The organism is Streptomyces longisporoflavus, from assembly GCF_014649775.1.
Taxonomy (GTDB): Bacteria; Actinomycetota; Actinomycetes; order Streptomycetales; family Streptomycetaceae; genus Streptomyces; species Streptomyces longisporoflavus.
The window spans coordinates 113,284-170,647 of sequence record NZ_BMTR01000010.1 but is presented as its reverse complement, the minus strand read 5'-3'; the positions used below and the strand labels follow the sequence as shown (position 1 = coordinate 170,647).

Here is a 57,364-nt window from a genome sequence, read left to right as displayed (position 1 = left end):
GCAGATGTTGCCGGTGCAGACGAAGCTCACGGAGAAGGCCATGGGGAGGAATCAGTCCTTGTCGTCGGGCAGGACGACGTTCATCGCCCAGGACACGATCGAGATGATCAGGCCGCCGAGTACGGCGGTCCAGAACCCCTCGACGTGGAAACTCACGTCGAACTTGTCGGCGAGCCATGACGTGAGTAGCAGCATCAGGGCGTTGACCACGAGCGTGATCAGGCCGAGGGTCAGAATGAACAGCGGGAAGGTGAGCACCTTCACGATGGGCTTGACCAGGAAGTTCACCAGACCGAAGAGCAGCGCGACGACGATCAGCGTGACCGTCTTCCCGCCCGTGCTGTCGCCGGTGAGTGTGATCTTGTCGAGGAGCCAGACGGCGACGGCCAGGGCCGCCGCGTTGGCGATCGTCTTGACTACGAAATTCTTCATGTGTGTGATCGTTGCAGACGGACGACCACAGCGGTCGGACCGCTAGGTGGGGCAAGGGGCGTGCGAGGACGATGAAGGCATTCCGGCTGGATGAACTGGAGACGGAGCGCGCCGCGAACGACGGTGCGTATCTGCAGTTTCTGCGCGAGCGGAACATGTCGGTCGGGCTGTACGCGCTCGACGCCGGAGAGACCGATCCACAGCAGCCTCACCAGCAGGACGAGGTGTACATGATCGTCAGTGGCCGGGCGTCGATCACGGTCGGCATGGAGACCACTCAGGTCGCGCGCGGCAGCGTCGTCTACGTTCCGGCGGGGGTGGCCCACAAGTTCCACCACATCAGCGAGGACCTGCGGGTGCTCGTGGTCTTCTCACCGCCGGAAGGCTGACTTCTCAGGGCTGCGACCTCGGGGTTCCCTAGGGGGCGGATCAGGGGAGGACAAGGGATGCGAGGCCCCCGTCGGGGACTCTGCCGCCCTAGCATCGAGTGCAAGAAGTAAGACAGGTGCGGGAGAGAGGTTGGGGACGATGGCAGCGCAGGAGATTTTCTCGGGATTGCCGTGGTGGGTGAAGTGGATCGCGGTTCCGGTCATCGCCCTGGTGGTGTTCGGCGGTCTGATAGCGACCGTCGTGGGATTCGTGGTCGGCCTGCTGTTCAAGGCACTGCTTTTCGTCGCCCTCGTGGGTGGACTCATCTACGTCGTACGGAAGTTCATATCCGGCTCGACCTCTTCGCGCAGCGATTGGTGATTCCCGGCGACAGTTCGCTCGGGCGGGGGAAGTTTCCAGGTGCGGCGCCTTAGGCCGACGACCAACGGTTAGAGTCCGAAACCGGCGCGGGGTGAGCCCCGCAAGGGCGCACTGCGCTCCCACCCGTGTATCCCCGGGCACGGGCGGAACCCCCCACGCGTTTCGGGAGTGAACCTTGGCCACGGTTGACGCCACACCCGCAGACACCGTCGAGACCGCCCAGACCGTCGACGCAGCCGAACGCGTCGAGACGGCCGACACCGCCGCATCATCCGTCGACAAGGCCGGCACCGCCGCATCTGTCGACACGGCCGAGTCCGTCGAGTCCCTCGACACGGCCGGCGTCCCGCCCAACGACGCTCCTTACGGGCCGTCGTCGACGGCCACGGCATCAACCTCCGGCCCGCCGACTCTCATTGGCTCCGTGCAGCGGGCGATGAGGTTGCTGGAAGCCGCCTCAGCGCATCAGGCGGGGGCGCCCGCCAAACAGCTGGCCCGCGAGGCCGGGCTCGCGTTGCCCACGGCGTATCACCTGCTGCGCACGCTGACGCACGAGGGCTATCTGTGCCGGGACAAAGGTGTGTTCGTTCTGGGCGAGGCCGCAGAGCGGCTGAGCGCGAGCGGGGCACAGCAGAATCGTCGCGGCATGATCGGGGAGGCCCTGGAGCACTGGCGTGACGTCATCGGGGTGCCGGTGTACTTCGCCCTCTACCGCGAGGGCGAGATCGAGGTGGTGGGCGTCGCGGACACGCCCGGAAATCCCGCAGTGGAGGAGTGGGCCGACTTCCGCGAGACCGGACACGCCCATGCGATCGGGCAATGTCTGCTCGCCCAACTCGACGACGAGCAGCGGCAGGACCACCTCTCCCGCTACCCGGTGCAGTCGATCACTCCGTACTCGGTCCGTGACGACCGGAGTCTGCTGCGCCGCCTGGACGGAGCAAGCCGGATGAAGCCCATGGTGGAGCGGCAGGAGTACGCACTGGGGACGGTCTGCGCGGCGATTCCGATCACTGCGGGTAACGCTGCGGCGACCATGGCGATCTCGGTTCCCTCGTATCAGGAAGATCGTCTGCTGCCCGCTGCCGAGCGCCTGCAAGACGAGATCGGGAAGCTGTTGGGGACACTGGCTTTCTCTATCAGCATCTGAAAACTCACTCCTTGTGATCTGATGTGTACGTTAAGCAAGATGCCATGAGTGTCAGGGAGTTGGTTCCTGGCCAGTCGAGCTTCAGCGACGGGGTAGGCGGGCGATGCGAGAGTCGGTCCAGGCAGAGGTCATGATGAGCTTCCTCGTCTCCGAGGAGTTGTCGTTTCGCATCCCGGTGGAGCTGCGTTACGAGGCCGGCGATCCGTACGCCGTCCGGTTCACCTTCCACCTTCCCGGTGACGCGCCTGTGACCTGGGCTTTCGGGCGTGAGCTACTGGTCGACGGGATGGGCGCGGCGTGCGGTGAGGGGGATGTGCACATCGCGCCCACCGATCCAGAACTGCTCGACGAGGTGCACATCAGGCTTCAGGTCGGTACGGACCAGGCGCTGTTCCGGGTGGGGATTCCGCCGCTGCTCGCCTTCCTGGACCGTACGGACAAGTTGGTGCCGCTCGGACAGGAGCGGGCACTGGCTGATTTCGAGACGCACTTGGACGAAGCGCTGGACCGGATCCTCGCCGAGGAGCAGAGCGCGGGTTGACCTCGTGAGTCGGGCGAAGGCATATGGCAGATTGGTGCATTTTGTGGCATCGGATGCTCAGGCCTTGCGGCGCCGGCCCTTGCCGCCGCGGGACTGCTTAGGGGCGGGGGTGGCCCCGTTTCCCGCCCGGCCGGGACCGCTTCCCGCCTGTCCCGATCCGTTTCCCGCTCCGTTCCCCGTCCCGGCGAACCCGTTTCCCGTCCGACCCGCGATGCCCGACCGGTTCGCCAGGGACGACCGGCTCGCCGAGGCCGGGCGGTCCGCCGAGACCACCAGGGCCGCGAGCGCGGTCGTCACCGGCACCGAGGCGACCAAACCGATCGAACCGACCAGGGTGCGCACGATCTCCTCGGCCACCAGCTCGCTGTTGGCCACCGTGCCCACGCTGCTCTGCGCGATCGAGAAGAGCAGCAGGAGGGGCAGCGCAGCGCCCGCGTAGGCCAGGACCAGGGTGTTGACGACCGAGGCGATGTGATCGCGGCCGATGCGGATGGCCGCGCCGTACAGACGGCGCCAGCCCATCGTGGGGTTGGCCTGATGCAGCTCCCAGACGGCGGAGGTCTGCGTCACCGTCACGTCGTCGAGCACGCCGAGCGAGCCGATGATGACGCCGGCGAGCAGCAGACCGCTCATGTCGATGGACGGGTACAGCCCGTGGATCAGGCCGGTGTTGTCGTCCGTGTTGCCGGTCAGCGAGGCCCAGCCGATGAAGAGCGAGCCGAGCAGCCCGATGAGGAGCAGCGAGATCAGCGTGCCGAGCACCGCGACCGATGTACGGGCCGTGAGGCCGTGGCACAGATAGAGCGCGATCAGCATGATGGCGCTGGCCCCGATCACCGCCACCACCAGCGGGTTCGACCCTTGCAGGATGGCGGGCAGGATGAAGAAGGTGAGGACCAGGAAGCTCAACACCAGGGCGACCAGGGCCATGACGCCGCGCATCCGCCCCACCACGACGACGGCGAGCGCGAAGATCCCGGCGAGCAGCGCCATCGGGAACTTCCGGTTCACGTCGGTGACCGAGTACTGCAGCGCCTCGGGAGCCGTCGGCTCGTAGGCGACCACCACCTGCTGGCCCTGGCGCAACTGCCGCGGGGAGTCCGGCTGGACGATCTCGGTGAACGTACGGCCCTTGTCCTTCCCGCTCGTCACCTCGATCGTCGCCTTCTTGCAGACGCCCTTGGCGCGGTCCTGAGCGGTCTGCCCCTCCGCGGTGGAGGTGTCGCCGTTGGGCGGGGTCTGCGAGGCGTTGACGTCCTTGCAGGGCAGCTCCTGCACCTTCGTCACGTCGGCCGACTGCGTCTGGCGGTCGAAGCCGACACCGGTGCGCTCGTGGGACGGTGCGCCACCCGGCCAGAACACCGCGAGTCCCACGACGACCGCCGTGGCGAAAGGAATCAGCACGGCCGCGATGACCTTGCGCAGATGCTTGGAGACGGGCGCCGCCGGACCGTGGCTGTGGGAGTGCGCATGCGGGTCCGGAGGCGTGTGCGGAACGGGCGGCTGGGACGGCGGCTCTGTGGTGGTCACTGCCCGATCATCGCAAGAACGGAGGGGGCCCTCTGTTCAGCGCGCCCGATATGACGCTAGCGTGGAGCCACCTTTGCAATCGCGGGAGCTCGGAGCACCGGGCTGAGAGGGCGCTGACCTCCGTACGAAGCGGCACAAAAAGTGCACGAGCCGTACGGAATCCGCTGCGTCGACCGCCGAACCTGTTACCGGGTAATGCCGGCGTAGGGAGTAGGTCTCATGACCACATCGGACGCACGCACGCCTGCCTCGACGCAGAACCAGAGCGACGAGGTCGGGAAGTCCATCGGATGGCACAAGGCGTATGTCGAGGGCTCGCGCCCCGATCTGCGGGTGCCGGTCCGGCAGGTGCACCTCACCAACGGCAAGGCCGTGACCCTGTACGACACTTCGGGTCCGTACACCGACGAATCCATCGACACCGACGTCCGCAGGGGCCTCGCCCCCCTCCGGGAGAACTGGATCATCGCCCGCGGCGACACCGAGGAGTACACGGGCCGCCCGCCCCGCCCCGAGGACGACGGCATCAAGCACACCTCGCCGCGTGGAGGCCTGAAGAACCTCGACGCGGTCTTCCCCGGCCGCCCGCGCCAGCCGCGCCGGGGCCGCGGGGGCCAGGCGGTGACGCAGCTCGCGTACGCCCGCCGCGGTGAGATCACGCCCGAGATGGAGTTCATCGGGATCCGCGAGAACCTCGATCCCGAGGTCGTGCGCGCGGAGGTCGCCGCGGGCCGCGCGGTGATCCCCGCCAACGTCAATCACCCGGAGATCGAGCCGATGATCATCGGCAAGAAGTTCCTGGTGAAGGTGAACGCCAACATCGGGAACTCCGCGGTGACCTCCTCCATCGAGGAGGAGGTGGACAAGATGACCTGGGCGACCAAGTGGGGCGCCGACACGGTCATGGACCTGTCCACCGGCCGCAACATCCACACCACCCGCGAGTGGGTCCTGCGCAACTCCCCCGTCCCCATCGGCACCGTGCCGCTCTACCAGGCCCTGGAGAAGGTCGATGGCCAGGCCGAGGCGCTGACCTGGGAGATCTACAAGGACACGGTCATCGAGCAGGCCGAGCAGGGCGTGGACTACATGACGGTGCACGCGGGCGTGCGCCTTCCGTACGTCCCGCTGACCGCCAACCGCAAGACCGGCATCGTCTCGCGCGGTGGCTCGATCATGGCGGCCTGGTGCCTCGCGCACCACAAGGAGAGCTTCCTCTACGAGAACTTCGAGGAGCTCTGCGAGATCCTCGCGTCCTACGACGTGACGTACTCGCTCGGCGACGGCCTGCGGCCCGGTTCTATCGCGGACGCCAACGACGAGGCGCAGTTCGCCGAGTTGCGCACCCTCGGGGAACTCAACACGATCGCCAAGCGTCATAACGTACAGACCATGATCGAGGGCCCGGGCCACGTCCCGATGCACAAGATCAAGGAGAACATCGACCTTCAGCAGGAGATCTGCGAGGAGGCGCCGTTCTACACCCTCGGCCCGCTGACCACCGACATCGCGCCCGCGTACGACCACATCACCTCCGGCATCGGCGCCGCGATGATCGGCTGGTGGGGCACGGCGATGCTCTGCTACGTCACGCCCAAGGAGCACCTGGGCCTGCCCAACCGCGACGACGTGAAGACCGGCGTCATCACGTACAAGATCGCGGCCCACGCGGCTGACCTCGCCAAGGGCCACCCCGGCGCGCAGGACTGGGACGACGCGCTCTCGGACGCCCGCTTCGAGTTCCGCTGGGAGGACCAGTTCAACCTGGCCCTCGACCCGGTCACCGCACGGGAGTTCCATGACGAGACACTGCCGGCCGAGCCCGCGAAGACGGCGCACTTCTGCTCCATGTGCGGGCCGAAGTTCTGCTCGATGAAGATCTCGCACGACATCCGGCGTGAGCACGGCGGCACGCAGGACGAGATCGCGGCGGGCATGGACCAGAAGTCCAAGGAGTTCGCGGCAGCCGGAAACCGCGTGTATCTGCCGATCGCCGACTGACCTGCGTCACCGCAGCACGTACGGCGCGGCGCCACCGCGGCACGCACGGCGCGGCGCCACCGCGGCACGTACGGCGCGGCGTCGGCGCGCGGTGCTTCGGGCGGCCGGTCATCGCCGTCCGCCCGAAGCCGTGCGCCGTACCGCTCCGTGCCGCGTACTGCTCCGTGCCGCGTACTACTTCGTGCCGTGTACTACTCCGGCTTGTGGTCGGGACCGCCGAAGTCCGGGCTCGAGAAGTCCGGGCTCGAGTAGCTCGGGCGGCCTGCCGCCTGTCCGCCGGCAGGGCTGCTGAACCCCGGCCGGTGATAGCCGAGTTGCGGCATCCGGCTGCTCGGGTCCCCGGCCGGTGTACGGGCCGCGTGAGCCGCCCCCGGATCCGCGAGGGCCTCCCGCAGGAACGGCAGGATGCCGCGCTCCAGGAGTGCCTCGCCCCAGGCTTGCCTGGCGCGGACCACCTCCTCGTTCTGTTCGCCGTACGAACCGGCCGGCAGTGAGGTGGAGCCGTTGCGCAGGGCGGTCAGGAGCAGGCCGACGGCGGCGACCAGGATGCCCCCCGCGGTGAGCGCGCCGAACAGCCATCCCGCGGTGAGAAGGGTCTCCGCGAAGGCGGGCTCGGGGTTGAGCATCTTCAGGATGTAGCCGACGAGCAGGAAGATGGCGGCGGCCGCCCCGGCGAGCACGGGCGCGAGCACCGCCACGACGGCGACGGCTCCCGCCCCCGAAGCCTGAACGGTGACCTCCCCCATCGTGGTGGCGATACCAAGGCCGCCGGAACCTGCTTCCGCCGTGCCCTCGGTGCTCCGCTCGCGGATCGATGGAGCGGCGGATCCGTTTTCGCGCAGTTCCTCGCGGACCTTCACGTAGTGGCTGTACTCGGTCGCGGCGGCGGCAGTGATCAGCGCAGTGGCGTTCAGTGCCATGGTGCGCAGTTGCTCGGGATTGAGCCGCTCACCCAGAGCGGCCAGGTCAGGACGGTTCGGTGCGGTGCGCAGCGCCTCATCGAGGATCCGCTCGTACTCGGGGCGGTCCTCATTGAGCAGTTGTGGAGCGCTGTTCATGTGCATCCCCCGATGCTCCGTAGGGCTTGGGAGCTCGCATGGCTGCGAGCCGTCGGGCAGAAACGGAGGGGAGCCTGCTACGGATAAGCCGATGGTAGAGCCGTGACGGCACGCGGTGACAGGGGGTTTCCAGAAATAGGCCCCCCGGCTCGCGTGATCGTGTAGGGGTGCGCCTGCCCGGCGAACGCTCAGTTATCCAGGGGAAGTTGGCAGACCAGCAGTTTTCCGGCCATGGTCACGCCGCCGTCCATGGCGATGGCCAGTCCGCCTGCGTAGATGTGTGGTCCCTCGATTACGGGGCCGCCGCCGTCGGAGTCATCCTCCGAGCCGACATCGCCGAGCAGATACGGGATGGGGCTGTGGCCATGCACGATGCGGTGGCCGCCGTACATGTCGAGGAGTTCGCGTACGGCATGGGGGCCCGACTCGTCACGGAAGGCGAAGCGCTTGGTGAACTTCCGGAAGAGGTCCCAGCACTCGTCGGCGTCGTTGCGGGTGAGGGTTTCGCGGACCGTGTCGTTCACGGCTTCGATCGAGTCGCCGTAATCCAGATAGGCGGTCGTGTCGGAGTGCATCAGGAGATGCCCGTCCTCCGATTCGATCGCGTCGAGGCGGGCCATCCACTGCAGATGGTGGTCCTCGAGGCGTTCCATGTCGGTCTTCTGACCGCCGTTCAGGAGCCAGGCGGCCTGGAAGGTGGCCGTACCGGCGCCGGAATTCACCGGGGTGTCGCCGAACCGCTTCGCGCCGAGCAGGAGCAGTTCGTGGTTGCCCATCAGGGCTTTGCAGTAGCCGCCCGCGGCCGCAGCCTGCGCGGACAGGCGCATCACGAGGTCGATGACGCCGATGCCGTCCGGGCCGCGGTCGGTGAAGTCGCCGAGGAACCACAGGCGCGCGTTGCCCGCGGACCAGTCGCCGTCGGCGTCGATGAGATTCTGCTCGTGGAGCGCGGCGAGCAGCTCGTCCAGATAGCCGTGCACATCGCCCACGACGAACAGCGGACCGTGCTCGTCGGTCGGCGCCTGCGGAGGCTCCGGCATGGCCTGCACCTCCACTTGCACGGTGTCCCCGCGGTTGATGACCGGCAGGTCGCGCTGGGTGGGGGTGTAGCCGCTGTCCGGGTCTCCGGCGACCTCCACCGGCACCCCCGGACCCGCCACACCCGGACCGGTCACGCCCGCCGGGTCCCCCTGGACCGGCCCGGTCTCATGGACGTACGCCGGAACGCGGAAGTCGCGCAACGTCGCCGTCCGCACATCGGGTCCCTGACCGGCCCCCTGAGTCATCGACCCCTCCACCACCATTGCGCCGCATCTGCACCGAGATCGGACTGCCTGGTCGCAGCGGCCCGCGGTGTCGTCCGCCCATCATAGGAATGCGGCTCGCGCTGTGTGGTGCACCAGGGGTGGTGAATCAGTGCTGAACCCCTGTTCACCGAGGTTTTCTCCCGAATTGGGTAGGGGTTTCCCTCCGAGCCGTGACCGGGCAGTGCCGGGCACTGCCCGGTTGACGGGGGTTCTCCCCGCCGGGCGGCCCGCTCAACCCGGTCCGGGCGAGCGGGGTGGGCTGACCGTCGTACGCGGTGGACGTCGCTCGGACGAGGTGCGCACGATCAGCTCCGTCGGTATCACCTGCTCGACGGGACGGCCCGAATCCAGTCCTTCGATGGCGTCGATGAGCAGTTGGACGACGGCCGTGCCGATGCGGCGCGGTTTGAGCGAGAGCGTGGTGATGGGCGGTTCGGTGGTGGCGTAGACGGTGGACTCGCTGCAGCACACGAGCAGCAGATCGTCGGGGACGCGGAGGCCGTAGCGCCGTGCGGCCGCGAGGAGGTCGGTTCCGTTGGGGTCGAAGAGGCCGTAGACGGCGTCGGGCCGGTCGGGTCTGGCGAGCAGGCGGTCGGCCGCGACGGCGCCGGCGCACGGGTCGTGGGCCGGGTAGGACTCGTAGACAGGATCCTGGCCGACGCGTTCGCACCAGCGCAGGTAGGCAGTCGTGGACAGATGGGTGTAGGTGTCCGTGGTGGTCCCGGTGAGCAGTCCGATGCGGCGGGCTCCGGCCGCCGCGAGGTGGTCGAGGATCTCCAGGACCGCTGCCTCGTGGTCGTTGTCGACCCAGGCGGTGACCGGCAGGGACCCGGCCGGACGGCCGTCGGACACCACGGGCAGGCCCTGGCGCACGAGCTCGCTGACGACGGGGTCGTGGTCGGACGGATCGACGACGACGGTGCCGTCGAGCGCTACGTTCGACCACACGTCGACGGGGCTGCGCCGGGAGGTGGCGGGCAGGATGACGAGGGCGTAGCCGCGGGCCAGCGCGGCCGAGGTCGCGGCTCTGGCCATTTCCGCGAAGTACGCGAATTCGGTGAAGGTGAAAGGTTCATCCCCGTAGGTCGTCACGGTCAGGCCGATGAGGCCCGACTTGCCGGTACGGAGCGTTCGGGCCGCCGCGGAGGGGCGATAGCCCAGCCGTTCGGCGACCTCGCGGACATGGCGTCGGGTGGCGTCCGGGAGCCGTCCCTTGCCGTTGAGTGCGTCGGAGACAGTCGTGATGGAGACACCGGCGGCGGCGGCGACGTCTCTGATACCCGCTCGGCTCTGCCGGTTGCCCCGGCGGGCGGTCTCCGCGCGGCTCACCTGGTGGTTCCCTGCTGCTGTCATGGCGAGCCGATAGTAGGGCTCATGGGGGTGGGTAGGGCGGGCGCATATTCACTCGTTGACAGGCACGTTTCTGCATGGCGTTATCGGGTCAACGACCATGGAATGCAAGGCAGTTGGCAGGATCGGTGGGCGACGCTCGCTCGTTGCCGCGCACGGGCCTACCGATAGAGCGATGTTTCGAAGAGGTCTCAACTCACCTTCACGGGTGATGCGCGCCACGGAGTGAGCCACCGGCGCGCGCCACAGCAGGGAGCGCTCCCCCCTCCATGCGCGCCTGTCGGAGCCGATACCCCTGACCCATTCGCAGCAGCGCTGAATCCTCATAAGGTGAGGAGTATTGACGTCAGGTGTTCAGACGTTTCAGTCGTTACTCGCGTTTCGGGTGTTACAGGCGTTCCAGACGTTGCAGGTATTTCAGGCGTTCGGATGTTCAAGAGTCGGATGTTCAAGAGGAGGACTGCGGTGAGCGAGACGAGCCCGAGGCTGCGTGCCGAGCTGGAGGGTATCCCCACGTACAAGCCGGGGAAGCCTGCCGCCGCCGATGGTCCGGCGGCCTACAAGCTGTCCTCGAACGAGAACCCCTATCCGCCGCTGCCGGGTGTCATGGAGAGCGCGCTCGCCGCCGCGGGCACGTTCAACCGCTACCCGGACATGGCGTGCACGGGCCTGATGAGCGAGCTCGCCGACCGCTTCGGAGTGCCGGTCTCGCACGTGGCGACGGGCACCGGTTCCGTCGGCGTCGCGCAGCAGCTGCTCCAGGCCACGGCGGGCCCCGGTGACGAGGTCATCTACGCCTGGCGGTCCTTCGAGGCGTACCCGATCATCACGCAGGTGAGCGGTGCCACGTCGGTGAAGGTGCCGCTGACGCCGGGGGACGTCCACGACCTGGACGCGATGGCAGAGGCCATCACCGACCGGACGCGGTTGATCTTCGTCTGCAACCCGAACAACCCGACCGGCACCGTGGTGCGCAGGGCCGAGCTCGAACGGTTCCTCGACCGGGTGCCGGGCGATGTCCTGGTGGTGCTCGACGAGGCCTACCGCGAGTTCATCCGCGACCCCGAGGTGCCCGACGGCGTCGAGCTCTACCGCGACCGTCCGAACGTCGCCGTGCTGCGTACGTTCTCCAAGGCGTACGGCCTCGCGGGCCTGCGCGTCGGCTTCGCGATCGCCCATGAGCCGGTGGCCGCCGCGCTGCGCAAGACGGCGGTGCCCTTCGGGGTGAGCCAGCTCGCGCAGGACGCGGCGGTGGCCTCGCTGCGGGCCGAGGACGAGCTGATGGGCCGCGTCGGCTCTCTGGTCGGCGAGCGCACGCGGGTGGTCGCGGCGCTGCGGGAGCAGGGCTGGACGGTGCCCGAGACGCAGGCGAACTTCGTCTGGTTGCGGCTGGGGGAGCGTACGGCCGACTTCGCGGCGGCGTGCGAGAAGGCCGGCGTGGTCGTGCGGCCGTTCGCGGGCGAGGGGATGCGGGCCACGATCGGGGAGACCGAGGCCAACGACATCTTCCTGGAGGCGGCGGAGGCGTTCCGCAAGGAGCTGTAGGGGTTGTAAGAGCTGCAGGGCCCGTAGGCGCTCTGAGCAGGTGCGAAGAGGGGCCGGGGACATGTCCTCGGCCCCTCTCGCTGTGCACGTACGAGGCCGGTGGTGTGAGGTTCCCGTCAGTAAGGGGGACCCCCTGTCATTGCCCGGAGCCGGTACGACATAATGCTTGTGAATGTGAACGCGTTCACAAGCGTGTCCTGGTTCCTCCGAAGATCAGAGGGATTTAAGGGGCAAACCGTCGCTGTGATCACGGCCGTAAGGAGAAGTCGACGTGGATCTGGCTCTGGCGCCCGAGACATTGGCGCGATGGCAGTTCGGCATCACCACCGTCTACCACTTCCTGTTCGTCCCTCTGACGATCTCTTTGGCCGCCCTCACGGCGATCTTGGAGACGGCCTGGGTGCGCACGGGCAAGGAGCACTACCTCAGGGCGACCAAGTTCTGGGGAAAGCTGTTCCTGATCAACATCGCGATGGGCGTCGTCACCGGCATCGTCCAGGAATTCCAGTTCGGCATGAACTGGTCCGACTACTCGCGCTTCGTCGGTGACGTCTTCGGGGCCCCGCTCGCCTTCGAAGCCCTCATCGCGTTCTTCTTCGAGTCGACCTTCATCGGCCTGTGGATCTTCGGCTGGGACAAGCTCCCGAAGAAGCTGCACTGCGCCACGATCTGGATCGTCTCCGCAGGCACCATCGCGTCGGCGTACTTCATCATCGCCGCGAACGCCTTTATGCAACACCCGGTCGGCTACAAGATCGCGGAGCGGGACGGCACCAAGCGTGCGGAGCTCACCGACTTCTCGAAGGTGCTGTTCCAGGAAACGGCGCTGGTCAACTTCTTCCACGTCATCTCGGCGGCCATCCTGGTCGGCGGCGCCTTCATGACCGGCATCGCGATCTTCCACCTTCGTAAGAAGCAGCACATTCGCACCATGCGGATGTCGATGCGGCTCGGCCTCGTCACCGCGTTCGTCGGCACCCTGCTCACCGTGATCAGCGCCGACACCCTCGGCAAGGTCATGTACGAGCAGCAGCCGATGAAGATGTCGGCCGCCGAGGCCCTGTGGGAGTCGGAGAAGCCGGCGCCGTTCTCGCTCTTCGCGTACGGCGATGTATCCGAGGGCCACAACAAGGTCGCCATCGAGGTCCCGGGGGTGTTGTCCTTCCTCGCCAAGAACAACTTCAGCGCCGAGATCCCCGGCATCAACGACCTCAACAAGGAGGCACAGGAGAAGTACGGGCCCGGTGACTACCGGCCCAACATTCCCACCGCCTACTGGTCCTACCGCTGGATGATCGGCTTCGGCGGGGTCTCCATGGTCCTGTGCACCGCCGGGCTCTACCTCACGCGGAGGAAGTTCTGGCTGGCGCCGGAGCACCGCACGGGCGAGGACGACGTGCCCAAGCTCATGCTCACCAAGAACAAGGAGCTGGCGCCGAAGCTCGGCACCTGGTGGTGGCGGCTCTCCCAGTGGACGTTGATCTTCCCGCTCATCGGCACCGCCTGGGGTTGGATCTTCACCGAGACCGGGCGTCAGCCCTGGGTGGTCTACGGCGTCCTGAAGACCAAGGACGGGGTCTCGCCAGGTGTCTCGCAGGGCGAGGTGATCACTTCGCTCGTCGTGTTCACCGCCATCTACGCGATCCTCGCCGTGATCGAGGTGAAGCTGCTGCTCAAGTACGTCAAGCAGGGGCCGCCCGAGCTCACCGAGGCCGACCTCAACCCGCCCACCAAGATCGGCGGGCCGGGAGCGGGATCGGGCTCGGACAGTGACGAAGACGCCGACCGGCCCATGGCCTTCTCGTACTGAGGGAGTTGACCGTCATGGAACTTCACGACATCTGGTTCGTGCTGATCGCCGTACTGTGGATCGGCTACTTCTTCCTGGAGGGCTTCGACTTCGGGATCGGCGTCCTCACCAAGCTGCTCGCCCGCGACCGGACCGAGAAGCGCGTCCTCATCAACACCATCGGCCCCGTGTGGGACGGCAACGAGGTGTGGCTGCTCACGGCGGGCGGCGCGACCTTCGCCGCTTTCCCCGAGTGGTACGCGACGCTCTTCTCCGGCTTCTATCTGCCGCTCCTGATCATCCTGCTCTGCCTGATCGTGCGCGGTGTCGCCTTCGAGTACCGGGCGAAGCGGCCCGAGGAGAAGTGGCAGCGCAACTGGGAGCAGGCCATCTTCTGGACCTCGCTGATCCCGGCCGTGCTGTGGGGCGTGGCCTTCGCCAACATCACGCGCGGCGTGGCGATCGACGCCCACAAGGAGTACGTGGGCAGCTTCTGGGACCTGCTGAACCCGTACGCGATCCTCGGTGGTCTGGTCACCCTGACGCTGTTCACCTTCCACGGCGCGGTGTTCGCCTCGCTCAAGACGGTCGGGGACATCCGGATGCGGGCGCGGAAGCTGGCGCTCGGGCTCGGCCTGGTGACCGCTGTGCTGGCGCTCGGGTTCCTGCTCTGGACGCAGGCGGACAACGGCGACGGCAAGAGCCTGGTCGCGATGGCCGTGGCCGTGGTCGCGCTCGTCGGTGCGATCGTGGCGATCAGGATGGGCCGCGAGGGCTGGTCGTTCGCGCTGTCGGGCATCACGATCGCGGCTGCCGTCGCGATGCTCTTCCTGACGCTGTTCCCGAACGTCATGCCGTCGTCGCTGAACGAGGAGTGGAGCCTCACGGTCACCAACGCCTCGTCGAGTCCCTACACCTTGAAGATCATGACCTGGTGTGCCGCCATCGCGACGCCGGTCGTGCTGCTCTATCAGTCGTGGACCTACTGGGTGTTCCGCAAGCGGATCGGGACGCAGCACATTGCTGATGCGGCGCACTGAGGCGTCCGTTCGGTGATCCCGACAGGTGATTGTGCCGTTCCTTGTCCCGCTCCTTGTCCCGTTCCTCGGTTTCTTCGGAGGGTGTGTTTCACGTGAAACCGATCGACCCGCGTCTGCTCAGGTACGCCCGTGCCACCCGGTTCTTCCTGGTCGCGGTGGTGATCCTCGGTGTGGCCGGGGCGGGGTTGGTCGTCGCCCAGGCGATGCTCATCGCCGAGATCGTGGTCGGGGCCTTCCAAAAGGGGCTCGCCCTAGGTGACCTGGGGACGCCGCTCGTGCTGCTCGCGGTGGTCGCCGCGGGGCGGGCGCTCGTCGCCTGGCTGACCGAGCTGGCCGCACACCGGGCGAGCGCGGCGGTGAAGTCGGAGCTGCGGGGGCGGCTGCTCGAGCGGGCGGGCGAGCTGGGGCCGGGCTGGCTGGGAGGGCAGCGGACCGGCTCGCTGGTCTCGCTTGCGACGCGGGGCGTGGACGCTCTGGACGACTACTTCTCGCGCTATCTGCCGCAGCTGGGTCTCGCGGTGGTGGTGCCGGTGGCGGTGCTCGCGAGGATCGTCACCGAGGACTGGGTGTCCGCGGCGATCATCGTCGTGACACTGCCGCTGATCCCGGTCTTCATGATCCTCATCGGCATGGCGACCCAGAACCGGATGGACCGCCAGTGGCGGCTCCTCTCCCGTCTGTCGGGGCACTTCCTCGACGTGGTGGCGGGTCTGCCGACGCTGAAGGTGTTCGGGCGGGCGAAGGCACAGGCCGAGTCGATCCGGCAGATCACCGGCGAGTACCGGCAGGCGACAATGCGTACGTTGCGCATCGCCTTCCTGTCGTCGTTCGCCCTTGAGCTCCTCGCGACGCTGTCGGTGGCGCTGGTCGCGGTGACGATCGGGATGCGGCTCGTCCACGGCGACATGGATCTGTACGTGGGTCTGGTGATCCTGATCCTCGCGCCCGAGGCCTATCTCCCGCTGCGTCAGGTCGGTGCGCAGTACCACGCGGCGGCGGAGGGGCTCTCCGCCGCCGAGGAGATCTTCCAGGTACTGGAGTCCCCGGTGCGGACCGCCGGGACGGGTGCGGTGCCGGACGGCGCGCTGAGTGTGGAGGGCGTGACGGTGCGGTATCCGGGGCGGGCCTCTGACGCGGTCTCCGGGGTGTCGTTCGCGGTGCGGCCCGGCGAGACCGTGGCTCTGGTCGGTCCCAGCGGGGTGGGCAAGTCGACGCTGCTCGACGTAATTCTCGGGTTCGTGGAACCCACCGAGGGCCGGGTGTGCGTCGGGGGCGTCGACCTGGCCGAGGTCGCGCCGGAACAGTGGCGGGAGCGGATCGCCTGGGTCCCGCAGCGGCCGCACTTGTACGCGGGGACCATCGCGGAGAACGTACGGCTTGCGCGGCCGGACGCGGACGACGCTTCCGTGCGGGACGCGTTGGATGCGGCGGGGGCCCTGGAGTTCGTCTCCGCGCTGCCCGCCGGGGCGCAGACCGTGTTGGGGGAGGACGGCGCCGGCTTGTCCGCGGGACAGCGACAGCGGCTCGCCCTGGCGCGGGCGTTCCTCGCCGACCGGCCCGTGGTGCTGCTCGACGAGCCGACCGCGGCTCTGGACGGGGAGACCGAGGCGGGGGTCGTCGAGGCGGTCCGGCAGCTTGCCGTGGGGCGGACCGTGCTGCTGGTGGTGCACCGGCCCGCGTTGCTGGGGATCGCGGATCGGGTCGTACGGCTTGGGGGGTCGGTGGCGGCGTCGGCGTCGGCGTCGGCTCTGACGGAGGCATCGGCCGGCGCTTTCGGGGCTGCCGGCTCAGGGGCGGCGGTGTCGGATGAGTTGGCGGCGCCGGTGCCGGACAGCGAGGTGGCGGGGGCGTCGGGGCTCGCGGGCTCGGGGCCTGCGGAAGCGCCGGTCGGCGTGGTGGGCGTCGCGGAACAGCCCCGCCCGAGGGCCGGGGTCCTGGCCCGGGTGCGGGATGCGGCGCAGGCACGTAAGGGCAAGCTCGCTCTCGCGCTCCTGCTCGGTGCCCTGGCGATCGGCAGTTCCGTGGGGCTGATGGCCACCTCCGGGTGGTTGATCAGCCGGGCCTCGGAGCAGCCCCCGGTGATGCATCTGATGATCGCGGTGACGGCTACCCGCGCCTTCGGGATGGGCCGTGCCGTGTTCCGTTACGCGGAGCGCCTCGTCTCGCACGACGCCGTCCTGCGCATGCTGGCCGACACCCGCGTCGCCGTCTACCGGCGCCTGGAGCGCCTCGCCCCCGCCGGCCTGGGGAAGACCCGCCGCGGTGACCTGCTCTCCCGCCTCGTCGCCGACGTGGACGCCTTGCAGGACTACTGGCTGCGGTGGCTCCTGCCCGCGTCGGCCGCCGCGGCGGTGGGCGCCGGAGCCGTCGGCTTCACCGCATGGCTGCTGCCCGAGGCGGGCGCGGTACTCGCCGTCGGCCTGATCATCGCCGGCGTGGGCGTACCGCTGCTCTCCGGAGCCGTCGCCCGCCGGGCGGAGCGCAAGCTGGCCCCCGCGCGCGGAGTGCTCGCCACCCGCGTGGCCGATCTGCTCACCGGCACCGCGGAGTTGACGGTCGCGGGCGCGCTGACCCGTCGTACGGCCAAGGCGAAGGAAGCCGATGCCGAGCTGACCCGGATCGCGTCCAGGACCGCCACGGCCACCGCGCTCGGCGACGGGCTCGGGGCGCTCGCCACCGGGCTCACCGTGGCAGCCGCGGCCATCGTCGGCGTACAGGCGCTGCACGACGGCCGGCTCAGCGGCGTCGCGCTCGCCGTCGTCGTCCTCACCCCGCTCGCCGCTTTCGAGGCGGTCCTCGGTCTCCCGCTCGCCGTGCAGTACCGCCAGCGCGTCATGAAGAGCGCCGAGCGCGTCTACGAGGTTCTCGACGCGGCCGAGCCCGTCCCCGAGCCCGCTGTCCCCGCAGAGCGCCCGCGGACGCCGTTCCCGCTCCGTGTCGAGGGACTGCACGCCCGGTACGACGGCCAGGACCGGGACGCGCTCGCAGGCGTCACCCTGACGCTGGAGCGCGGGCGGCGTATCGCGGTGGTCGGGGCTTCGGGTTCCGGCAAGACGACGCTGGCCCAGGTGCTGCTGCGCTTCCTGGGGGCGAGCGGAGGCACGTACAGCCTGGGCGGCACGGACGCGGCCACGCTGGACGGCGACACCGTGCGCGAGTTCGTCGGGCTCTGCGCGCAGGACGCGCACATCTTCGACAGTTCCGTACGGGAGAACCTGCTCATCGCGCGCAAGGGCGCCAGTGACGACGAACTGCGCGGCGCCCTGGAGCGGGCCCGGCTGCGGGAGTGGACCGACTCGCTCCCCGAAGGGCTCGACACCCTGGTCGGCGAGCACGGCGCCCGCCTCTCCGGAGGCCAGCGCCAGCGCATCGCCCTGGCCCGCGCGCTGCTCGCCGACTTCCCCGTCCTCGTCCTGGACGAGCCCGCCGAACACCTCGACCTGCCGACCGCCGACGCACTCACCGAGGATCTGCTCGCGGCCACCGAAGGGCGTACGACGCTGCTCATCACGCATCGCCTCGCCGGCCTCGACGCGGTGGACGAGGTGATCGTCCTGGACGCAGGTCGGGTAGTGCAGCGCGGTGCGTACGCGGACCTCGTGGTGGTGGACGGGCCGCTGCGGCGCATGCGGGAGCGGGAGCGGGCGGCGGATCTGCTGGTGACGGCGGCGGGGTAGGAAGGCCGGCGCCCGCGCCCGGCGCCCGCGCCCGGCGCCCGCGCCCGTCGGTCGTGGGCGCCGACTTTCCTCGCTAAATAGGACTAACTACTCTCAAGGCATGCCAGCTCCCTCGCCCTCCGCGGCCTCGCCGGACCCCGACGCCACACCGGGCGCTCCGGGTGCACCGGGCGCTACGGGTGCACCGGACACGCCGAGCACGGCGGGCACGCCGGACGCCTCCGAGGCGGCCGAGCAGGCGACCCGCGGTCTCCAGGGGCTCTCCCCCGAGCTGACCGCGCGGGTGCCGCAGTTGCTGGAGGCGATGCGATCCGTCGGCGCCGGGCTCGAACTGCACACCACGCTCGACCGCATCTGCGTCACGGCCGCCGAGCTCGCGGACGCCCACTACGCGGCGATCGGCGTCGTCTCCGGGGACGGCAAGGGCCTCTCCGACTTCGTCTACACCGGAATCGACGAGGAGACCGCCGACCGCATCGGGCGCCTGCCGGACGGACACAAGGGGTTGCTCGGCGCCCTCATCCACCAGCCCGAGACGCTGCGCCTCGCGGATCTGTCGGCCGACCCGCGTTCGTGCGGCTTCCCGGCCCATCACCCGCCGATGCGGACCTTCCTCGGCGTCCCCATCCGCGTCCAGGGCGAGATCTTCGGCAACCTCTACCTGACCGAGAAGCGGGGCGGCGCCGACTTCAACGAGTACGACGCGCACATGGTCCGCGTGCTCGCCACGGAGGCGGGCATCGCCATCGGCAACGCCCGTCTCTACGAAGCCGCCATGCAGCGCGAGCGGTGGATCGACGGCTCCGTGGCGGTCACCACGGCGCTGCTCTCGGGCAGCGACGCGGAGGAGGCGCTCGCCGTCGTCGCCGAACAGGCCCGCCATCTCGCCGACTCGGCCGCCGGAATCGTGCTCCTGCCCGACGAGGAGGGCGGCATGGAGATCGTGGCCGTATCCGCGGACGAACCCCCCGGGATGCTCGGCGCGGTCATCCCCCCGGAGAGCCACATCATCGGCGAACTGCTCGCCGGTGACGCGGTCTTCCTCGACGACGCGGCCACGGACCCGCGCGTCATGACCGACCTCGCCCGCGGCTACGGGCCCGTCATGATGCTGCCGCTGCAGAGCGACGGACGTGTCATGGGGACACTCGTCACGCCACGCGCGCGTGGAGCGCGGCCGTTCAGCGAGACCGAGCGGACGCTGGCCACCCAGTTCGCCTCGCAGGCCGCGCTCGCGCTGATGATGGCCGAGGCACAGCGCGACCGTGAACGGCTCGCGGTGTACGAGGACCGCGACCGCATCGCGCGGGACCTGCACGACCTGGTCATCCAGCGCCTGTTCGCCACCGGGATGATGCTGGAGAGCGCTCAGCGCAGGTCGGTCGTGCCCGAGGTGCAGACGGGTGTGGGCAAGGCCGTCGACGAGCTGGACGTGACGATCCAGGAGATCCGCACGGCGATCTTCGCCCTGCAGCAGGGACCTGCCGAGGCACCTTCCGGGCTCCGTACGCGTGTCCTGCGCGAGATCAACATGGCCGCCGTGCCGCTCGGCTTCAAGCCCACGCACCACTTCACGGGCCCCGTCGACACCGTGGTCGGCGAGCTCACCGGCAAGAACCTCATCGCGGCGCTGCGCGAGGCGCTGTCCAACGCGTTCCGGCACGCGCGCGCCGACCGCATCGACGTCGTCGTCGACGCGACGGTGATCCTTCCCGACCGCCAGCAGGGCGTACGTCTGACGGTCTCGGACGACGGCATCGGCATCACGGAGGGCGGCCGGCGCAGCGGCCTGAAGAACCTCAAGAGACGTGCGGAGTCACTCGGCGGGGACAGTTGGTACGGGGCCGGCATCGGGGAGGACGGGGCCGGTACGACGGTGGTGTGGCAGGCGCCGTACTGAACCGCGCCCCGCCCCGCCGGTCATCCTGTTCCTACTGATCCTGTTGCTCGCTCAGGTCCTACTGGTCCTGCTGCTCGCTCAGGATCCGCTCGATGACGACCGCGACGCCGTCCTCGTTGTTGGCGACCGTGCGTCCCGATGCGGCCGCGAGCACGTCCGGGTGAGCGTTGCCCATCGCGTACGACGTGCCCGCCCAGCCGAGCATCTCGATGTCGTTCGGCATGTCCCCGAAGGCGACGACCTCCGCGGGCGTGATGCCGCGCTCGGCGCAGCACAGCTCCAGGGTGCTGGCCTTGGAGACGCCGGGGCCGCTGATCTCGAGCAGGGCGCTCGGGCTCGAGCGGGTGATCTCCACCTGCCCGCGCACGGCCTCACGGGCCACGACCAGGAACTCGTCGGGCGCGAGCTCGGGGTGGAAGGCCAACACCTTCAGGATGGGCTGGGTCGCGTTCTCCGAGTCCTCGGCGAGGAGCTTCTCGGCGGGGGCGACGCTCTCGCCGGGCTCCAGGTGGAGGGGCGGGTACGTCGGTTCGTGGTGCAGGCCGCCGGTCCGCTCGACCGCGAAGGACGTGCCGGGGGCCGCCGCGCGCAGGAGGCGGACGACGTCGAGCGCGTCCTCGCGCCGCAGCTCCCGCACCTTCACGAAGCGGTGGCCGCCCGAGCCGTCGTGCAGGTCGACAACGGCGGCGCCGTTTCCGCAGATGGCGAGGCCGTGGCCGTGGACGTGGGAGCTGACGACGTCCATCCAGCGGGCCGGGCGGCCGGTCACGAAGAAGACCTCGATCCCGGCCCGCTCGGCGGCGGCGAGTGCGGCGACGGTGCGGTCGGACACTGACTTGTCGTCACGCAGCAGGGTGCCGTCCAGGTCCGTGGCGATCAGCCGGGCCTTGGGCCGGTGGGGGACGGAGGCGGCCGGGGACTCGGGCCGTTCGGTAGCTGAGGTCACGCCACCGATTGTCCCGCACCTGGCTGCACGGGCGTGCGCTGGGTTGCACATCTGAGTGCCGTTACGCCCCTGCCGTGCTGCCTCCCAGCTGGACCAGGGCCTCCGTGGCGATCCGCTCGAAGAGCTTCTCGTCGGCCGCGAAATCCGTTCCGGGAAGCGGCCAGTGCAGAACGATCTCGTTGAATCCCAGCTCAGCGTGGTTGCCGGCGAAGTCAACGAACGCGTCGAAGGAGTCCAGGGGGCGGTCGGGGGTGAACCCGGTGAGCAAGATCTTGTCGACTTCGGCGACATCGCGGCCGATCGCGTCGCACGCCGTGGCCAGCTTCTCGGCCTGGCCGCGGATGGCTTGAAGTGACTGCTCCGGAGTGCCGTTCTCGAACAGCTTCGGGTCGCCCGTGGTCACCCAGGCCTGTCCGTGGCGCGCGGCGAGCTTCAGGCCGCGGGGTCCGGTGGCGGCCACGGCGAAGGGCAGTCGGGGGCGCTGGACGCAGCCGGGGATGTTGCGCACCTCGGACGCCGAGTAGTACTCGCCCTCGTACGAAACGACGTCTTCGGTCAGAAGGCGGTCGAGCAGGGGCAGAAACTCGCCGAAGTGGTCGGCCCGCTCGCGCGGGGTCCAGGGCTCTTGCGAGGGCTTGAGCAGCGCGGTGGCGTCGAAGCCGTTGCCGCCCGCGCCGATGCCGAGGGTGATCCGGCCGTCGGACACGTCGTCCAGCGTGATCAGGTCCTTGGCGAGGGTGACCGGGTGACGGAAGTTCGGCGAGGTGACCAGGGTGCCGAGGCGCATCCGGTCGGTGGCTGCCGCGGCCGCGGTCAGGGTCGGCACCGCACCGAACCAGGGGCCGTCGCGGAAGGTCCGCCAGGAGAGGTGGTCGTAGGTGTACGCGGTGTGGAAGCCGAGCTCCTCCGCCCGCTGCCAACGCTCCTTGCCGCCCTCGTGCCAGCGGCGGACGGGCAGGATCACGGTGCTCAGACGCAAACTCATGCATCAGAGCGTATGCCCCGGGAGGAGTGTCTCCTTCAGCTCGCGTGCTGGGAGGGGAAGCGTAGATACCGGGGTGGCACCGCGGCGGTGAGCCAGACCCCGTTGGCGCTGACCTGGAACACATGCCCGTCGCGGTGCATCGTGCCCGCGTCGACGAAGAGCACGACGGGCCGTCCGCGGCGGGCGCCGACGCGGGTGGCGGTCTCGCGATCGGGCGAGAGGTGCACGGCGTGGCGGTTCATGGGCCGCAGCCCTTCGGCGCGGATCGCCGCGGTATTGCGGGCCACCGTTCCGTGGAAGAGATACGGGGGCGGAGTCGCCGGCGCGAGACCGAGGTCGACGTCGACGGAGTGGCCCTGGCTGGCGCGGATACGGCCGCCTTCCACGGCGAAGCGTTGCTTGTCGTTCACGGCCACCACGTGGTCGAGTTCGGCACGGGTGAAGCGGAAGCCGTGTGCCGCCGCCGCGGCGATCAGTGCGTCGATCTCCACCCAACCGTTCTCGTCGAGTGTGAGTCCGATGCGCTCGGGCTGGTGGCGCAGGTGCCTGGACAAATATTTCGACACCTTCACCGTGCGCCGATCGTCCATCGCGCGTCGCACGCCTGCCGCCTCATCGGAGGGGGGTTCTCCATTCATCCGTTCAGCCTCGCTCCGAGCCGTTCTCCTCGCACTCGATTTTCGTCCACCGACTTTTCATCCGACACTTTTCGTCCACAGGTTTGATCCACAACCAAGTCGGGTTATCCACAGGCTAATTGGCGATTCTGTGGACAACACACAGACTATTTAGGCGCTTTGGTCAACAGTTCCACTATTGCTATGACTTGCGGCAAGAGCGTCCAATGTCCTTGCCTGAACCTCACGTTCAGTAGCCGCTGCAATAAAGGCGACTGCGTTGGCGCGGCCAACCAGCGCCTCAACAGCGTGCATTGTGGACGCGGGTAGGGCCACCGGGAACGGCTCCTCCGTACGCTGGACCGGTTGGCCCGACGCGAGGTGGTGCTTGAGGTGGCGGGTCGCGAACAGGCGCATGGCCCGCGCGAGTTCGGCGTCCACCGACTGCTGGGCGAGCGGCCTCAGACGCCGTACGAGAGCCGCCGCTTCCGCCGCGTCCACCTCGCTCGGCGGATTGTGACCGAGGTAGCGCGCGAAGACGTGCTCGGTGGTGAACTCCAGGAAACGGGCCGCTATGTGCTCGACCTGTCCTCTCAACTCCCGCAAATGACTGGAGATCGCCGACAACGGCACCCCGGCGGCATGCAACTCAACGGCAACCGCCAGCTCTTGGGGACTCGGCACCAGGAACTCGTCGTCCCGGCCCGGTACGGGTTCCAGGACGCCGAGCGCGATGGCGTCGGCCACCGCCGCCTCGTCCGGCTCGCCACCGAACGCCTCGTCCAGCTCCGCGCGGGTCATCCGGTCGGCCTTCTCGTCCGTCCACGGGCCGTCGACCTCGGCGGCGAGCCCCAGGACGCCGCCGAGCCCCCGGCCGGCGTCCCAGGCCTCGAGGAGTTCTTTGATGGACGCCAGGGTGTAGCCCCTGTCGAGCAGGTCGGCTATCTGCCTCAACCGGGCCAGGTGGGCGTCGCCGTACACATTGGCCCGGCCGCGGCGCTCGGGGCGGGGGAGCAGGCCGCGGTCCTGATAGGCACGGATCGTCCGGACCGTGGCGCCGCTGTGGTGCGCCAGGTCCTCGATGCGGTACTCCCCCGCGCTCACAGCGGCGGTTCCAGCCGGGCTATCGCGCGCAGCGCCCGGGGCATGAAGCGGGAGATGAGGTGGGCGGAACGGGCCTCCGGGGTGACCGGCACGACCGCCTGGTTCCTGACGACCGCGCGCAGGATCGCGTCGGCGACCTTCTCCGGCGGGTAGTTCCGCAGGCCGTACAGACGGGAGGTCTTCTTCTGGCGGCGCTTCTCCTCCTCGGCGTCGACACCTGCGAAGTGTGTGGTCGCCGTGATGTTCGTGTTCACGAAGCCGGGGCATATCGCGGAGACCCCGATGCCCTGCCCCGCAAGCTCCGCGCGCAGGCACTCGCTGAGCATCAGGACCGCCGCCTTGGACGTGCTGTAGGCGGGCAGGGCCTTGGACGGCTGGTACGCCGCCGCGGACGCGGTGTTGACGATGTGGCCGCCCTGGCCGCGCTCGGCCATCTGCTTGCCGAAGAGCCGGCAGCCGTGGATCACGCCCCACAGATTGACGTCGAGAACCTTCTTCCAGTCCTCGGGGCTCGTGTCGAGGAAGGAGCCGGAGAGGCCTATCCCCGCGTTGTTCACCAGGACATCGACGATGCCGTACTCCTCGGCGACCTTCTCGGCGAGCTTCTCCATGGCCTGCTCGTCGCTGACGTCGACCGTCTCGCCCCAGGCCTCGGGGGCGCCGACAAGCCGGGACATCTCCGCCGTGCGCGCCGCGCTCTCCGCGTCCCGGTCGACGGCCACCACGCGCGCGCCCGCCTCGGCGAACGCGAAGGCGGTGGCCCGGCCGATGCCGCTGCCCGCGCCCGTGACCAGGACCAGCTGACCGCCGAAGCGGTCGGCGTGCTTCCCCGTGGCCACACTGTCCTTCGCGGGGATGCCGTCCTCGTTGGTGGTGACGAAGTCGGTGATCCACGCGGCCAGTTGGTCGGGCCGGGTGCGGGGCACCCAGTGTTTGGCCGGGATGCTGCGGCGCACCAGATCCGGCGCCCAGAGTTCCAGTTCGTCGTAGAGCCGCTCCGACAGGAAGATGTCGCCGGACGGCGTGATGAGCTGCACGGGCGCGTGGGCGTAGGCGTCGGTGCGGGGCCTGCGCATCCGCGCGCGGACGTTGTCGCGATAGAGCCACGCGCCGTGCGCGGCGTCCGACCGCAGCGACGACGTCGGGTAATCGCCCGCGGGCACCTTCTCCATGCGCTGGAGGATCTTCGGCCACTGCTTGCCGAGAGGGCCGCGCCAGGCGAGCTCGGGGAGCACCGGGGTGTGCAGCATGTACACGTACCAGGACTTGGCGCCCTGGCCGAGGAGCTGGCCGACCTTGCGGGGCGTGGGCCGGGTCATCCGCTTCTTGATCCAGTGCCCGAAGTGGTCGAGCGAGGGCCCCGACATCGAGGTGAAGGACGCGATGCGCCCCTCGGTGCGCTTGACCGTGACGAACTCCCAGGCCTGCACCGATCCCCAGTCGTGGCCGACCAGATGCACCGGCTTGTCCGGGCTCACGGCATCGGCGACGGCCAGGAAGTCATCGGTGAGCTTCTCCAGCGTGAAGCCACCGCGCAGGGGCTGCGGAGCGGTCGACCTGCCGTGGCCGCGCACGTCGTAGAGCACGACGTGGAAGCGGTCGGCGAGGCGCTCGGCGACCTCCGTCCACACCTCCTTGGAGTCGGGGTAGCCGTGCACGAGCAGGACCGTCGGCTGCGTCGCGTCGCCGAGCTCGGCGACGCACAGCTCCACTCCGCCCGTGCGCACCCGGCGCTCGCGGGCGTTCTTGATCCCCGTGGTGGTCGCTTCCGTGCTCATGCGGCGGCCCTCTCCTCAGCCCAGCGCCGCACATGCGGCAGATCGTCGTCCAGCCAGAACGCGCTCTGTTCGGGGTCCTTGGAGTCGGTGACGACCAGGATCTCCTCGAACTTCGCGCCCGTACCCCTGAATCCGAGGTGCGGTTCGACCGCCCAGAGCCCCGGCCGGGGCGGGTGGTCGGAGAATTTGTACGGCGACCACAGCGGGGACCAGCCGTCCCGGTGGCCATGGATCGCGTCGCTCGCGAGGCCTTTCAGGGACTGGGTGCCGAAACCGAAGACGTGCGGTGACCTGCGGCGTTCCTTGACCCTGTCGACCTTGTGCGCGATGACGCCGAAGGGATAGGCGCGGTGGCGGTTGGCGTAGCCCTGGCGGACCATGAGCCGGTCCACGTCCTCGTAGATCTCACGCAGCGTCCGGCGCTCGCGCACCTCGCGCAGCAGCAGCTCGCGGTGCGCCTCCAGGTCGGCGAGCAGCTTGTCGTGCACGGGGTTGAGCCCCAGGCAGCCCGAGTAGCCGATGTCGGCGGTGTAGCCCTTGTGGACCGGGGCCATGTCGAGGATGAAAGGCATCCCCGGCTCAAGCCGGCGGTTGGTGGGGAAGAACTGCAGCGGTATCCGGAAGTTCACGAACGCCGTGCGGTCCCCGAACCAGGCGAAAGGCAGGTGGAACCAGTCCCGCACACCCCGCTCGCGCAGCCACTCGCGCTGCATCCGCGCAGCCTCACGCTCGGTCACCCCCGGCTTGAGCTGCGCCGCGACCGCCTCCGCACATTCATACGCGAGGGTCTGCACTTCCCTGAACCCCCGTAGTTCCGCGGAGAGTTCACCTGCCACTGCTGAGGTCATGCCACCGTCCGTCCGTGTCCGGTCATCGCGGCACGCGTGTCCGGTCCATCGCAGTACGCGTCCGTAACTTGACACTGATGAATGTGACAATGCTCAGCGGCTACGTCAATAGCTGTGCACGAGCGGGGCCCGGGACCAGGGGCGGCTGCGGGTTCTCCCCGAGGGGTCGACTTCAGGAGGACCCCTACGGGCCCGTAATACCGGAGAGTGAGACGAGGACAGGCCCCTGGTCTGACGCCTGATGTGGCCTGCGCCACTAACTTCGAATCGTGACTGTGATCGCGACCGAAAGCCTGAGCAAGCGGTTCCCGAGGGTGACCGCGCTTGACCGGCTCTCCATGGACATCGGGCCCGGTGTGACCGGACTCGTCGGAGCCAACGGAGCCGGCAAGTCCACACTGATCAAGATCCTGCTGGGTCTGTCCCCCGCCACGGAGGGCACCGCCGCCGTGCTCGGTCTCGACGTCGCCACCAGTGGCGGCCAGATCCGCGAGCGCGTCGGCTACATGCCCGAGCACGACTGCCTGCCGCCCGACGTGTCGGCCACCGAATTCGTCGTCCACATGGCGCGCATGTCGGGACTGCCGCCCACGGCGGCCCGCGAGCGCACCGCGGACACCCTGCGGCACGTCGGTCTCTACGAGGAGCGCTACCGCCCCATCGGGGGCTACTCGACGGGGATGAAGCAGCGCGTGAAGCTCGCGCAGGCCCTCGTCCACGACCCCGACCTGGTCTTCCTGGACGAACCGACCAACGGCCTCGACCCGGTGGGCCGCGACGAGATGCTCGGCCTCATCCGCCGCGTCCACACGGACTTCGGCATCTCCGTCCTGGTCACCTCGCACCTGCTCGGCGAGCTCGAGCGCACCTGCGACCACGTCGTCGTCATCGACGGCGGCAAGCTCCTGCGGTCCAGCTCCACCACCGACTTCACCCAGATCACCACGACCCTGGCCGTCGAGGTGACGGACACCGACGAACACCCCGACGGCACCCGGGTGTTCCGCGAGGCGTTGCAGAGCCGCGGGGTCGCCACCCACGAGGGAAGCGGCCTGCCCGGAGCCGGGCACACCGTGCTGCTGGAGGCGGACGGCGAGGAGACCTACGACCTGGTCCGCGATCTCGTAGCGGACCTCGGCCTGGGCCTGATCCGGATGGAACAGCGCAGGCACCACATCGCCGAGGTCTTCCAGTCCGAGCAGACCGAAGAGACCGAAGAGACAGGGCAGACCGAGCAGTCCGAGCGGACGGAAGCGCGGAAGGAGGCGGTCCGTCATGGCGGTTGAGCAGCCCCCGGCACACGCCGGCGAACAGACCCAGATCCACAACATCGGCTATCGCAACTACGACGGCCCGCGCCTGGGCCGTGCCTACGCCCGCCGCTCGCTCTTCTCCCAGAGCCTGCGCGGAGCGTACGGACTGGGCCGTTCGGCCAAGTCCAAGGTCCTCCCCATGATCCTCTTCGCGGTCATGTGCGTCCCTGCCGCGATCATGGTGGCGGTCGCCGTGACCACCAAGGCGAACGAACTCCCCGTCGAATACACCCGTTACGCGATCCTGCTGCAGGCCGTCATCAGTCTCTATCTCGCCGCCCAGGCCCCCCAGACCGTCTCGCGCGACCTGCGCTTCAAGACAGTCCCCCTCTACTTCTCCCGCCCCATCGAGCACAGCGACTACGTACGCGCCAAGTTCGCGGCGATGGCCTCGGCCCTCTTCATCCTCACGGCGGCGCCGCTGCTCGTCCTCTACGTAGGGGCGCTGCTCGCCAAACTCGACTTCGCGGACCAGACCAAGGGCTTCGCCCAGGGGCTCGTCTCCGTGGCGCTGCTCTCGCTCCTCTTCTCCGGCATAGCCCTCATCATCTCGGCGATCACGCCCCGCCGCGGCTTCGGGATCGCAGCCGTCATCGCCGTCCTGACCATCAGCTACGGAGCGGTGTCCACGGTCCAGGCCATCGCCTACGAACAGGGCAGCACCACCGACGCCATCGCCTGGCTCGGCCTCTTCTCGCCGATCACACTCATCGACGGCGTACAGACCGCCTTCCTCGGCGCGACCTCCGCCTTCCCCGGCGGGGAAGGCCCCTCGTCCGGCACGGGCGTGGTCTACGTGATCGTCGTCCTCGCCCTCATCGCGGGCTGCTACGGCGCGATGATGCGCCGCTACCGAAAGGTCGGGCTGTGACCACCATCAACATCGACCACACGTCACGCTGGTTCGGGAACGTGGTGGCGGTCAACGACATCACGATGAACGTAGGCCCCGGCGTGACCGGCCTCCTCGGCCCGAACGGCGCGGGGAAATCCACCCTGATCAACATGATGGGCGGCTTCCTCGCCCCCTCGACCGGCAGCGTCACGCTCGACGCCAAGCCGATCTGGCGCAACGAACAGATCTACAAGGACATCGGCATCGTCCCCGAGCGCGAGGCGATGTACGACTTCCTCACCGGCCGCGAATTCGTCGTCGCCAACGCGGAGTTGCACGGCCTGGACGAACGGGCCGCGCAGCGGGCCCTCGCCACGGTCGAGATGGAGTACGCGCAGGACCGCAAGATCTCGACGTACAGCAAGGGCATGCGCCAGCGCGTGAAGATGGCGTCCGCCCTCGTCCACGAACCGTCCGTGCTCCTGCTCGACGAACCGTTCAACGGCATGGACCCCCGTCAGCGCATGCAGCTGATGGACCTCCTGCGGCGCATGGGGGACGCGGGCCGCACGGTCCTGTTCTCCTCGCACATCCTCGAAGAGGTCGAGCAACTGGCCTCGCACATCGAGGTGATCGTGGCCGGCCGGCACGCGGCGAGCGGCGACTTCCGCAAGATCCGCCGCCTGATGACCGACCGCCCGCACCGCTACCTGGTGCGTTCCAGCGACGACCGCGCCCTGGCCGCCGCCCTGATCGCAGACCCGTCGACGGCAGGAATCGAAGTCGACCTCAAGGAAGGCGCACTGCGCATCCAAGCCATCGACTTCGGGCGATTCACCGCCCTGTTGCCACGCATCGCCCGCGATCACGACATCCGGCTCCTCACGGTCTCGCCGTCCGACGAGTCCCTCGAGTCGGTCTTCTCCTATCTCGTCGCGGCCTGAAGGGAGCCATCGTGTACGACCCCACTGTCGCCCGGCTCACCTACCGGGCCCTGCTCGGCCGCCGCCGGGCCCTGATCCTCTTCGCCCTGCCCGTCCTGCTGATCGTCATCGCCGCCGCGGTCCGCGGATTCAGCGGCGCCGACGACCAGGTCGCCGTCGACCTCCTCGGCGGATTCGCCCTCGCCACGATGGTGCCGATCATCGGCGTCATCGCGGGCACCGGAGCCATCGGCCCGGAGATCGACGACGGCTCCGTCGTCTATCTCCTCTCCAAGCCGGTCAAGCGGCCCACGATCATCGTCACCAAGCTCACCGTCGCCATCGCCGTGACCATGGCCTTCTCCGCGATCCCGACCTTCATCGCGGGCATGATCCTGAACGGCAACGGCCAGCAGATCGCCGTGGCGTACACCGTCGCGGCCCTGGTCGCCTCCATCGCGTACGCCGCGCTCTTCCTGCTCCTCGGCACCATCACCCGGCACGCGGTGGTCTTCGGTCTTGTCTACGCCCTCGTGTGGGAGGCCCTCTTCGGGTCGCTTGTCGCCGGGGCGCGCACGCTCAGTGTCCAGCAGTGGTCGCTCGCCGTCGCCGAGAAGAGCGCGGGCGGCGATCTGATCACCTCGGACGTCGGTCTCCCGGTGGCCACGGTGCTCCTTGTCGCCGTCACGGTCCTCGCCACCTGGTACGCCGGTCAGAAGCTGCGGTCACTGAAGCTGGCCGGGGAGGAGTAGGCAATTAACGGGGAGGAGTGAGCAATTAATTCGGTGGCGGGCGAGGTGGGGGCGCGGGCACAGTAGTCGTGTCACCGCGCCACGACCCTGGCGCCCGCATACCGGGAGAGGAGCCGACGTGTCCGTCAGTAGTCCGTCGAGTTCCCGGCAGGGCAGCCCGCGGCAGGCTCCGGAGTAGTTACTCACTCCGTAGAGCCCCGCCCACGGGGGAGATACCCGGGGCGGCCGCTTCGAGCGCGCACTCGCTGCGCGGGTCGCCCACCCGGAGGATTGGCCGAGTGGTAAGGCAGCGGCTTGCTAAGCCGTCGTCGGGACCGCCAAATCCCGCGCGCGTTCGATCCGCGCATCCTCCGCAAGACGTTGCACCGATCCGGGGCCCGCCCGCGCGCGGCCCCGGAGAGGCGGCCTCAGGCCAGGAAACGCTCGAGCACCGCCGCGATGCCGTCGTCCTCGTTCGACGCCGTCACCTCGTCCGCGACCGCCTTGAGTTCCTCGTGGGCGTTGGACATCGCCACGCCGTGTGCCGCCCAGCCGAACATCGGGATGTCGTTGGGCATGTCCCCGAAGGCGATCGTGTCCGCGGCCTTCGCGCCCAGGCGGCGGGCCGCGAGGGACAGACCCGTGGCCTTGGAGAGGCCGAGGGGGAGCAGTTCGACGATGCCCTCACCGGCCATCGTGACGCCGACCAGGCCGCCCGCCACCTGCCGCGCCACCGAGGCGAGCTCGTCGTCGCTCAGGCCGGGATGCTGGACGTACACCTTGTTCAGCGGAGCCGCCCACAGCTCGGCGACATCCGTGAACGGCACGGCGGGCAGCGGGCCGTCCTGCACCACGTACCCGGGGCCGACGATCACCTCGCCGTCGAGACCGTCGCGGCTCGCGGCCAGCGCCAGCGGGCCGATCTCCGCCTCTATCTTGGCGAGGGCGATACCGGCCAGCTGCCGGTCGAGCGTGACCGACGTGAGCAGCCGGTGCTCGCCCGCGTGGTAGACCTGCGCGCCCTGCCCGCACACCGCGAGGCCGTCATAGCCCAGATCGTCGAGGATGTGCCGGGTCCAGGGCACGGCACGACCGGTGACGATGATGTGCGCGGCGCCCGCCGCGGTGGCCGCGGTGAGCGCGTCGCGCGTACGCGCCGAGACCGTGTCGTCGGAGCGCAGGAGCGTTCCGTCGAGGTCGGTCGCGACGAGTTTGTACGGGAAGGACGGCGTGGCGGGAGCAGGGTGACTCACTTGTTGATGGGCTCCAAGATCTCTCGTCCCCCCAGGTACGGACGCAGCACCTCGGGGACCCACACGGAGCCGTCGGCCTGCTGGTGGTTCTCCAGGAGGGCGACGATCGTGCGCGGGACGGCGCAGAGCGTGCCGTTCAGCGTCGCGAGCGGCTGCGTCACCTTCTTGCCGTCGCTCTCGTCGCGCATCCGGATCGACAGACGGCGCGACTGGAAGCTGTCGCAGTTCGACGCGGAGGTCAGCTCGCGGAACTTGCCCTGCGTCGGGATCCACGCCTCGCAGTCGAACTTCCGCGAGGCCGAGGCGCCCAGGTCGCCCGTGGCCACGTCGATCACCTGGAACGGCAGACCGAGGCCGGTCAGCCACTGCTTCTCCCACTCCAGGAGCCGCTGGTGCTCGTTCTCGGCGTCCGCCGGGTCGACGTACGAGAACATCTCGACCTTGTCGAACTGGTGCACGCGGAAGATGCCGCGGGTGTCCTTGCCGTACGTGCCGGCCTCGCGGCGGAAGCAGGGCGAGAAGCCCGCGTACCGCAGGGGCAGCTTGTCGGCGTCGATGATCTCGTCCATGTGGTACGCCGCGAGCGGGACCTCGGAGGTGCCGACCAGGTAGTAGTCGTCCTTCTCCAGGTGGTAGACGTTCTCGGCGGCCTGGCCGAGGAAGCCCGTGCCCTCCATGGCGCGCGGGCGGACGAGCGCGGGCGTCAGCATCGGGATGAACCCGGCCTCCGTCGCCTGCGCGATCGCCGCGTTCACCAGGGCCAGTTCGAGCAGGGCACCGACACCCGTGAGGTAGTAGAAGCGCGATCCCGAGACCTTCGCGCCGCGCTCGACGTCGATGGCGCCGAGCGCCTCGCCGAGCTCCAGGTGGTCCTTGGGCTCGAAGCCCTCGGCCGCGAAGTCGCGCGGGGTGCCGATCGTGTCGAGGACGACGAAGTCCTCCTCGCCGCCGACCGGGACGTCCGGGTGGACGAGGTTGCCCAGCTGGCCGAGCAGGCGCTTGGTCTCCTCGTCGGCCTCGTCCTGCGCGGCGTTGGCCGCCTTGACGGCGGCGGAGAGTTCGCCGGCCTTCTCCAGGAGCTCGGCCTTCTCGTCACCCGAGGCCTTGGGGATGAGCTTGCCGAGCGCCTTCTGCTCGGAACGGAGCTCGTCGAAGCGGAGCCCGGACGACCTGCGCCGCTCGTCGGCGGAGAGCAGGGCGTCGACGAGTGCGACGTCCTCTCCACGGGCGCGCTGGGAGGCGCGAACACGGTCGGGGTCCTCACGGAGCAGGCGAAGGTCAATCACCCCACCAGGCTACCGTCGAGCGGTTCCGGCTCTCGACTCGGTATTTCATTCTGTGGCGTTATGGTTGATTTGCCGGAATGGGAATTCCGGAAGGCACCCCGCCTCGCGGGTCGTCCCGTGGTCGCCCAGTACATCAGCACACCCCGGTCAATCGAAAGGTCGTCACTCCCCGGAACGGGGCAGAGGGGACGCGCCCCGTTGACTCGATCCCCTTGCGGGGAGCGGGACTTGGCGGGCCGGTTGTCCACAGGAATATCCACTCCGGAAAAGTTATCCACAGGCTGTGCGAAAGATCTGTGGATGCCTGAAGAGATCGTTCCGAAAGCCGCATGCGCGGCGAAGGATTCCGGTCCCAAACCACCCTCACAACCACTTTCGAGTGGAAATGGTTCGCCCCAAAGAGTTGATCAATGGAAAAGGGTGGACGAGGGGTGACGTGCGAGGCTGTGGACGGACTTGTGGGGTGTAGGCCGATTTGTCGACCATGTCATGCTTCGTTGTCGACTTGTCCCCAGGTCGAGAACAGGGCCTGTGGATAACTTTGTGGACAACGTAAATCAGCAGGTAAGACCGCTTACGACAGCACAGGTAAGACCGCTGACGACGGCACAGGCAAGACCACTGACGACGTCGCGGGTAACACCGACGGCCACGTCGCGGCCAAGGCAGTCGACGACGCTCAGAACCGGCCGTCCTGGCACTGGGTCAGCCAGTCCGACGCGGCCAGGAACTCGCCGTCGGTCGTACCGGGCCGCAGCGGCCGCACGTCGGCGGGCGCCACCCCCGCCCGGGGATACGACCCGAGGAAGCGCACCTGCGGGCAGATCCGCTTGAGCCCCATCAGCGCCTCGCCCACACGGCGGTCGGTGATGTGGCCCTCCGCGTCCACGGAGAAGCAGTAGTTGCCGATGCGCTTGCCGGTGGGCCGCGATTCGATCCGCATCAGGTTGACCCCGCGTACGGCGAACTCCTGGAGCAGTTCGAGCAGGGCGCCGGGGTGGTCGTCGCCGAGCCAGATGACCACCGAGGTCTTGTCCGCACCGGTCGGCGCGGCGGGCCGGGCCGGGCGGCCGACCAGGACGAAGCGGGTCTCGGCGGTCGCCGCGTCGTGGATCTCGCGGACCAGCGGTTCGAGGCCGTACGTCGCCGCCGCGAACTCGCCCGCGAAGGCCGCGTCGAAGCGCCCCTCCTGCACCAGACGGGCGCCGTCCGCGTTCGAGGCCGCCGATTCCCACAGGGCGTCGGGGAGGTTCGCGGCGAGCCAGTTGCGGACCTGCGGCTGGGCCACGGGGTGGCCGGTCACCGTCTTGATGTCCTTGATCTGCGTACCCGGCCGTACGAGCAGGGCAAAGGCGATCGGCAGGACGACCTCGCGGTAGATCATCAAGGGTGCGCCCTTGGCGAGCTCGTCGACGGTGGTCGTGACGCCGCCCTCGACGGAGTTCTCGATCGGCACGAGCGCCGCCGCCGCGTCACCCGTGCGGACCGCGTCGAGCGCGGCCGGCACGGACACCATCGGGACGAGCTCCCTGGTGGCCGCTTCCGGGAGCGTGCGGAGGGCCGCTTCGGTGAAGGTGCCCTCGGGTCCGAGATAGGTGTAGCGCATCGCCGACATACCGTCACCCTAATGGCCTGCCCGTGGCACGGCTCACGCGTCTCACGAAGCGACGCCCGCCCCCGCACACGTACGAAACCCGGCCTTACCCCTCCAGCAGCCGCTGCCCCACGTACTCGCCCTTCGCCGCCCCGCCGGGCACCGCGAACAGGCCGCTCGCCTCGTGGCGGATGAACTTCGAGAGCGCGTCGCCCCGGTCGAGCTTGCGCTGCACCGGCACGAAGCCGCGCAGCGGGTCGGCCTGCCAGCAGACGAAGAGCAGGCCCGCGTCCGGCTCCCCGTTCTTGTCGAAGCCGTCGTGGTACGAGTACGGGCGGCGCAGCATCGCGGAGCCGCCGTTCTGGTCGGGTCGGGTGATGCGGGCGTGGGCGTTGAGTGCGATGACGTACTCGCCGTCCGCGCCCGCCTTGTCCAGCTTCGGCTCGGTGGTCTCCGTACCGCCGGTCAGCGGTGAGCCGTCCGACTTGTGGCGCCCGATGACGGCCTCCTGGTCCTTGACGCCGAGCTTCTCCCAGTCGTCGAGGAGCATCCGGATGCGGCGTACGACGACGTACGAGCCGCCGGCCATCCACTGCGGGTCGCCGCTCGCGGGCACGAAGATCCGCCGTTCGAAGTCGTCGTCCGACGGCTTCGGGTTGTTCGAGCCGTCGATCTGACCCATGAGATTGCGCGTCGTCATCGGCCGCGCGGTCGCGCCGGGCGAACGGTTGAAGCCGTTCATCTGCCAGCGCACCCGGGCCGCGTCACCCGCCTCCTTCTGGATCGCGCGCAGCGCGTGGAAGGCGACGAGCGGGTCGTTCGCGCCGATCTGCACCCACAGGTCGCCGTCGCTGCGCGCCTTGTCGAGGTGGTCGGAGGAGAAGTCCGGCAGCGGATCGAGCGCCGAAGGCCGCTGCTTCTCCAGGCCGGTGCGCCCGAAGAAGCTGTGCCCGAAGCCGAAGGTGACGCTCAACGACGAGGGGCCCGCGTCCCTGGCGACGTCCGTGTCCTCGCCCGCCGGGGCCTTGCCCGCCATCAGCCGTTCGGCCGTCGCCGACCAGCGTCGCAGCAGGGCGGCGGCCTCCTTGCGGCCCGCGCCCGCCGTCAGGTCGAACGCCACCAGATGGCCGCGGGACTGGAGGGGCGTGGTGATGCCGGGCTGATGTTTCCCGTGAAACATGACCGTGTCCGCGCCAAGCGACGCCAGCGACGGCGTCTGCTCGGGGGTCTCCGAGGGTGCCGCGGCATATCCGGCGGCACCGCCCGCCGCGCCGAGCGCGAGACCGGTGGCGCCGGCGGTGCCGAGCAGCCGCCGCCTCGAAATCCCGTTGTCCGCCATGGTGGTTCCGTTCAGCCGATCTGCGCGTTCTTGTTCACGGTCACTTGGTCGATGTCGGAGGTGCGCACGGTCACCGCGATCTTCCACTTGCCTGCCATCGGAATCTGCACCCCGCTGGAGCTCCAGTGTCCGGTGGCGATGTGGTCGGGAGCGACAGGCAGCGGGCCGACATCCTTCGACTCGAGGGTGAAGGAGACCTTCACCTCGGGGATGTCGAAGGCGCTGCCGTTCGGCCGCTTCACGAAGATGTGCATGTCGTTGCTGCCCGTGCGGCCGGGGTCCAGGTCGAGCTGGAGGGTGCCCTTGCCGTCGTCGGCGCCCGTGTCGAAGGGGAACTTGAGGGTGAGCGGGCCGGACCGCTGCGCGGCGGCGGCCGTCTTCGAAGCGGCTGCCTCCTCCTCGGTGCGCCCCGGCTCGGTGGAGGTGAGGACCGTCGTGACGGCGAGCAGGACCACGGCGATGCCCGCCTCCGCGAGCACCGAGCGGCGCAGGCCGGAGCGGTTGGGGTCGGCGTCGCGGATGCGCTTCTCGCGGGCCGTGCTCATGGCGGCCTGCTGGCGGGCGAGCTGGGCGGAACGCTCGGGGTCCTTGGAGTTCTTGGCGTCCTTCGGCTCGTTCGACCCCTTCGACCCCTTCGGTTCCTTCGGCTCCTTGGGCCCCTTGGGCTCTTTGGAGTCGTTCGATCCCTTGGAGTCCGCGCCGGTCCCCCCGGCAGGCACCGTCACCGGCTTCTTCTCCGTGCGCTTGGCGGCGGAACTCCTCTCCGCGCGCTTCTCGACGACGGTCGCCGCAGCTGCCTCCGGCGCCACGTCGCCCGACTGCTCCGCGATCCGTGCCGTCCAGCGCCGCGAGACCCCCGCGACACCGACGAGGACGACGACCAGGCCGACCTTGATGAGCAGCAGCTGTCCGTACCACGTACCGGTCAGAGCCGACCACGAGCCGACCTGCCGCCACGACTGGTAGAGCCCCGTCGCGGCCAGGGCGACGACGCTGCAGAACGCCACGTGCGAGAAGCGCCGCACCGCTGCTGCGTCCACCGACGGCGCGAAGTAGAGGGCGACGACGAGCGCCGAGAGCCCGCCGAGCCAGGCGGCGACGGCAAGCAGGTGCACGATGTCCACGGGCATCGCGAGCCCGGCCTGGATACCGGTCGACGCGTGCTCGGCCATGGCCCAGGTCGCGCCGAGCCCGGCGGCGACGACACCGCCGCCGATCGCGAGCCCGAAGGTGAGGTCCTTGCGCTCCTTGGGGTCGGTCCGCTTCTCGTACGCACCGAAGAGCACCGCGATGAAGAGCGCGGCGGCGGCGAGCAGCAGCAGCCGTGAGACCAGCGCGGCGCCGGTCTTCGTCTGGAGCACGTCGCCCAGCTTGGCCATGTCGAAGGCGTCGGCGATCTTGCCCGACCCGGTGTAGGGCGCGCGCAGAAGCAGCAGCACGAGGGTGGACGCGGTGAGCGTGACCCAGCCGGACACCACGAGCCGCTGCACGGGCCGCACCCCGGCGCCCCGCGGCCAGCAGCCGAGCACGAAGGCCGCCCCGCCGACCACGAGGATGAAGCCGGCGTACGAGAGATAGCGCGCGAAGCCGTAGAGACCGCCGACGAACCCGCCGCCGGCCTCCTGGTCCGGCAGCGCGACCTTGGTGTCGGACGGCGCGCCCACGGAGAACGTGAAGGCGCCGGAGATCGGGTGGCTGTCGGCGGAGACGACTTGATAGGCGACGGTGAAGGTGCCGTCGGGCAGCCCCTTGTGCAGCTTCACGCCGTACGTGTTGGACCCGAGGTCACTGGTCTTGCCGGTGTCGACGCGCTTGCCGGCCGGGTCGAGCACCCGTACGGAGCCGTCGGACATGGCGACCTTCTCGGAGAAGGTCAGCGAGACGGTGGCGGGGGCCTTGTCGACCACCGCTCCCTGCTTGGGGTCGCTGCCCGTCAGCGCCGCGTGGGCGGAGGCGGGCGCCGCCGTGCCGAGCAGCGCGCCGAGAAAGACGGCGACGACGAGCAGGAGGCGTCCGACGCCGGGGGATATCCCGAGGCGTGCGGCGGCCCCGGAGCGGACTCCAGGGGCCCCGGAGCGAACCCCGGTGGCTCCGGAGCGAGCTCCACTGCGGGGAGCGATGGTCTGCATCAGCGATCAGTCCCTCAGTGCGACGTGTGCTTGCCGGGCTTGGGGTTGTACGTGGCGGCCTTCACCGGGATCTCGACGTCGATGGGGTCCGACTTCTCGAAGTGCAGCGTCACGGCGACCTTGTCGCCCTGCTTCGGCTTCTGTTTCAGGTCCTCGAACATGAGGTGGTTGGCGCCGCGCGCGAAGTCGAGCTCGCCGTTCGCGGGCACGTCGAAGGACTTCTGTTCCTTCATCGCGTTGCCCTTGGTGCTGTGCAGCGTGACCTTCTTCGCGATCCCACTGGTGACCGAGGTGAGCTTGTCGGCGCCGCCCTTGTTCGTGACGGTGAAGAACCCTGAGGCCATGGTGTCCATGACGGGCTCGGGCATGAAGGCGCCGGCGACCTTGAGCTCGGGCTTGCCGGCGGCCTTGTCGGCCTTGGCGGCTTTGTCGGGCGAGTCGTCCGAGCAGCCCGCGAGGGCGAGCCCCGCGGTCACGGCCAGGGCGCCGCCGACGAGGATGCGGCGCTTCACGGAGTCGCTCCCTTGACGATCTTGGGGAGGTCCTTGGTGTAGTCGTCCACGGTGGTGTCCTCGCCGTACAGGACGTACCCGGCGTCGGTCTTCGGAGAGAAGGCGATGACCTGCGTGCCGTGCATCGAGACGACCTTGCCCTTCTCCTTCTTGGAGGGCTCGATGCTGATGCCGAGGGTGCGGGCGCTGCCCTGGATGGTGTCGAAGTCACCGGTCAGGCCGATGAAGTCGGTGTCCTGGGCCTTGAGCCACTTGCCGAGGGCCTTGGGAGTGTCGCGCTCGGGATCGGTGGTGACGAAGACGACCTGGAGCTTGTCCTGTTCGGCCTTGGGCAGCGCCTTCTTGGCGACGGCGATGTTGCTCATCGTCAGGGGGCAGACGTCCGGGCAGTTGGTGTAGCCGAAGTAGACGAGCGTCGGCTTGCCCTTGGTCCGCTCGCGCAGGTCGTACTTCTTGCCGTGCGTGTCCGTGAGGACGAGGTCCGGCTTCTCGAAGGGCTTGTCGAGAATGGTCGCGGCCTTGTCGCCGTTGGACTCCACGGAGACGTCCGCGACGGGCTTCTTGCCGTCGTCACCGCCGCCGCAGGCGGACAGGGTGAGGGTGGCCGCGGCCAGCATGGCGGCGGCGAGCAACTTCTTCTTGCGCATACGAAAATGTCCCAGATGTGAGGGGGCCCGGGCGCACCGGGGGCGGGTGAAACGCCCGCCGGTGCGGCCCGAAGGGGTGGCTCAGCTGTTGGCGCGCCGACGACCGGCGAGCACGCCGAACGCCACACCGGCGACGCCGACGACGATGCCGACGACGCCGAGGACGCGGGCGGTGGTGTCGCTGCTGTCGGCGGAGGCGGCGGACTCGCTCTCGTCGTCCGACTTCGCGTCTTCCTTCGCGTCGTCGTCGTGCGAGGCGGCGGCGTCGTGTCCCTCGTCGGACGCGGCGGTGAGGGCGAGGGCCGGGGCTGGGTGCTCCGGCTCCTCCTGGCCCTTCTGCTGCGGCTCGATCCAGCGGACGACTTCCTTGTTGTCGTACGTCTGGACGGCCTTGAAGACCAGCTCGTCGGCGTCCTCGGGGAGCGCGCCGATGGACAGCGGGAACTTCTGGAAGGAGCCCGGCTGAACGCCCTTGCCGTCGGCGGTCCAGGTGACCTTGGAGACGGCCTCGTCGATCTTCTCGCCGTGCATCTCCAGGGGCTTGTCGAGCTTCGTCTTGGTGACCTTGGCGGTCCAGCCGGGGACGGGCGACGTCATGACGGAGGCGAGCGGGTGGTCCTCGGGGAAGGAGATCTCGAGCTTGTTGGTCGAGGCGTCGTCCATCTCGTTCGGCACCTTGAAGTTCACCGTGGCGTAGCCGCCCTTGGCGGCCTCGCCCTCGGCGGAGACGCTGACGTGCGCGAAGGCGGGGACGGAGAGCAGCAGGACGGCGGAGGCGGCGACACCACCGACGACGGAGACGCGGGAGGCCTTCACGGAGGAGGACAGTGCGGACAGCCCGGACAGAGCAGACAGAGCAGACATGGCAGAAACACTCCACTTTCAGCGGTGATGATCAGCGGCGCCGAACAGGCCGGCAGCGGTGATCAGGGGAGAGTGCGCGCGGCGACGAACCGAGCGGCACGCGCGCGTGGGACGCCGCGCGGCGTGAGGCACCTCTCCGTAGTGCTGCGGTAGGAGTGCGTCGCGTCAGGCGGCGAGTGCGAGTGCGGCGGCGGCCGGCGGGCCCCGCCTGATCACCGTGTGCTGCAACGCCCTGGCGCGCGGCTGCGGCGGTCCGGAGAACGCCGTACGGGGCGTGCGGGCAGCCATCTCGGGCGCTCCGGGGAGCCCGGCGCGCAGCGCCCCCACGAGGGCGAGTGCCCCGCGCAGGGAACGTACGAGCGCCGCTTCGGCGATTCCGTACGCCCCATGGGCCGAGAGCCGCACGAGCCTGAGGAGCGCGATGTCGCCGTGACGCAGCAGCCATCCGGCGGCAACGGCGGCGAGTACGTGCCCCAGGAGCATCGGGAGCGACGGGAGCAGCGACATCGAGCCCATCGCGTTGTCCGCCGCCGTGGCCGGTGCGCTGTGGTGCATGGCGTGGCCCGCGGCCCCGCCGCCCGGTTCCACGCCCGCCGTGGTCAGGATCCGGTGGGCCTGCGCGGGGCTGAGGTTGGCCGCGCCGACCCCGCACATCAGCCGCGCTGCCCGTTCCACCACGGAGGTGTCGGAGCCCGCGACCGCGGTGGTGCCGTGCTGGCCGACTCCGAAGAGGGCGTGCAGGCCCACCTGCCCGGCAGCGAGCGCGGCGGCGATGCCCGGCAGTGACCGCTCGCGCCCGGCGAGGGGCGCGGCGACGGCGAGGACGGCGGCGAATCCGACGCCGAGCGTCCACAGCGGGACGGCGGCGCAGGAAGCGAGCACATGGCCCCCGGCGGACAGCACGACGCAGAGCACGGCGAACACCGCGGCTCTCAGGAGTCGGAGATCGACTCCGGCGTGCGCCTCGCGCTGGTGGGGGGCAGTCATGGCCGGAACATCATTGCACTGGGCTTACCCGCCGCATACGGCAGGTCCGCAAGCTCCCGTGCATACCGGTGGGTGCCGATGAGTGCCGGTGGGGGCCGATAAGTGCCGAAGGCGTCGAATGAGTGCCTTTGAGCGACCCATGAGTTGCTTCTGAGGGACGTGTCTACACCGTTCCGAGCCGTCCGCGCGTCCGCCGTATGGGCGGCATCACGTCAAGTGCGCGCTTATACACGGCCGCTTGCGGCAATACGTATCGGTATGTCGAGCCGCGGCCAGGAGGCTGGAGCATGAGCATGTGGTGGTCACTCCATTTGCGGCGCGAAGCTGCGAGCGTCCCGCTGGCCCGCCGGCTGCTGATGGGCACGATGGAGACCGCGGGGGTGGATCCCGACGTCTCGTACGACCTGTCGGTGGCCCTCAGCGAGGCCTGTGCCAACGCGGTCGAGCACGGCGGGGCGACGGTCCCCGAGGGCGCGGCCGGTGCCTATCGGGTGACGGCGTATCTGGACGGCGAGAAGTGCCGCATCGAAGTGGCTGATTCCGGGCCCGGATTCGTGCCCGTCACGGTGCCCGCGTCCGACACCGCCGAGCACGGCCGGGGGCTCTACCTCATCCAGGAGCTCGCCGATCATGTGCACTTCGGCAACAAGCCGGGGGGCAGGGGCGGCGCGGTGATCAGCTTCGACAAGATCCTCAAATGGCGTGAGGACACACCGCTCGTCACGGCCTGAGAAGGCCCCCGGCCCTCTCCCTCAGCCCGGTGGCAGCGCCCTGCACAGGGCTTCGAGGGCCGCTCCGTAGGCGTGCTCCGGCGGTGTGGAGTAGCCGACGACCAGGCCGTCGGACGCGGGCATCGTGGCTTCCGGGTGGCGGAATTCCGCGAGACCTTCCAGCGCGAGGCCCTGCCAGGCGGCCGCCTTCGCCGTGGACTGTTCGGTGCCGGGAGGCAGCCGCAGAACGGCGTGCAGGCCGGCGGCGACGCCGGTGGGGCTGATGTGCGGGGCGTGCGCGGCGAGAGCGGCGACGAGTTGATCGCGGCGGTTGCGGTAGCGCTGACGCATGCGCCGGATGTGCCGGTCGTAATGGCCCGTCTCGATGAGGTCGGCGAGCGTGAGCTGGTCGACGACGCTGACCCACGCCTCCCGTTCGCCCTTCGCCGCGAGCACGTCGTCGATGAGGTGTTCGGGCAGAACAAGCCACCCCAGACGCACTCCGGGGGAGAGACTCTTGCTCACCGAGCCCATGTAGACGACGCGTTCGGGATCCAGGCCCTGCACGGCGCCCACGGGCTCCCGGTCGTAGCGGAACTCGCCGTCGTAGTCGTCCTCCAGGACGAGGCCGCCGCGGGTACGCGCCCAGTCGATCACCGCCGCTCGCCGGGACGGGTGCAAGGGACCACCGGTCGGGAACTGGTGTGCGGGTGTGAGCAGCACGCCGCGGACGCGCTGACTGCCGGTCAGTTCCTCGACGCGGGCGCCTTTTTCGTCGAGGGCGAGCGGGACCGTCCGTACGCCCGCGGTCCGGAGGATCGACCGGTGAAAGCCGAGGCCGTACGACTCCACGGCCAGCGGGCCCCGCAGAATCCCCCCTCCCCCGCCCCCGAACAGCAGCCGCAGGGCGTGCGCGAACCCGGAGCACACCACGATCCGCTCCGGGTCGGTGCGCACCCCGCGGGCGCGCCCCAGATAGCCCGCGAGCGCCCGGCGCAGCTCGATGCGGCCCTGCGGGTCACCGGGCCCGAAGGCCTCGTTCGGCGCGGAGTTGAGGGCGCGCCGGGCCGCGGCGAGCCACGCGGTCCGCGGGAAGGAAGCGGCGTCCGGCCGGCCCTGGCGCAGGTCGTACGCGGGCGGGGCGGGCGTCGCGGGCCGGGAGGGGGCCCGTTTGGGGCGGCGGGTGCGCGCGGGAGGCGCCGCCCGGTCGGCCACCCGGGTGCCGGATCCCTGCCGCGCGGTCAGCCAGCCCTCGGCGACCAGCTCGGCGTACGCGTCGGCGACGGTGTTACGGGCGATGCCCAGATCGGCGGCCAGGGAGCGGTAGGGCGGAAGCCGCGTCCCCGGAGCGAGCCGCCCCTCGCGCACGGCGTCGCGCAGCGCACGGATGAGGACGGCACGGCGGCCACCCGCCCCGGAGAGCTCCAGGTGCAGGTCACTCCCGATGCGCTCGGCCAAATTGACCCATGATTCCGGCATGGGAATGCACCCTATCCAAGGTCTATCCCGCCCGTAGATTCATGGTCATGACGAACAACGAGACCGCCACACAGACCTCCCCGCACGCCCCCGCTGGCAGCCAGACCCACACCCACACCCACACCCCCCGGCTCAACTTCGCCAAGGCCGTCCCCAAGGTCTTCAAGGCGGTGATCGGGCTCGACGCCGCAGCCCGCGACGGACTCGACCCCGCCCTGGTCGAACTGATCCAGATCCGCGCCTCGCTGCTCAACGGCTGCGCCTACTGCCTGCACATGCACACCTCCGACGCGCGCAAGGCGGGCGAGGACGAGGCGCGGCTGCACATGATCGGCGTCTGGCGCGAGGCGAGGAACTTCTTCACGGAGAAGGAGCAGGCGGCCCTCGACCTGACCGAGGCCGTCACGCTCGTCCACCGGGGCGGCGTCCCGGACGACGTCTACGCCCGTGCGGCGGCGCAGTTCGACGAGACGGAGCTCGGCCACGTGCTGGCCCTGATCTTCACCATCAACACCTGGAACCGCATCGCCCTGAGCACCGCCAAGGTGGCGGGCGAAGACGAGCGCTAGACCTTGCCGTGATCGCCGGGCCCCCGGAAACGCGAAACCGGGCCCCTTCTTAAAGAAGAGGCCCGGTTCCCGGGACGAAGAGGACCCTCAGCCCTTGAGCTCGGCCATCCACGCCTCGACGTCATCGGCCCGCCGCGGGAGCGCCGCGGAGAGGTTCTTGTTGCCGTCGGCCGTCACGAGGATGTCGTCCTCGATCCGCACGCCGATGCCGCGGTACTCCTCCGGCACGGTCAGGTCGTCCGCCTGGAAGTACAGACCGGGCTCGACGGTCAGGCACATGCCGGGCTCCAGGACACCGTCGGCGTACGTCTCACGGCGCGCGGCCGCGCAGTCGTGGACGTCCATGCCGAGCATGTGACCGGTGCCGTGCAGGGTCCAGCGGCGCTGGAGACCGAGCTCCAGGACACGCTCGACGGGGCCCTCGACGAGCCCCCACTCCACGAGCTTCTCGGCGAGCACGCGCTGCGCGGCCTCGTGGAAGTCGAGGTACTTGGCGCCGGGCTTCACCGCCGCGATGCCGGCCTCCTGGGCCTCGTACACGGCGTCGTAGATCTTCCGCTGCAGTTCGTTGTAGCGGCCGTTGATCGGCAGCGTCCGCGTCACGTCGGCGGTGTAGTACGTGTGCGTCTCGACACCCGCGTCGAGCAGCAGCAGCTCGCCGGAGCGCACGGCGCCGTCGTTGCGCACCCAGTGCAGCGTCGTGGCGTGCGGTCCCGCGGCGCAGATCGAGCCGTAGCCGATGTCGTTGCCGTCGACGCGGGCGCGCAGGAAGAAGGTGCCCTCGATGTAGCGCTCGCTGGTCGCCTCGGCCTTGTCCAGGACGCGCACGACGTCTTCGAAGCCGCGGGCCGTCGAGTCGCACGCCTTCTGCAGCTCGCCGATCTCGAACTCGTCCTTGACCAGGCGGGCCTCGGAGAGGAAGACGCGCAGCTCCTCGTCGCGCTCGGCGGTGACCTTGTCGGTCAGGGCGGCCTCGATGCCGGCGTCGTAGCCGCGGACGACCCGGACGGAACCGGTCGCCTCGCGCAGCCGCGCGGGCAGCTCGCGCACGTCGGACGCCGGGATGCCGTACAGCGTCTCGGCCTCGGTGAGGGAGTGCCTGCGGCCGACCCACAGCTCGCCCTGGCCGTCCAGCCAGAACTCGCCGTTCTCGCGGTCGGAGCGCGGCAGCAGGTAGATGGTGGCCTCGTGGCCGCTCGTGCCGTCGGCGAAGTCCGCGGGCTCCAGGACGAGGACGCCGTCAGTGCTCTCATTGGGCCGGCCGCCGGTGAGGTACGCGTACTCGACGGAGGCGCGGAAGGCGTACTCGGTGTCGTTCGAGCGGGTCTTGAGATTGCCCGCGGGGATCACCAGACGCTCGCCCGGGAAGCGGGCGGAGAGCGCGGCACGGCGGGCGGCGGTGTGCTCGGCCTGGGCGATCGGCCGCAGGTCGTGCAGCTCGGTGTCGGCCCATCCGGACTTCATGTTCTCGGCGAGCTCGTCGGACACGCCCGGGTACAGGCCGTTCTTGCGCTGCTTGATCGGCTCTTCCGCGGGCTCGGGCTCCAGGCCTTCCGGGGTCTCCGGGTTCTCCCGAATGAGCTCCTCCGACACGATCTGCCTCCTATGTACGACACTGAACCCCCTCCATCGTACGGGCGTACGGAAGGGGTCCCAGAGGCGGAAGGCCCATTACATGCCGTATTGCGGAGGTCACCGGGAAGAGCCGGGGTCACTCGAAACGGGCCGCGAGCAGAACCACGTCCTCGTCGCTCGCGAGCTGGTCGAGCCCGTCCGGCAGCACGGTCCGCAGGATGTGGTCCGTGAGCGCGTCCGGGTCGTCGCGCACTGACTTCGGCACACTCGCCGCCGCCGCGTGCAGCCGCGCGAAGGCCCGGTCCATGGGGTCTCCGGTGCGGTGGAGCAGGCCGTCCGTGTAGAGCAGCACCGTTTCTCCGGGCTCCGTCCTGAACTCCACGCTCGGCGCCTCCCAGCAGGCGAGCATCCCGAGGGGCGCCGAAAGCGAGGTCTCCACGAACTCCGTGCGCCGCTCGCCGATCACCAGGGGCGGGGTGTGCCCGGCACCGGCCAGGATGATCTTGCGCTGGGCCGGCTCGCAGTACGCGAAGAGGGCCGTCGCCGACCGCGCGGGCTCGGTGAGCCTCAGGAGCAGTTCCAGATCGGACAGTACGGCGACGGGGTCCTCGCCCTCCATCACGGCGTACGCCCGCAAGGAGGCCCGCAGGCGCCCCATCGCGGCGACGGCGCTGGGCCCCGACCCGGTGACGGACCCGACCGCGAGACCGAGCGCGGCTTCGGGCAGCGGCAGCGCGTCGAACCAGTCGCCGCCCCCGCGCGCGCAGGTGCGGTGCCGGGCGGCCAGCCGCACCCCGGCGACCCGCGGCAGGCGCGAGGGCAGCAGCTCCTCGCGGAGGGTGGCCTCCGTCCTGCGGGCGCGCTCCAGTTCGACAAGGCGCGCCAGGTGCTCGGCGGCCTGCCGGGCGTAGAGGCCGATGAGGTGGCGCCGGCGCTCGTCGGGCTCCGCGGGTTCGTCGTACAGCCAGACGGCGGCGCCGATGCGGCCCGCGGTCTCGGTGGACAGGGGCAGTGCGTAACTCGCGGCGTACCCGAGGCGGACGGCGACCTCGCGGTGGCGGGGGTCGAGACCGCTGTCGGCGAGCAGATCGGCCTCGACCAGCTCGTCGAGTTCGTCTGGCTCGGTCTGTGTGGCCGGCGGCGCGGGCGGCGCGGGCGGCGCGTCGAGGAGTCGCCCGAAGGCGGTGGCGCCGCGCGGCACGGTCTCGATGTGGCCGAGGTCGGCGCGGGTGAGGCCGAGGCCGATGGTGGTGTCGGGGCCGAGCCGGTCGGCGGGTTCCAGGGCGAGCAGGCCACGTCGTGCGCCCACGAGGGCGGCTCCGGCGCGCAGCAGTTCGTGCAGGGCCTCGTCGAGGGTGACGGTGCGGGCCAGGCGCTCGGTGAGCTCCTGGAGGGTGGTCAGATCGGAGATCCAACCCGCGAGCCGGTCCTGGATCAGCAGGGTCGGTGCGCTCTGGGCCTGCGGGGCCGGCGGGACAGTGTGGGCTGGTGGCGGAACAGTTGAATCGATTCCGGCCACTTTCGGAAGATGAGGAGGGTTCATGGCTGACGGCTTTCCGGCCGGTGCGTATTGCTCAATAGCATCGCAAACCCCCATGTCATTCTGCGCCGCTAGCAATGTTCTCCACATCTACACGCACTGGTTAGGGGATGTCCAGCATTGTCCAGCTGGGATTCCTGGTGTCCGTGGGAATTCTGTGACGTAAGAGCGATCTTGGTAACTTGGCTCAAAAGCGCCGGAGGCGACGGCCTATTGCGATCGACTGGGATTGTTCGACAAGGGGTACTCCCAAGCCCGCAGGTACGGGAGGCGCGTCACAGCGGCCGTGATGGGTACGTAATCGGTGATGACCAGGGGCAGTTGAGATCAGCCCGGAACCTGGTGACGGAACCGGGCGTCTTAACTCACGACGACCGTGCCCCATCCTCCCGTGGGGGAGGCGGCGAAGAAGTACGCGGGACAGCAATCGCCAGGCACCGCCACCCCACGCCACGCTAACGCTCGGCCCCCAGGGGTTCCCCATGCCGCAGGCTGGGGTGTGATGCGCCAGTTCTACGCACAGCGAAGTGATCCACACATGGTGTGATGTGGCCCGCCGTGTTCCTCGGCGTGTAAACGGAAAGGAACGAGCGCTCATGCGCGAGATCCTCGGAAGGCGAAGCAGGCTCCTGTCCAGGCTCACCGGCAGGAAGTCTGACCAGAGTCCCGGTCTGTACGGCGCGGCCCTGACCTTTGCGACGGCATGGAAGTGGTCAGTGGTGCCCGGCGTCGGCCTCGACCGGCGGGACGGCACCCGGTGCGCCTGCGCCGACCCCGACTGCACAGTGCCCGGAGCGCACCCGCTCGACCCCGGTCTGCTGACCGCGACGACCGACGAGCGCATGGTGCGCTGGTGGTGGACGAACCGCCCGGACGCGCCCATCGTGCTGGCCACCGGCGGCAGGGCGCCGTGCGCCGTCAGCCTGCCCGCGATCGCGGGAGCGCGCGCCCTTGCCGCGCTCGACAAGACAGGCATCAGGCTCGGCCCGGTCGTCGCGACCCCGGCCCGGCTCTTCCTGCTCGTCGCGCCGTACTCCATGGAGCAGTTGGGCGACCTCCTGTACGCCAAGGACTACGTGCCCGGTTCGCTGCGCTTCCACGGAGAGGGCGGATATATCGCGCTCCCGCCCTCCGAGACGGGCCAGGGGCCGGTGCACTGGGAGCGGGCTCCGCTGCCCGGCTCCGCGGCGCCGTGGGTGCCCGATGTCGAGGCCGTGGTGGACGCGGTGGTGGATGCCCTCACTCGTACGGGTGTGAGCGCGCCCGAGTTGTAGGGGAAATGGGTGTGCGGGGGCCGGACGCCCGTCGAACGTCGTTAATGTCAGGGCTTATGAACCCCCGCCTGATCGCGCTCACGGGCGTCGTGGCCATGACGGTTCTGCTGCCGCTCGCCGGCGCGTCCGCGGGGCCCGTGGGCGACGGTGACGCCGAAGCCAGGCCGACGGAGCGGCAGGCGGACGCGACACCGGGGGCGGCACCGGAACCCGACGCCAAGCAGCCCGCCACGGACGACTCCTCGCTCCTGCCGGACCTCGGCCTCGACACCTCCGCCCAGTGCGGACCCGAACTCACCTCCCCCAAGGGCATCGAGGCCCAGACGTGCGTCCTGACCCGGCAGGACGAGACCTGGGGGCGCACGTACTACCGCAACACGACCGGTGACGAGTTGAGCGCCGTGCTGACCCTCATGGGCCCGGCCGGACGCACCGTACAGACGCACTGTGCGGTGGGCGCGGCGGACGAGCCGGGGGCGTGCGAGACGCCGCGGGAGGGTACTGCCGCGGATGCCGATGCGTATGCGGCGGTGGCGGAGTTCGCCGACGGGAGCGGCGGGCCGCTGCTGCTGCGCTCCGGGAGCAACTCCGGGCGACCGTAGGCCAGTTGAGAGCGCAGGTCGGGCCGCGGAGCGGGGCGCACATGGAAGGGCCCGGTTGCTGGCGACGGGGGATGCACCAGCAACCGGGCTACCTGAACGGTAACAAGAGATCTGCTCTGGGCAAATTCGATCTCGGATATCCGGACAGGGATTTACCTGCGACAACGGGGAGTTGTGACAGGAGTCACCCGTTCCCTCCCGCTGACCGGCGAGTCAGCTGAGCGTCACCTGGCGGTTGGTGAGACCGCCGCGCGCCCGGCGCTCCTCCGGCGTGAGCGGGGCATCGCCGGCGAGCGCCGTCGCGAGCCGCTCGGCGAACTCGGCGGCCGGCTTCTCGATATCCTCGGCGCCCATGCCGCTCGGCAGGTCCCACACCGGCACGGTCAGACCGTGCGCCCGGAAGGAACCGACGAGGCGAGTGCCCTCTCCGAGGCTCGACGCACCGGACGCGTGCAGCCGGGCGAGCGCGTCGAGGAGCTTCTCCTCGGCGTACGGCATGACCCACCGCAGGTGGTTCTTCTCCGGCGTCTCGCACCAGTACGCGCTGTCCACGCCGGAGAGCTTCACGGTCGGGATCGCGGCGGCGTTCGCCCGCTCCAGGGACGCGGAGACCTCCGGGGACGCGTTCTCCGAATCCGGCACCCAGAACTCGAAGCCCGCGTGCACGATCGGCTCGAAAGTGCCGTCGGGGTCGAGGATGTCCTGGAGGCGCGGTCCGTCGGCCGGGGCGCGGCGGGCCTGGACCGGGGAGCCGGGCTCGGCGGTCAGGGCGCGCTGGAGGGTGTCGGCGAGGTCGCGGCTGATGTCACCGGACGCGGTGTCGTTCTGCAGGCCGAGCAGGACCGAGCCGTCGTCGCGGCGCAGCGCGGGCCAGGCCATCGGCAGGACGGTCGCCAGGGAGACGGAGGGCACGCCGTCCGGCAGCCCGCCCTTGAGGGGCAGTTCGACCGTGGCCGCCGGGACGAGCTCCCGCAGGGCCACCCAGTCGCCCTCGCCGGGCAGGCCTTCGAAGGGGCGCTGGACCAGCTCGGTCACCGCGTGCGCGGCGGCACGGCCGTGACAGGCCTTGTAACGGCGGCCCGAACCGCAGGGGCAGGGTTCGCGGGCACCGACGACAGGGACTTGCCCGTCCGTCAGCTGCGGCTGCTTGCCCTTGGTCTGAGGGCGCTTCTTGGCCATCTTGGGTGTCTCCCGGATGCGGCTTTACAGCGTGGCTCTTCGTACGTCTTGGGCGTACGGGCGCGAGCCTAGCCGCTCACCCATGGGGCGCCGGGATTCGGCCTGAGCCGGCCTGAGCCGGTGAGAGTGGCCGACCGGGATCGCCGGAGGCGGTCGTCGGCCGCAGTCAGCCGCGGTCGTCAGTCGCGGTCGTCAAAGGGGTCCGCGTACGCCAGCTCGGACAGTGCGCCGGCCGACGGGGCGACCACGCGCGTGGCGAAGTCCTCGTGCCGGTGCCCCGCGTGGACGACGACCCAGACCGTGACCTCGCCGTGGGTGTCGTCGCGCACGCCCCACGCATCGGCGAGGGCCGTGATGATGTTGAGCCCGCGACCGCCGTGCGCGGTGACCGAGGGGGTGGCCGGAACCGGGCGGGTCGGGCCGCCGCCGTCCGTCACCTCGACCGTCAGCCGGCCTGTCGTGTCCACGTGCCATGCGGCGCGGACATCTCCGTCGCCGACCATTCCTTCGCCCAGCGGCCTGCCGTGCCGACAGGCATTGCTGAGCAATTCCGAAAGGACAAGTACGGCATCGTCGACGACCGATTCCGGCATCCCGTTCATACGCAGTTGATCACGCATCCGGTGCCTTGCTTCCCCCACGCCCGCCGGGCCATGAGGTACGGCCATACTCGACGACGCGGGCACCTCCCGTGCCACCACCAACGCCACCCCCGAGACCTCCTTCGCCCCACGCCACGGTGTGAATGCCCCAATGGACTGGACCGGAAACCGGCCAATCATTGTGCGGTGACGCACTCGGAACGATCGAATACGGAACGAACGCGCCGGTGCACACCCCGTAATCGGCGGGGTTGCGGTTAGCGGCGGCCCAGCTGGGACAGCACCTGTTTGGGGCGATTGGTGATGATGGCGTCGACGCCGAGTTCGACGCAGAGCTCGACGTCCCCGGGTTCGTTCACGGTCCACACGTGCACCTGGTGGCCCGCGCGCTTGAGCTTGGCCACATAGCCGGGGTGGTTCCGGATGATCCGCATGCCAGGGCCCGCGATCTTCACGCCCCGGGGAAGGCGGCCGTCGCGGTGGCGCGGCGAGATGAACTGCATCAGATAGACCGTCGGCAGAGTGGGAGACGCCGCCCGCACCCGGTGCAGGGAGCGCGCCGAGAAGCTCATGACACGTACGGGAGAGGGGCCGTCGGCGGGCGGGGCGTCCAGACCGAAGCGCTTCAGTAGAAGAAGCAGCCTTTCCTCGACCTGGCCCGCCCAGCGGGTGGGGTGCTTGGTCTCGATGGCCAGCTTGACGTCGCGCCCCGAAGCGTTGCTGTCCGCCACGAGCTCCAGGAGCCGCTCCAGGGTGAGGACGGAGGTGTCCGCCCAGTCGGGGCCCTCGTCGGCCTCGCCGTGGGCGTTCTTCCAGGAGCCGAAGTCGAGGGTGGCCAGGTCGTTGAGCTCCAGGGCCGACACGGCTCCCCGGCCGTTCGACGTGCGGTTCACGCGCCGGTCGTGGACGCAGACGAGATGCCCGTCCGCGGTGAGGCGTACGTCGCATTCAAGAGCGTCGGCACCGTCCTCGACGGCTCTCTTGTACGCGGCCAGCGTGTGCTCGGGGGCGTCTTCGGAGGCTCCGCGATGGGCCACGACCTGGATCTGGTGCTGTCGTGCGAGGGTCACCGCGTCATGGTGCCATCACGGGGTACCCGAAGGCTTGCCCAAGGGTTGGCACAGAGCGCCGAATCCACAGGATCGGCTTATGGTGCCCTGACAGCCCATGGGAAAAGCTGACTGCAGACACATGCACAGTTGGGCACAGCCAGGCCGTGACCGAGAACGACAGCGTGGACCGAGGAGAAGAGCTGTGAGCACCGAGAACGAGGGCAACGAGGTACCCCCGGCCCCGTCAGCGCCTCCTGTGCCGGTGGAAACTCCCGCTGCTTCCGCCGAGCCCGCCCCGCCTTCCGCCGCGCCCGATCCCGCGATGCCCGGCCCCGCTCCGGCGTCCGCGGCGTTCGACGAGCCGGCGGCGCACCAGGCTCCCGCGCACGCCGGTGCTCCCGCGGGCGCGACCCCGCAGGCCTCCGGTGCCGGAGCCTGGCCGCCTCCGCCGCCGCCCGCCGTTCCCTCGTACGCCGGGGAGGGCGGTTCCGGCTCCGGGTGGGGCGCTTCGTACACGGCGCAGCACGCGGCGGGGCCCAAGCCCGCCAAGCGGCGTGGCGGACTGATCGCCGCGGTGCTCGTGGCCGCCCTTGTCGCCGGCGGTGTCGGCGGCGGCATCGGCTTCTGGGCCGCCGACCGGAACGACAACAGCTCGGGCTCGACCACGGTCTCCGCGTCGAACACCCCGGCGGACCTCAAGCGCGAGCGCGGCACGGTCGCCAACATCGCCGGCAAGGCGCTGCCCAGCGTCGTCACCATCGAGGCCCAGGGCGGCAACGGAGAGGGCGGCACGGGCACCGGCTTCGTCTACGACCAAGAGGGCCACATCCTCACGAACAACCACGTGGTGGCCTCGGCGGCAGACGGCGGCAAGCTCGCGGCGACCTTCTCCGACGGCAAGAAGTACGACGCCGAGGTGGTCGGCCGCGCCGAGGGTTACGACGTCGCGGTCATCAAGCTCAAGGAGCGCCCCGAGAACTTGAAGCCGCTCCCCCTCGGCGACTCCGACAAGGTGGCGGTCGGCGACTCGACGATCGCCATCGGCGCCCCCTTCGGCCTCTCGAACACCGTCACCACGGGCATCGTGAGCGCCAAGGACCGCCCGGTGACCTCAAGCGACGGCGCGAGCAGCAAGAGCTCGTACATGAGCGCCCTGCAGACCGACGCCTCCATCAACCCCGGCAACTCCGGCGGCCCGCTGCTCGACGCGGGCGGCGCGGTCATCGGCATCAACTCCGCGATCAAGCCCGCGGAGAGCGGCGGCGGCCTCGGCGGGAGCGGCCAGTCCGGCTCCATCGGCCTGGGCTTCGCGATCCCGGTCAACCAGGCCAAGTACGTCGCACAGCAGCTGATCAAGAACGGCCAGGCCGTCTACCCCGTGATCGGCGCCTCCGTCTCCCTGGAGGAGGGCTCGGGCGGCGCCACGATCTCCCCGGAGGGCGCGAGCGGCTCGAAGGCGGTCACTCCGAACGGCCCCGCGGCCAAGGCGGGCCTCAAGCCCGGTGACGTCATCACGAAGCTGGACGACACGGTGATCGACAGCGGTCCGACCCTGATCGGCCAGATCTGGACCCACAAGCCGGGGGACACCGTCGAGATCACGTACAAGCGCGACGGCAAGGAGCACAAGGTCGACGTGGTCCTGGGCCAGCGCAAGGGCGAGAGCTGACCCGCTACTCTTGTCCCCGCACCGCCCTGAACGGCGGTGCGGGGTGGGTTGCCCGAGCGGCCTAAGGGAACGGTCTTGAAAACCGTCGTGGCGAGAGTCACCGTGGGTTCAAATCCCACACCCACCGCGCAGGTTGAAGGCCCCTGACCAGCAGTAATGGTCAGGGGCCTTCGCTGTGGGGCGGCCCGGTGCCGGGGGTCGAACGCGCGTCCGTCGAGGGGTGGGGGCGGAGCCTGTACGCGGGCCGGGGCCGGGGCGGTGAGCAAGTCGACTTGGATGAATGGATGAACGTAGTACTCCACGTGGGCGCTGCGCGGCGTGCCTAGGCGGGCGTGCGGGTCGAGTGCGGTCTCGTTCTCTGCGGGGGATCACTGGATTCGTCTCAGAGGAGAAACTCGTGTTGAAGCGCATCGCATCTGCCCTCGCCGTAGCCACCGTCGCGGGATTCCTGGCCTCCGGTACCGCCGTCGCCGACGACGGCCCGAGCACCACCCACTCCGAGGGCCGCTACGCGGGCCAGGCCGCATACAACATGGGCGGCCCCTACGGGATCACCTACAGCGGCGCTCACGCGGGCGGGCACCAGGACGGCTCGTCCCTCGACGGGGTCTTCAGCTCCGGCCACCACGGCTACGACGGCTGACGGTCACCGCGGGCAGTAAGCCGTGTTCCGCGGTGTGTGAGCCGCGGTCCGCGAAAAGGGCGCCTCTCTGGCAGAGGCGCCCCTTTTCGCGTCGTGCGGCGCTTTTCCGTCTCGTGTGCCGCCGCGGGGGTGGTGCCAGCAACACCCCCGGGAGGCCGGTTCACCGGATGTCGCGGGCGGTTCGGATCCGCGAGTGTTGAGGACGTCAGCACAGCACTCCCCGGCACTCCCGAGCACCAACCGGCACTCCCGGTACGTCCCCACCGCGATGATTCGAGGCCCGTCATGAGTACCAGCACCCTGCCGTACGCAGCCGCTTCCCCCGCTCCTCCGACCGCTCCTCCCACCGTTTCTCCCGGCGCCCCTTCCTCCGTGCGTCCCGCGGGGTCGCCGGGCTTCTGGCGGGCGCCCTTCGCCGCCTCCACGTACCGGGAGATCGGCTACACCGTCACCTCGCTGCCCGTCGCCATCGCGGGCTTCACCTTCGCCGTGACGATGTTCGCGCTCGGCGTGAGCCTGTTCGTCACGGTGCTCGGACTGCCGGTGCTCGCCGCCGCGTTGGCCGGGGCGCGGGGTCTCGGTGCCGCCGAACGGGGGCGGGCGCGGGCGCGGCTGGGGCTCGATGTCGCCGGGCCCGCCGCCATGGAGAAGCCGCGGGACGCGGGGGCGTGGGCGGGGATGCGGGCGCGGCTCTCGGACGGGGCGGGCTGGCGGGCGCTGCTCTTCCAGTTCGTGATGTTCCCTTCGCGGGTGGCGTCCTTCGTCCTCAGCGTGACCTTCCTGGTCACCGGCTGGGTGGTCGCGCTGCTCCCGGCGTACTCCTGGGTGTTCCCGCGGTACGTCGACTGGCCCGGCTACCGGCTGTTCGACTACACGTCGGGCGGCGAGCACCACGCGTTCTACCTGGAGTCGCCGGTGCAGATCGCCGGAGCGTCGCTGGTGGGCCTCGTCATCGTCTTCCTGACCCCGAAGCTGGTCCGCGCCCTGACGAACATCGACCGCGCGGCGGTGCGTTCGCTGCTCGGCTAGAGGGGGCGGGTGCGGGGAGTGTGCAGCCGGCCGGCTGGTCGGCCAGCCGGTAAGGGGCGTCCGCCATTGCGGGCGCCCCTTACGCGTGCCCCGTCAGGCGGGCCGCCGACGCGATCGTCGAGAGGGCCTCGCGTTCCGTGAGGCCGACCTGGAGCGCGGCGTCGCAGAGTTCCTCGGCCAGCGTCTCGCCGATGCCGTTCTCGTAGGCGCGGCAAGCGGCCCAGAAAAGGCGGGTGTTGCGCTGGCCCTCGTGTGCGGCGAGCACGAACTGGACGAGGCCCTGGCCGCGCGGCACCGGCATCTGCGGGAGCGCGGACTGGTGGGCCCGCGGCGGAGGCGTGAGCAGGCGGAGCAGCGCGGGCGGGCAGCTCGCGGGAGGGAGATGGGCGGTACCGGCCACGGTGCTGTAGATGCCGTGCTCGGTGCGCGAGCCGGGGCCGACGAGATAGCCGCCCGCGCCCCGGACATCGATGCCGGGCGCAAGACGGCTCGCGGAGTTGGGGATGACGGCGTCGGGCGGGCCCGCCAGCCAGATGTGCCGGCCGCCGCTGGGGGTCGCCACGACGACCGTCGCCGGGATCGTGAACAGGTGGCGGAGCGCCAGTTCCCGCAGGGCCGCCGAAGCGTCCGTACCGGACTTGGTGTCCAGGTCGATGCCGATCAGGTGGTGCGGGGGCAGTCCGCACGCGATGCCGTAGCCGGTGGCCCAGGGGGCGGCCGCGAAGAGTGTGCGGATGCGGCGGGGATCGGTCGAGGCGTCGTACACCCCGTGTCCGGGGCGTCCGCATTCGCCGTGGCAGGGGTTCGGTTCGGGCTGTTCGTGGTGGGGGGAGCGGAGCGCCGGCAGCTTGGTGCGGGAGAGCGGGATGACGGCGAGGCCGCGTTCGGCGGCGGACAGGGCGTGGGCGAGAACGAGTGCTGTGGCATGGCGGTCGATGGTGGCCATGCCTTTATTTTCGTACGAGTGTTCGAAGAAAGGAAGAGGGGCGGGGCGGCGTGCGGACGACACGCGGGCGCGTCCGGCGAACTTCGGAAAGCGACGGAACGCTTCAGCCCGTGCGGCGCCTGCGTTTGGAGCGGCTACCGGGGGCTGGCCCCGGGCCCTGAGGGAGCGGGGAGTGTTTATCGACTTGTACTCACGCTTGCGGGGGAATCGTGGCTTCCGGGGTAGTTCGCCGGGGATTCGGTGGGCAACTCTGGTCTCGCGACGTCGAGCAGGACCACCGGGACGGTCGGCCAACCGGCCCGGAAAAAGACGCTCTTGAGGTGCTCCCGGCACACCGCCGGTGCGCACCCCCCGTTCTGGAGGAAACTGACATGGCAAGCATCCGTACCGCCCGCGTCATCGCTGCCGCCGCGGCCCTGCCTCTGGCCGCCGCGCTCTTCACGGGCATCGCGACGGCCGACAACGGCTCCTTCGCGAACGACGGATCGAATGCGGGCGTGGCGTCCGTCAACGGCAGTGGCGTGGGGGGCAACAACAGCGGCAACTCGGCCACGACGCAGCAGCAGGCGGTCGGCTCCGGAGCCTCGAACCAGAACAACACCGCCCAGGTGAACGGCTCGGGATTCACGGCGCTCGACCAGTCGAACGAGACCACCGCCGTCAACTTCACCCACCTCTGGTGAAGTGACGGGCCGCCGGGGCAGCTCCCGGGGCCTGCTCGATGGGGTGTGTGACGTCCTGGGCGGCGGTGCTTCCGCACCGCCGCCCATGCGCGTTCGGGGCCGGGGCGTCCGCGGCGGACCCCTCGTGTCCGGGGTGATCTCTTGACACCGGCCCGTTTTCTGACGGACAGTCAGAAAACCTTGTCGGTGCGACGCCCGTACGCGAAGGAGAGGCCGCCGCCGTGCACCTCGCCCCCACCGAACGACAACAGCGACTGCGCGCCGAACTGCGCACGTACTTCCGCGATCTGATGCCGGAAGGGCCGCCGGAGAGCAGTGATCTGGAGGGGCAGCGCCGGCTCCTGCGGCGTATCGGGGCCGACGGCATGCTGGGACTCGGCTGGCCGGTGGAGTACGGCGGGCAGGGGCGCGGGCCCGACGAGCAGTTCGTCTTCTTCGACGAGGCCTACCGCGCGGGCGCGCCCGTATCGATGGTCACCCTGAACACCGTCGGACCGACCCTCATGAAGTACGGCACCGAGGAACAAAAAGCCGCCTTCCTGCCGCGCATCCTCAGCGGCGAACTCGTCTTCGCGATCGGCTACAGCGAGCCGTCGGCGGGGACGGACCTGGCCTCGCTGCGGACGCGGGCGGTGCGCGAAGGCGGGGGAGCCGACGGGGCCGGTGGCGTGTGGGTCGTCGACGGGCAGAAGATCTTCACCTCCAACGCCCAGAACGCCGACTGGATCTGGCTGGCCTGCCGCACCGATCCCGAGGCGCCCAAGCATCAGGGCATCTCGATCATCCTCGTGCCGACCGACGCGCCGGGCTTCTCCTGGACGCCGATCGAGACCGTGGGCGGCCTGACGACCACGGCGACGTACTACGACGGCATCCGCGTGCCCGCCACGCATCTCGTCGGCGAGGAGAACGGCGGCTGGGGGCTCATCACCAACCAGCTCAACCACGAGCGGGTGGCGCTCGCCGCGATCGGCATGCAGGCCGAGGATTTCTACGCGGCGGCCCTCGCCTTCGCCGGCACACCCGATCCGGTGACGGGCGAACGCCGGAT

The 57,364-nt window shown here is 69.8% G+C and carries 51 protein-coding genes and 2 tRNA genes (2 of these 53 running past the window's edge); 25 read left to right on the top strand and 28 right to left on the bottom strand.

Going from position 1 to position 57,364, the window contains the following annotated elements; translation table 11 throughout:
• Positions 1-42, bottom strand: partial view of a low molecular weight protein-tyrosine-phosphatase gene (locus tag IE226_RS21595; protein WP_190082950.1) — the 5' portion only. 456 nt of this gene lie to the left of the window's left edge; the window shows 42 of its 498 coding nt (coding positions 1-42); its start codon is at positions 40-42; its stop codon lies beyond the left edge, outside the window.
• Between the two features lie 9 nt (positions 43-51).
• Entirely contained in the window at positions 52-432 is a 381-nt protein-coding gene (locus IE226_RS21590; RefSeq protein WP_190082949.1) for a phage holin family protein, read from the bottom strand.
• 71 nt (positions 433-503) lie between these two features.
• Between IE226_RS21590 and IE226_RS21585 the strand changes: the two genes are divergently transcribed.
• From IE226_RS21585 to IE226_RS21570, 4 genes are all read left to right on the top strand, one after another.
• Positions 504-821: a cupin domain-containing protein gene (locus tag IE226_RS21585; RefSeq protein WP_190082948.1), complete on the top strand. Its 318-nt coding sequence runs from the start codon at positions 504-506 to the stop codon at positions 819-821.
• 139 nt (positions 822-960) lie between these two features.
• The gene (locus IE226_RS21580) at positions 961-1,182 is read left to right on the top strand and encodes a DUF5326 family protein (protein WP_190082947.1); all 222 of its coding nucleotides are present in this window, start codon (positions 961-963) and stop codon (positions 1,180-1,182) included.
• A gap of 436 nt (positions 1,183-1,618) precedes the next feature.
• Complete coding sequence (locus IE226_RS21575) at positions 1,619-2,332, top strand: IclR family transcriptional regulator (protein ID WP_190083105.1); 714 nt, start codon at positions 1,619-1,621, stop codon at positions 2,330-2,332.
• Positions 2,333-2,435: 103 nt separating this feature from the next.
• Positions 2,436-2,873 (top strand): SsgA family sporulation/cell division regulator, encoded by a 438-nt coding sequence (locus IE226_RS21570; RefSeq protein ID WP_190082946.1) that lies wholly within the window; start codon positions 2,436-2,438, stop codon positions 2,871-2,873.
• Between the two features lie 57 nt (positions 2,874-2,930).
• Here IE226_RS21570 and IE226_RS21565 read toward each other — a convergent pair whose 3' ends face one another.
• Positions 2,931-4,403 carry a YibE/F family protein gene (locus tag IE226_RS21565; protein WP_190082945.1) on the bottom strand — a complete coding sequence of 491 codons (1,473 nt, stop codon included), beginning with the start codon at positions 4,401-4,403 and terminating at the stop codon, positions 2,931-2,933.
• Positions 4,404-4,622: 219 nt separating this feature from the next.
• On the opposite strand from IE226_RS21565, the gene thiC reads away from it, so the two are divergent.
• Positions 4,623-6,404, top strand: coding sequence for a phosphomethylpyrimidine synthase ThiC (gene thiC / locus IE226_RS21560; protein ID WP_190082944.1), 1,782 nt, complete (start codon positions 4,623-4,625; stop codon positions 6,402-6,404).
• 191 nt (positions 6,405-6,595) lie between these two features.
• Here thiC and IE226_RS21555 read toward each other — a convergent pair whose 3' ends face one another.
• The 3 genes from IE226_RS21555 to IE226_RS21545 form a co-directional block, all read right to left on the bottom strand.
• Entirely contained in the window at positions 6,596-7,468 is an 873-nt protein-coding gene (locus IE226_RS21555; protein WP_190082943.1) for a hypothetical protein, read from the bottom strand.
• Positions 7,469-7,650: 182 nt separating this feature from the next.
• A complete protein-coding gene (locus IE226_RS21550; protein ID WP_268251289.1) occupies positions 7,651-8,763 on the bottom strand; it encodes a metallophosphoesterase in 1,113 nt (370 codons plus the stop codon).
• Positions 8,764-9,000: 237 nt separating this feature from the next.
• A complete protein-coding gene (locus tag IE226_RS21545) occupies positions 9,001-10,122 on the bottom strand; it encodes a LacI family DNA-binding transcriptional regulator (protein WP_190082941.1) in 1,122 nt (373 codons plus the stop codon).
• Positions 10,123-10,584: 462 nt separating this feature from the next.
• Here IE226_RS21545 and hisC point away from each other — a divergent pair, with 462 nt between their 5' ends.
• The 5 genes from hisC (at position 10,585) to IE226_RS21520 (ending at position 20,070) form a co-directional block, all read left to right on the top strand.
• Positions 10,585-11,664 (top strand): histidinol-phosphate transaminase, encoded by a 1,080-nt coding sequence (gene hisC, locus IE226_RS21540; protein ID WP_190082940.1) that lies wholly within the window; start codon positions 10,585-10,587, stop codon positions 11,662-11,664.
• 271 nt (positions 11,665-11,935) lie between these two features.
• Positions 11,936-13,474 carry a cytochrome ubiquinol oxidase subunit I gene (locus IE226_RS21535; protein ID WP_190082939.1) on the top strand — a complete coding sequence of 513 codons (1,539 nt, stop codon included), beginning with the start codon at positions 11,936-11,938 and terminating at the stop codon, positions 13,472-13,474.
• A gap of 14 nt (positions 13,475-13,488) precedes the next feature.
• Positions 13,489-14,493: a cytochrome d ubiquinol oxidase subunit II gene (gene cydB / locus IE226_RS21530; RefSeq protein WP_190082938.1), complete on the top strand. Its 1,005-nt coding sequence runs from the start codon at positions 13,489-13,491 to the stop codon at positions 14,491-14,493.
• Positions 14,494-14,585: 92 nt separating this feature from the next.
• The gene (gene cydD, locus IE226_RS21525) at positions 14,586-18,170 is read left to right on the top strand and encodes a thiol reductant ABC exporter subunit CydD (RefSeq protein WP_190082937.1); all 3,585 of its coding nucleotides are present in this window, start codon (positions 14,586-14,588) and stop codon (positions 18,168-18,170) included.
• Positions 18,171-18,270: 100 nt separating this feature from the next.
• Positions 18,271-20,070, top strand: a complete 1,800-nt coding sequence (locus tag IE226_RS21520) for a GAF domain-containing sensor histidine kinase (protein WP_190082936.1) — start codon at positions 18,271-18,273, stop codon at positions 20,068-20,070.
• 58 nt (positions 20,071-20,128) lie between these two features.
• On the opposite strand, the gene IE226_RS21515 is transcribed toward IE226_RS21520, so the two are convergent.
• The 6 genes from IE226_RS21515 to IE226_RS21490 form a co-directional block, all read right to left on the bottom strand.
• On the bottom strand, positions 20,129-21,016 hold the full coding sequence (locus tag IE226_RS21515; protein WP_229871395.1) for a Cof-type HAD-IIB family hydrolase: 888 nt from the start codon (positions 21,014-21,016) through the stop codon (positions 20,129-20,131).
• 61 nt (positions 21,017-21,077) lie between these two features.
• On the bottom strand, positions 21,078-22,001 hold the full coding sequence (locus tag IE226_RS21510; protein WP_190082934.1) for an LLM class flavin-dependent oxidoreductase: 924 nt from the start codon (positions 21,999-22,001) through the stop codon (positions 21,078-21,080).
• 35 nt (positions 22,002-22,036) lie between these two features.
• Positions 22,037-22,591, bottom strand: a complete 555-nt coding sequence (locus IE226_RS21505) for an RNA 2'-phosphotransferase (RefSeq protein ID WP_190083104.1) — start codon at positions 22,589-22,591, stop codon at positions 22,037-22,039.
• A gap of 198 nt (positions 22,592-22,789) precedes the next feature.
• Positions 22,790-23,722, bottom strand: coding sequence for a MerR family transcriptional regulator (locus tag IE226_RS21500; protein ID WP_190082933.1), 933 nt, complete (start codon positions 23,720-23,722; stop codon positions 22,790-22,792).
• Positions 23,719-25,500: an SDR family oxidoreductase gene (locus IE226_RS21495; protein WP_190082932.1), complete on the bottom strand. Its 1,782-nt coding sequence runs from the start codon at positions 25,498-25,500 to the stop codon at positions 23,719-23,721. The genes IE226_RS21500 and IE226_RS21495 overlap by 4 nt, the downstream gene beginning before the upstream one ends.
• Positions 25,497-26,348 carry a M24 family metallopeptidase gene (locus IE226_RS21490; RefSeq protein ID WP_190082931.1) on the bottom strand — a complete coding sequence of 284 codons (852 nt, stop codon included), beginning with the start codon at positions 26,346-26,348 and terminating at the stop codon, positions 25,497-25,499. Before IE226_RS21490 ends, IE226_RS21495 begins: the two co-directional genes overlap by 4 nt.
• A 275-nt stretch (positions 26,349-26,623) precedes the next feature.
• Here IE226_RS21490 and IE226_RS21485 point away from each other — a divergent pair, with 275 nt between their 5' ends.
• From IE226_RS21485 to IE226_RS21465, 5 genes are all read left to right on the top strand, one after another.
• A complete protein-coding gene (locus IE226_RS21485) occupies positions 26,624-27,634 on the top strand; it encodes an ABC transporter ATP-binding protein (protein WP_229871446.1) in 1,011 nt (336 codons plus the stop codon).
• Positions 27,624-28,532, top strand: coding sequence for an ABC transporter permease (locus IE226_RS21480; protein ID WP_190082929.1), 909 nt, complete (start codon positions 27,624-27,626; stop codon positions 28,530-28,532). Before IE226_RS21485 ends, IE226_RS21480 begins: the two co-directional genes overlap by 11 nt.
• Positions 28,529-29,440 (top strand): ABC transporter ATP-binding protein, encoded by a 912-nt coding sequence (locus IE226_RS21475; protein WP_190082928.1) that lies wholly within the window; start codon positions 28,529-28,531, stop codon positions 29,438-29,440. Before IE226_RS21480 ends, IE226_RS21475 begins: the two co-directional genes overlap by 4 nt.
• Positions 29,441-29,451: 11 nt before the next feature.
• Positions 29,452-30,171 (top strand): ABC transporter permease, encoded by a 720-nt coding sequence (locus tag IE226_RS21470; protein WP_190082927.1) that lies wholly within the window; start codon positions 29,452-29,454, stop codon positions 30,169-30,171.
• A 264-nt stretch (positions 30,172-30,435) separates the two neighbouring features.
• Positions 30,436-30,524, top strand: a tRNA-Ser gene (locus tag IE226_RS21465).
• A 54-nt stretch (positions 30,525-30,578) separates the two neighbouring features.
• On the opposite strand, the gene IE226_RS21460 is transcribed toward IE226_RS21465, so the two are convergent.
• The 9 genes from IE226_RS21460 to IE226_RS21420 form a co-directional block, all read right to left on the bottom strand.
• Positions 30,579-31,403, bottom strand: a complete 825-nt coding sequence (locus IE226_RS21460) for an HAD family hydrolase (protein ID WP_190082926.1) — start codon at positions 31,401-31,403, stop codon at positions 30,579-30,581.
• Positions 31,400-32,689 (bottom strand): serine--tRNA ligase, encoded by a 1,290-nt coding sequence (serS, locus tag IE226_RS21455; protein ID WP_190082925.1) that lies wholly within the window; start codon positions 32,687-32,689, stop codon positions 31,400-31,402. The genes IE226_RS21460 and serS overlap by 4 nt, the downstream gene beginning before the upstream one ends.
• 679 nt (positions 32,690-33,368) lie before the next feature.
• Positions 33,369-34,304, bottom strand: a complete 936-nt coding sequence (gene pheA / locus IE226_RS21450) for a prephenate dehydratase (protein WP_190082924.1) — start codon at positions 34,302-34,304, stop codon at positions 33,369-33,371.
• Between the two features lie 85 nt (positions 34,305-34,389).
• On the bottom strand, positions 34,390-35,622 hold the full coding sequence (efeB, locus tag IE226_RS21445; RefSeq protein WP_190082923.1) for an iron uptake transporter deferrochelatase/peroxidase subunit: 1,233 nt from the start codon (positions 35,620-35,622) through the stop codon (positions 34,390-34,392).
• Between the two features lie 11 nt (positions 35,623-35,633).
• Complete coding sequence (locus IE226_RS21440; protein ID WP_190082922.1) at positions 35,634-37,751, bottom strand: copper resistance CopC/CopD family protein; 2,118 nt, start codon at positions 37,749-37,751, stop codon at positions 35,634-35,636.
• Between the two features lie 14 nt (positions 37,752-37,765).
• Complete coding sequence (locus tag IE226_RS21435) at positions 37,766-38,263, bottom strand: copper chaperone PCu(A)C (RefSeq protein WP_190082921.1); 498 nt, start codon at positions 38,261-38,263, stop codon at positions 37,766-37,768.
• On the bottom strand, positions 38,260-38,910 hold the full coding sequence (locus IE226_RS21430) for an SCO family protein (protein ID WP_190082920.1): 651 nt from the start codon (positions 38,908-38,910) through the stop codon (positions 38,260-38,262). Before IE226_RS21430 ends, IE226_RS21435 begins: the two co-directional genes overlap by 4 nt.
• Before the next feature lie 81 nt (positions 38,911-38,991).
• Complete coding sequence (locus IE226_RS21425) at positions 38,992-39,726, bottom strand: YcnI family copper-binding membrane protein (RefSeq protein WP_190083103.1); 735 nt, start codon at positions 39,724-39,726, stop codon at positions 38,992-38,994.
• A 213-nt stretch (positions 39,727-39,939) separates the two neighbouring features.
• The gene (locus IE226_RS21420) at positions 39,940-40,761 is read right to left on the bottom strand and encodes a hypothetical protein (protein WP_190082919.1); all 822 of its coding nucleotides are present in this window, start codon (positions 40,759-40,761) and stop codon (positions 39,940-39,942) included.
• A 287-nt stretch (positions 40,762-41,048) separates the two neighbouring features.
• Here IE226_RS21420 and IE226_RS21415 point away from each other — a divergent pair, with 287 nt between their 5' ends.
• Entirely contained in the window at positions 41,049-41,492 is a 444-nt protein-coding gene (locus tag IE226_RS21415; RefSeq protein ID WP_190082918.1) for an ATP-binding protein, read from the top strand.
• 21 nt (positions 41,493-41,513) lie between these two features.
• Here the strand turns inward: IE226_RS21415 and pdxR are convergent, their stop codons facing one another.
• Positions 41,514-42,950, bottom strand: a complete 1,437-nt coding sequence (pdxR, locus tag IE226_RS21410; protein ID WP_190082917.1) for a MocR-like pyridoxine biosynthesis transcription factor PdxR — start codon at positions 42,948-42,950, stop codon at positions 41,514-41,516.
• A gap of 41 nt (positions 42,951-42,991) precedes the next feature.
• Here pdxR and IE226_RS21405 point away from each other — a divergent pair, with 41 nt between their 5' ends.
• Positions 42,992-43,519, top strand: a complete 528-nt coding sequence (locus IE226_RS21405; protein WP_190082916.1) for a carboxymuconolactone decarboxylase family protein — start codon at positions 42,992-42,994, stop codon at positions 43,517-43,519.
• 87 nt (positions 43,520-43,606) lie between these two features.
• On the opposite strand, the gene IE226_RS21400 is transcribed toward IE226_RS21405, so the two are convergent.
• Both IE226_RS21400 and IE226_RS21395 read right to left on the bottom strand, forming a co-directional pair.
• A complete protein-coding gene (locus IE226_RS21400; RefSeq protein WP_190082915.1) occupies positions 43,607-45,112 on the bottom strand; it encodes an aminopeptidase P family protein in 1,506 nt (501 codons plus the stop codon).
• A 118-nt stretch (positions 45,113-45,230) separates the two neighbouring features.
• On the bottom strand, positions 45,231-46,691 hold the full coding sequence (locus IE226_RS21395) for a PP2C family protein-serine/threonine phosphatase (protein WP_190082914.1): 1,461 nt from the start codon (positions 46,689-46,691) through the stop codon (positions 45,231-45,233).
• A 539-nt stretch (positions 46,692-47,230) separates the two neighbouring features.
• On the opposite strand from IE226_RS21395, the gene IE226_RS21390 reads away from it, so the two are divergent.
• Both IE226_RS21390 and IE226_RS21385 read left to right on the top strand, forming a co-directional pair.
• On the top strand, positions 47,231-47,908 hold the full coding sequence (locus tag IE226_RS21390; RefSeq protein ID WP_190082913.1) for a bifunctional DNA primase/polymerase: 678 nt from the start codon (positions 47,231-47,233) through the stop codon (positions 47,906-47,908).
• Positions 47,909-47,964: 56 nt separating this feature from the next.
• Positions 47,965-48,510, top strand: coding sequence for a hypothetical protein (locus tag IE226_RS21385; protein ID WP_190082912.1), 546 nt, complete (start codon positions 47,965-47,967; stop codon positions 48,508-48,510).
• 213 nt (positions 48,511-48,723) lie between these two features.
• Here the strand turns inward: IE226_RS21385 and IE226_RS21380 are convergent, their stop codons facing one another.
• From IE226_RS21380 to IE226_RS21370, 3 genes are all read right to left on the bottom strand, one after another.
• Complete coding sequence (locus tag IE226_RS21380) at positions 48,724-49,689, bottom strand: DUF5926 family protein (RefSeq protein WP_190082911.1); 966 nt, start codon at positions 49,687-49,689, stop codon at positions 48,724-48,726.
• 179 nt (positions 49,690-49,868) lie between these two features.
• Entirely contained in the window at positions 49,869-50,486 is a 618-nt protein-coding gene (locus IE226_RS21375) for an ATP-binding protein (protein WP_190082910.1), read from the bottom strand.
• Positions 50,487-50,548: 62 nt separating this feature from the next.
• Complete coding sequence (locus IE226_RS21370) at positions 50,549-51,361, bottom strand: glycerophosphodiester phosphodiesterase (protein ID WP_190082909.1); 813 nt, start codon at positions 51,359-51,361, stop codon at positions 50,549-50,551.
• A 184-nt stretch (positions 51,362-51,545) separates the two neighbouring features.
• On the opposite strand from IE226_RS21370, the gene IE226_RS21365 reads away from it, so the two are divergent.
• The 4 genes from IE226_RS21365 (at position 51,546) to IE226_RS21350 (ending at position 54,684) form a co-directional block, all read left to right on the top strand.
• The gene (locus tag IE226_RS21365; RefSeq protein ID WP_190082908.1) at positions 51,546-53,012 is read left to right on the top strand and encodes a S1C family serine protease; all 1,467 of its coding nucleotides are present in this window, start codon (positions 51,546-51,548) and stop codon (positions 53,010-53,012) included.
• A gap of 42 nt (positions 53,013-53,054) precedes the next feature.
• Positions 53,055-53,139: transfer RNA gene (locus IE226_RS21360), tRNA-Ser, on the top strand.
• Between the two features lie 270 nt (positions 53,140-53,409).
• Complete coding sequence (locus IE226_RS21355) at positions 53,410-53,655, top strand: hypothetical protein (RefSeq protein ID WP_190082907.1); 246 nt, start codon at positions 53,410-53,412, stop codon at positions 53,653-53,655.
• Positions 53,656-53,940: 285 nt separating this feature from the next.
• The gene (locus tag IE226_RS21350) at positions 53,941-54,684 is read left to right on the top strand and encodes a sensor domain-containing protein (protein WP_190082906.1); all 744 of its coding nucleotides are present in this window, start codon (positions 53,941-53,943) and stop codon (positions 54,682-54,684) included.
• Positions 54,685-54,763: 79 nt separating this feature from the next.
• Here the strand turns inward: IE226_RS21350 and IE226_RS21345 are convergent, their stop codons facing one another.
• Positions 54,764-55,630, bottom strand: a complete 867-nt coding sequence (locus IE226_RS21345; protein WP_190082905.1) for a bifunctional DNA primase/polymerase — start codon at positions 55,628-55,630, stop codon at positions 54,764-54,766.
• A gap of 371 nt (positions 55,631-56,001) precedes the next feature.
• Between IE226_RS21345 and IE226_RS21340 the strand changes: the two genes are divergently transcribed.
• Positions 56,002-56,313, top strand: a complete 312-nt coding sequence (locus tag IE226_RS21340) for a hypothetical protein (RefSeq protein WP_190082904.1) — start codon at positions 56,002-56,004, stop codon at positions 56,311-56,313.
• Between the two features lie 221 nt (positions 56,314-56,534).
• Positions 56,535-57,364, top strand: the 5' portion of a protein-coding gene (locus tag IE226_RS21335; protein ID WP_190082903.1) for an acyl-CoA dehydrogenase family protein. Its footprint extends 394 nt past the window's final position; only the first 830 of its 1,224 coding nucleotides appear in the window; it begins with the start codon at positions 56,535-56,537; the stop codon falls past the right edge of the window.

What these genes read in the sequence shown, in the direction of transcription:
- IE226_RS21590 (WP_190082949.1), bottom strand. Translation starts at nt 432, where the DNA reads ATGAAGAATTTCGTAGTCAAGACGATCGCCAACGCGGCGGCCCTGGCC.
- IE226_RS21585 (WP_190082948.1), top strand. Translation starts at nt 504, where the DNA reads ATGAAGGCATTCCGGCTGGATGAACTGGAGACGGAGCGCGCCGCGAAC.
- IE226_RS21580 (WP_190082947.1), top strand. Translation starts at nt 961, where the DNA reads ATGGCAGCGCAGGAGATTTTCTCGGGATTGCCGTGGTGGGTGAAGTGG.
- IE226_RS21575 (WP_190083105.1), top strand. Translation starts at nt 1,619, where the DNA reads ATGAGGTTGCTGGAAGCCGCCTCAGCGCATCAGGCGGGGGCGCCCGCC.
- IE226_RS21570 (WP_190082946.1), top strand. Translation starts at nt 2,436, where the DNA reads ATGCGAGAGTCGGTCCAGGCAGAGGTCATGATGAGCTTCCTCGTCTCC.
- thiC (WP_190082944.1), top strand. Translation starts at nt 4,623, where the DNA reads ATGACCACATCGGACGCACGCACGCCTGCCTCGACGCAGAACCAGAGC.
- IE226_RS21555 (WP_190082943.1), bottom strand. Translation starts at nt 7,468, where the DNA reads ATGCACATGAACAGCGCTCCACAACTGCTCAATGAGGACCGCCCCGAG.
- IE226_RS21545 (WP_190082941.1), bottom strand. Translation starts at nt 10,122, where the DNA reads ATGACAGCAGCAGGGAACCACCAGGTGAGCCGCGCGGAGACCGCCCGC.
- cydB (WP_190082938.1), top strand. Translation starts at nt 13,489, where the DNA reads ATGGAACTTCACGACATCTGGTTCGTGCTGATCGCCGTACTGTGGATC.
- IE226_RS21520 (WP_190082936.1), top strand. Translation starts at nt 18,271, where the DNA reads ATGCCAGCTCCCTCGCCCTCCGCGGCCTCGCCGGACCCCGACGCCACA.
- IE226_RS21510 (WP_190082934.1), bottom strand. Translation starts at nt 22,001, where the DNA reads ATGAGTTTGCGTCTGAGCACCGTGATCCTGCCCGTCCGCCGCTGGCAC.
- IE226_RS21505 (WP_190083104.1), bottom strand. Translation starts at nt 22,591, where the DNA reads ATGGACGATCGGCGCACGGTGAAGGTGTCGAAATATTTGTCCAGGCAC.
- IE226_RS21495 (WP_190082932.1), bottom strand. Translation starts at nt 25,500, where the DNA reads ATGAGCACGGAAGCGACCACCACGGGGATCAAGAACGCCCGCGAGCGC.
- IE226_RS21490 (WP_190082931.1), bottom strand. Translation starts at nt 26,348, where the DNA reads ATGACCTCAGCAGTGGCAGGTGAACTCTCCGCGGAACTACGGGGGTTC.
- IE226_RS21480 (WP_190082929.1), top strand. Translation starts at nt 27,624, where the DNA reads ATGGCGGTTGAGCAGCCCCCGGCACACGCCGGCGAACAGACCCAGATC.
- pheA (WP_190082924.1), bottom strand. Translation starts at nt 34,304, where the DNA reads ATGTCGGCGATGCGCTACACCTATCTCGGACCCGAGGGCACCTTCACC.
- efeB (WP_190082923.1), bottom strand. Translation starts at nt 35,622, where the DNA reads ATGGCGGACAACGGGATTTCGAGGCGGCGGCTGCTCGGCACCGCCGGC.
- IE226_RS21440 (WP_190082922.1), bottom strand. Translation starts at nt 37,751, where the DNA reads ATGCAGACCATCGCTCCCCGCAGTGGAGCTCGCTCCGGAGCCACCGGG.
- IE226_RS21430 (WP_190082920.1), bottom strand. Translation starts at nt 38,910, where the DNA reads ATGCGCAAGAAGAAGTTGCTCGCCGCCGCCATGCTGGCCGCGGCCACC.
- IE226_RS21420 (WP_190082919.1), bottom strand. Translation starts at nt 40,761, where the DNA reads ATGACTGCCCCCCACCAGCGCGAGGCGCACGCCGGAGTCGATCTCCGA.
- IE226_RS21415 (WP_190082918.1), top strand. Translation starts at nt 41,049, where the DNA reads ATGAGCATGTGGTGGTCACTCCATTTGCGGCGCGAAGCTGCGAGCGTC.
- pdxR (WP_190082917.1), bottom strand. Translation starts at nt 42,950, where the DNA reads ATGCCGGAATCATGGGTCAATTTGGCCGAGCGCATCGGGAGTGACCTG.
- IE226_RS21405 (WP_190082916.1), top strand. Translation starts at nt 42,992, where the DNA reads ATGGTCATGACGAACAACGAGACCGCCACACAGACCTCCCCGCACGCC.
- IE226_RS21395 (WP_190082914.1), bottom strand. Translation starts at nt 46,691, where the DNA reads ATGGGGGTTTGCGATGCTATTGAGCAATACGCACCGGCCGGAAAGCCG.
- IE226_RS21390 (WP_190082913.1), top strand. Translation starts at nt 47,231, where the DNA reads ATGCGCGAGATCCTCGGAAGGCGAAGCAGGCTCCTGTCCAGGCTCACC.
- IE226_RS21385 (WP_190082912.1), top strand. Translation starts at nt 47,965, where the DNA reads ATGAACCCCCGCCTGATCGCGCTCACGGGCGTCGTGGCCATGACGGTT.
- IE226_RS21380 (WP_190082911.1), bottom strand. Translation starts at nt 49,689, where the DNA reads ATGGCCAAGAAGCGCCCTCAGACCAAGGGCAAGCAGCCGCAGCTGACG.
- IE226_RS21350 (WP_190082906.1), top strand. Translation starts at nt 53,941, where the DNA reads ATGAGTACCAGCACCCTGCCGTACGCAGCCGCTTCCCCCGCTCCTCCG.
- IE226_RS21345 (WP_190082905.1), bottom strand. Translation starts at nt 55,630, where the DNA reads ATGGCCACCATCGACCGCCATGCCACAGCACTCGTTCTCGCCCACGCC.
- IE226_RS21340 (WP_190082904.1), top strand. Translation starts at nt 56,002, where the DNA reads ATGGCAAGCATCCGTACCGCCCGCGTCATCGCTGCCGCCGCGGCCCTG.